The organism is Actinomadura barringtoniae (assembly GCF_017573505.1).
GTDB lineage: Bacteria > Actinomycetota > Actinomycetes > Streptosporangiales > Streptosporangiaceae > Spirillospora > Spirillospora barringtoniae.
Genome location: NZ_JAGEOJ010000026.1, coordinates 57,145 through 113,765, shown reverse-complemented (window position 1 = coordinate 113,765; position 56,621 = coordinate 57,145). Strand labels below are relative to the sequence as shown.

Genomic DNA, 56,621 nt, shown 5'->3' with positions numbered 1-56,621 from the left:
CTGCGGGCCGGGCAGGCAGGCCAGCCCGGTGGCGACCATCGCCAGCAGCATCGCCTCGCCCACGATCAGGCGGCGGACCTGCCCGGGGGTGGCGCCGATCGCCCGCAGCAGCGCCGTCTCGCGCAGCCGCCGCCGGATCGACAGGCCCAGGGTCGCGGCCACCACGAACACCGTCACCATCGCCGACAGCCCGCCGAACGCCGCGGCCAGCGGGATCAGGTCCTCGCCCTCGGACATGACGCCGGGGTTCTCGGCCCGGCCTCGTTCGTCGCCCGTCAGCACCGAGACCTGCCGGCCGTCGACCGCCTTGGCGACGTCGCGCTTCACCTTCGCGACATCGGCGTCCGGCGCTGTGAACAGCCCGATGGAGTCGACCTTGCCGGGGTGACCGGCGACCTGCGCCGCGTCCGCGTCGGACAGGAAGGCGGTGTCGCCGGCGCCGCTGATCAGGCCGGACACCTGGAAGCGCTTGAGACCGCCGCGCATCAGGAGCTCGATCGTGTCGCCTGGACGGACCCCAAGGCGGTCGGACACGACGACCTGCCCGCTGGCGGTGGGCGCCGACCCCTGTGCGAGCTTGAACGGGGCGAGCCGTGCGGACGACCAGCCGTGCCCGGTGAGCCGCCGGCCACCACGCGCCGTCGTGACGGGGAACGACACGTCCGTCGCGACGCCGGACACGCCGGGCACCGACGCCAGCTGACCCGCCAGCGCCGCGTCCAGCGGGACCCGCTCGGCGAACACCTCGTCGCCCGCCGTGCCGTGGTAGCGCTGGTCGCCGGTCACCACGACCGGCGCGGCGCCCAGCCGCTGCGGCGGCGCGGCCCGGTGGATCCCCGACTCCAGCAGCCCGCCGCAGCCGATCACGATCACCGCGCCGAGGAACATCCCGACGAACGAGGCGATGAAACCGCCCTTGTGGAAGCGCAGCGTGCGCAACGCGATCCTGATCACCACAGCTCCCGCATGGTCTCGGTGTTGGCGGCCGTTCCGTTCGCGGACGGCACCGGTTCGTTCCGCAGGCGGGTCATCCACGCGGCGACCCGTTCGGGCGTGGGGCGGTTCAGCGACCCGGCGATCCGGCCGTCGGACAGGAACACCACCCGGTCGGCGTACGCGGCGGCCACCGGGTCGTGGGTCACCATCACCACCGTCCGCCCGGCCTCCGCCACGACTTCGCGCAGCAGTCCCAGCACGTCCCGGGCGTTGCCGGTGTCCAGCGCGCCGGTCGGCTCGTCCCCGAAGATCACCGCCGGCCGCGTGACCAGCGCGCGGGCGATCGCCACCCGCTGCTGCTGACCGCCCGACAGCTCCGCCGGACGGTGCCCGCGCCGGTCGGCCAGCCCCACGCGCTCCAGAACGTCCTCGACGGCGCCCCGTTCCGGCTTGCGACCGGCCAGCCGCAACGGCAGCGTCACGTTGTCGACCACGGTCAGCGCGGGCAGCAGGTTGAACGCCTGGAACACGAACCCGATCCGGTCGCGCCGCAACCGGGTCAGCGCCCGTTCGCTCAGCGAGCCCAGGTCCTCGCCGTCCAGCCGCACCGTTCCCGACGTCGGGCGCTCCAGCCCTGCCGCGCAGTGCAGCAGCGTGCTCTTGCCGGATCCGGACGGCCCCATCACCGCGGTGAACGACCCGCGCTCCAACCCGAGACTCACCCCGTCCAGCGCGACGACGCCGCGCTTGGACCCGCCGTACACGCGGCGTACGGCCTCCAGCCGCAGCACCTCGTCCGGCCCGGTCACCGGGTTCCCGCTCGCCCGCTCAGCAACTTCTGTCATGCCGTCAATGCTGGTCGCGGGCACCTCACCGCCGACAGCCTCGACCGGTTGAACCCGTTGTCCACCGACCGGTGGACAACGCGGGGTCTACGCGTCGTCGTCCGAGGGGGGCCGGGTGTAGAGGACCTCGCGGGCCTGCTCGGTGGCGCGCTTCATCTGCTCGCCGACGAAGTCGAGGAAGCGGGCGGCGTTCTCCAGGCGGGCGGCGGCCGGGGTGCCGGTGCCGAGGACCGCGTTGCCTTCGAGCGCGGCCTTGATGAACTCGTCGTTGGCCTCGGCGCTGCGGACCATCGCCTGGTACCAGAGGTCGTCGTCCACGACGTAGCGGTCGCGGCGGCCCTCGGCGCGTTCGCGGCGGACCAGGTCCAGGCCCTCCAGGAACGTGATCGCCTTGGACACCGACGCGGGGCTGACCTGGAGGCGCTGGGCGAGCTCGGACGCGGTGAGGCTGCCGGCGTCGGTGGTGTAGAGGCAGCCGAGCACGCGGGCCATCATCTTGGGCAGGCCCGAGGTCATGAAGACGGTCGTGAGCCGCTCGCTGTACTCGCGTACGGCCTCGGCGTCGCGGCCGTGCGGCTGCGGGGCCGCCTCCACTCCGCGGGGCGAGGACTGCTTGCGGCGGTGCGCGCGGCGCTGGGTCGCGCGCTGGGCCAGGTCGGCGCGGTAGCCGGTGGGGCCGCCGTTGCGCATCACCTCGCGGGTGACCGTCGAGGTCGGACGGTCGAGGCGCCGGGCGATCTCCGCGTAGGCGAGCCCGTCGGCCAGCCCCAGCGAGATCTGCTGGCGTTCCTGCTGGGTGAGCCTGCCTCCCGGCATCGGGACCTCCCTGGTGACCTGGCGTGCGTCGCGGGCCGACTATAGCGTTCACCGTCATTCCATTGCAAAGAAGCGGTGCATCTTGTTGCGTTGAATCACGTTCCATTGCAACAAATTTAGAGCCCTGAGCTGCATAAATGTGGATACTGTGCAACGAGTATGTTGCGTGAATCAGAAAGGCAACGTAGCGTTTGCGGTGTCAGAAAGAACGAGCCGCAGGAGCCCACGATGCAGACCTTCGCCACCACCGCCCCGATCACCACCGTCGTCACCATCCCGGCCGGCCGCGTCCAGGTCATCGCCGCCGAGCGGGCCGACGCCTCGGTCGAGGTCCTGCCCGCCAAGCCCTCCAAGGGCCGCGACGTGAAGGCCGCCGAGCAGACCACGGTCGAGTTCGCCGACGGCGTCCTGCGGATCGAGTCCGCAGTGAAGAACCAGTACTTCGGCCCGACCGGCGCGGTCGAGGTGACGGTGAAGGTGCCCGTCGGCTCCAAGGTCGAGGCCAAGACCTCCGCCGCCGAGTTCCGGGTCGTCGGCCGCCTCGGCGACGTCGTCTTCGACGGCGCGTACCACCAGATCAAGATCGACGAGGCGGCGAGCCTGCGGCTGACCGCCAGCGACGGCGACGTCGAGGTCGGCCGGCTGAACGGCCCGGCGGAGATCACCACCCAGCGCGGCGACATCCGGATCGCCGAGGCGAAGGCGGGCAAGGTCGTCCTGAAGACCCAGCTCGGCGACATCACGGTCGGCGCCGCGGCCGGCGTCTCCGCCTCGCTGGACGCCGGCACCAGCCACGGCCGGGTCAGCAACGCGCTGAAGAACGACGGTGACGCCGACCTCGACATCCACGCCACGACCACCAGCGGTGACATCACCGCCCGCAGCCTCTGACCCGCGGCCGGCACATGAAACGGCCGAACAGGGCCGTCAGATCAAGCGATCTGACGGCCCTGAGCCATGTCCGGGCGAAGGATGATCGGAGTCCCCCATGATGGTCGTGAACTGGTTGAACGCGCAGGCTGGAGGTCGCTAGTGATGCGGATCGGCGTCATCGGGGTGGGGGAGATCGGCCGGGCTCTCGTTGAGGGCCTGTGTAACGGGGTCGGTGACCCGCCTGAGGTCTTCCTGTCTCCTCGGGGTGCCCGTACGGGCGCGGAGCTGGCGGAACGCTTCGAGAGCGTGCAGGTGTGCGCCGACAACCAGGACGTCGTGGACCGTTCCGAACTGGTGATCATCGCCGTGCGGCGCGGGGACCGGCAGGAGGCGCTGGGCGGCCTGCGGGTGGGCGACGACAAGATCGTGGTGAACGTGATGGCGGGCGTTCGCAACGACGATCTACGGCAGTCGCTCACCGGCGGCTTCCCGCTGGTGCGCGCCATCCCGCTGCCCGCCGTGCGCGAGCGGAGGGCCGTGACGGTGACGTGCCCGGCCCATCCGGTCGTGGACGCCTTGTTCGGCCAGTTGGGTGGAGCGCTTCCGGTCACGGACGAGGAGACCTTCGACGTCTTCTCCGCGCTGACGGGAACGCTGACGGCCCATCTCTCCTATCTCGTCACCCTCACGGAGTGGGCCGCACGCAACGGCGTTCCGGCGGGCGACGCGGAGCATTACGTGCGGGGGCTCTTCCAGAACGTGGGCCGTGCGCTGGGCGATGAGTCCCGTTCTCTGCAGCAGCTCGCGTCCGACCACGAGACGCCCAAGGGCAACAACGAGCGCATCCGTACGACCTGGTTCAACGAGGCCAACGCCCACGAGCTCGGGAAGGCGCTCGACGGGCTGCTCGCGGACCTCAGATAGAGCTCGGACAGTGCTCAGACAGCGCTGCTTAATCTCGCGGTAAGTAGACCGTGCTCTCCCTGATCTTGGCGTTTCCGGGCGCCGGGTCGCAGAGTTGGGGCATGTCGACGACGCTGTCCTCCATCATCGCCGGGTCCCGCGTGGGGCCGGCCGCGCGCACGTACGCCTCCACCGACCCCTCCCGTACCGATGAACGGGTCGCCGACGTCGCGCTCGGCGACGCCGGGCTGTTCGTGGACGCCTGCCGGGCCGCGAGGGATGCCCAGGAGGCCTGGCGCGACGTTCCGCCGCCGATCCGCGGCCAGGTCATCGCGGGCGCGGGACGGCTGGTCGAGGCCAACAAGGAACGGCTGGCGCGGATCGTCACGCGAGAGGTCGGCAAGCCGTACGCCGAGTCGCTCGGCGAGGTCCAGGAGATCGCCGACACCTGCGCGTTCTTCCTCGGCGAGGGACGGCGGCTGTACGGGCAGACCGTGCCGTCGGAGATGCCCGACAAGCAGCTGTTCACCTTCCGCGACCCGGTCGGCGTCGTGTCGGTGATCACGGCGGGCAACTTCCCGGTCGCGGTGCCGTCCTGGTACATCGTCCCGGCGCTGCTGTGCGGCAACACGGTGGTGTGGAAGCCCGCCGAGTACGCGGCTTCGTGCGCCAACGCGTTCTTCGAGCTGTTCGTGCACGCGGGCGTACCGGAGGGCGTGCTCAACCTGGTCTTCGCCGACGGTGAGGAGACGTTCCGCGGCCTGGAACAGGCGCTCGGAGACGGGCTGGTCGACAAGGTCGGCTTCACCGGGTCGACCGAGGTCGGCACCTGGATCGGCGAACTGTGCGGCCGTCACCTGCAGACGCCGTGCCTGGAGCTCGGCGGCAAGAACCCGATGGTGGTCACCGAGGACGCCGAGCTCGACCTGGCCGTCGAGGGCGCGCTCTTCTCCGGCTTCGGCACGGCGGGCCAGCGCTGCACCTCGCTCGGTACGGCGATCGTGCACGAGTACGTTCACGACGAGTTCGTGCGGCTGCTGGACGCGGTGACGCGCGCGGCCACGGTCGGCGACCCGGCGCAGGACGTGCTCTTCGGCCCGATGATCAACGAACGGTTCGCGGACGGCTTCGAGACCTATCTGGGCTGGATCGACCCGGAACGCCACACGACCTATGGCTCCACGGCGGTCGGGCGGATCACCGGCAAGGAGCCCCGGGAGGGCTTCACCGGCGACCCCGACGCCGGGCTGTTCTACCACCCGGTGATCGTGGACGGCGTCGGGCCCGACGACCGGCTGTTCCGGAACGAGACGTTCGGCCCGATCATCGGCGTCGCCACGTACCGCACCCTGGACGAGGCGATCGCGCTCGCCAACGCGCCCGGCTACGGCCTCTCCTCGGCGATCTACACGACCGACCCGAAGAAGGCCTTCGCGTTCCGGCGCGGCATCAAGGCGGGCATGGTCAGCGTCAACAACTCCACCTCGGGCGCCGAGGCGCACCTCCCGTTCGGCGGCAACGGCCGTTCGGGCAACGGCAGCCGCCAGTCGGGCATCTGGGTGCTCGACCAGTTCACCCGCTGGCAGTCGATGAACTGGGACTACTCCGGACGGCTGCAGAAGGCGCAGATGGACGTGCTGGAGATCGACGCCGATCTGGGCTTCCTGTTGCCGGAGGACGAGAGCTGATGCAGGCCGAGGTGGTGATCGTCGGCGGCGGGGTGATGGGCACGAGCATCGCGTTCCACCTCGCCGAGGCGGGCGTGCGCGACGTGGTCCTGGTCGAACGGGACGATCTCGGCTCCGGCTCGACGTGCAAGGCCGCGGGCGGCGTGCGGGCGCAGTTCTCCGACGAGGTCAACATCCGGCTCGGCGCGCGCAGCCTGGAGGCGTTCAACGGCTTCGCGCAGCGCCCCGGCCAGGAGATCGACCTGCACCGCGTCGGCTACCTCTTCCTGCTGTCCAGGCCCGAGGACGTCGAGGCGTTCGAGCGGAGCGTCGCGCTGCAGAACGAGCTGGGCGTGCCGAGCCGCATGATCACCCCGGCGGAGGCCAGGGAGCTCTCGCCGCTCATCGAGACAGACGGGATCCTGGCGGCGGCGTTCTCCCCGGACGACGGGCACTGCACGCCCGAGTCGGTCGTGCTCGGCTACGCGACCGCCGCGCGCCGCCACGGCGCCCGCATCCTCACGCACTGCGAGCTGCTCGACGTCGAGACGACCTCCGGCGGCGACATCGCCGCAGTGCGGACGTCGCAGGGCCGCATCGAGACGAGCACGGTCATCTGCACGGCCGGGGCCTGGTCCACGGCGGTCGGCGAGATGGCCGGGGTGCACCTGCCCGTCAGCCCGTTGCGACGGCAGATCGTCTTCACTGAGCCGATGCCGGGCCTGCGCGACCTGGCGCGCCCGGTCCCGATGACGATCGACTTCGAGACGTCGTTCTACTTCCACGGCGAGGGCCAGGGGCTGATGATCGGGATGTCCGACCCCGACGAGCAACCCGGGTTCCGCCTCGACCGCGACGACGCGTGGATGGCCGGGCTCGGCGAGGCGATGGCCGTACGCGCGCCGAGCCTGCTGGACGTCGGCCTCACCACCGGCTGGGCCGGGCTGTACGAGGTGTCGCCCGACCACAACGCCCTCATCGGCGAGGCGCCGGGCGTCTCCCGGTTCCTGTACGCGACCGGCTTCTCCGGCCACGGCTTCCTCATGGGACCGGCGGTCGGCGAGGTCGTCCGCGATCTCTACCTCGGCCGCGAGCCCTTCGTGGACGTGTCCCCGCTCGACGCCCGGCGCCTCGAAGGCGACCGGCTCCGCCCGGAGATCAACCTTGTCTGACGTCTTCTCGCTGATGGACGAGTGGGGGCCCGAACGGGTCGTCTGCGTCTCCGACTCCCGCACCGGGATGAAGGGCGTCCTCGTCATCGACAACACCGCGCGCGGCATGGGCAAGGGCGGCATGCGGATGAGCCCGACCGTCACCGTGCACGAGGTCGCCAGGCTCGCCCGCGTCATGACCTACAAGTGGGCGGGCGTGGACCTGTTCTATGGCGGCGCGAAGGCGGGCATCGTCGCCGACCCCGCCTCGCCCGACAAGGAGGCGATCCTGCGGGCGTTCGTGCGGGCGCTCGCCAAGGAGATCCCGGCGGAGTACGTGGTGGGCCTGGACATGGGCCTCACCGAACGCGACGCGGCGATCGTTCAGGACGAGCTGGGCGACCGGGGCGCGGCGGTCGGCACGCCGCACGCGCTCGGCGGCATGCCGTACGACGAGCTGGGCGTGACCGGGTTCGGCGTCGCCGAGGTGACCGACGCGGCCGCCCAGGAGGCCGGGCTGCCGATGTCCGGCGCGCGGGTCGTCGTGCAGGGCTTCGGCGCGGTCGGGCACGCGGCCGCCCGGCGGCTGGTCGAGCTGGGGGCGTCGGTGGTCGCGATCTCGACCGTACGGGGCGGGCTGTACGACCCGGACGGCCTGGACGTGGCGCGGCTGCTCAAGCTCCGTGCCGAGGCGGGCGACGACCTGATCGCCGAGTACGGCGGCGGGAGCCTGCTGGAGCCGGGCGCCGAGCTGCTCGTACCCGCCGACATCGTCATCCCGGCCGCGCTGCAGGACGTGATCGACGAGGACGTGGCCACCCGCATTCAGGCCCGCGTCGTCGTGGAGGGCGCCAACCTGCCCACCGGTCCCGGTGCGCAGCGCGTGCTGGCCGAACGAGGCGTCACGGTGGTGCCCGACTTCGTGGCGAACGCGGGCGGCGTGGTCGCGGCCGGGTTCGCGATGGACGCGCGCTACTCGCCGTTCCGGCCCGAACCCGACGCCGTCTTCGCGACCGTCTCGGCCAAGCTCCGCGACAACACCACGACCATCCTCGCCGAGGCCGCCCGCCGCCGTACGACCACGCACGAGGCGGCCGTCGCCCTCGCCCAGCACCGCGTCCGAGCGGCGATGCACCTCAAGGGCCGCCTCCCCCAGTCCCCCCCAACCGCGCCGATCTTGCTCTGAGCGCCCTGTTCGGCCGCCCCAAAGGGCGCTGAGAGCAAGATCGGCGCGGTTAGGCGGACTTGGGGGTGAGTTCGGTCTCCAGGTGGCGGGCGGCCGAGGTCAGTTCGTGCATCACCGCCTTGACCAGCGGGTTGGTGTTGGTGGAGCGGCACAGGACGGTCACGTGCCGCTGCGGCGAACGGCGGCTGAGACGCAGCATCCGCAGGCCCGGGTCGGGCACGCAGCCGAGCGCGGGCACGAGCGCGATGCCTAGGCCGCGCGCCACCAGCCCGCACACCACCGCGTAGTCGTTGCTGCGGAACGCGATGTCGGGCGTGAAGCCGGCCGTCTTGCACAGCCGCAGCAGCGCCTGCGCGCCCGAGGTCTCGGGACGGCTGGCGATCCAGGTCTCCGCGTCCAGCTCACGCAGCGGCACCGTGCGCGAACGGGCCAGGGGATGGGCCGCGGGGACGCAGAGGACCAGGTTCTCGTCCATCAGGGTGGTCTCGACGATCTGGTCCGGCCAGGTGCGCGGGAACAGGTCGTACCGGTAGACCAGCTGCAGGTCCAGGTCGCCGTCGAGGAGTTCGGGGAGCAGCTCGTCCGGCTCGCCCTCCGACAGCGTGATCTTGGTGCCGGGGCGGGTGCGGGACAGTTCGGCCAGCGCGTGCGGCAGGATCCGCGCGCTCGCGGTCGGGAAGCTGCCGAGCTGGACCAGGCCCTTCTGCCCGCATGCCGTCGCGCGCATCTCGCGTTCCAGGTCGTCCAGCGCCGACAGGACGTCGTTGCCCTTCTTGACCAGGAGGAACGCGGCGTTCGTCGGCCGTACGCTGCGGGCCCGGCGCTCGAAGAGCAGCACGCCGCTGGTGCGTTCCAACGCGGCGATCTGCTGGGAGACGGCCGACGCCGTATAGCCGAGGTTGCGTGCCGCGTCGGCGAACGATCCAGTCCGTACGACCTCGCGCACCGTCTGGATGTGCAGCGGACTGATCATGTCACTCCCTCTCTCGGCCCCCGCCGCCTGGATTCGCCGCTTTCGCCCTGTCGCTTCCGTCGTGTCTCTCGCACCCCTGATCGAGTCACTCTCGCTGGTCAAAGGCGCCTGCGTCCATACCTGTAACACTTCAGCCACATAAGGCGCTGACGTACCTGGAGCGGGTGTGACACAGGCGAAACTTCGGATCGAAGCGCGGACAACTTCACGATGGGTGTTCACGAGTGGACCTGATGGCAGGGAACGGGACACGGCAAGAGGGCCGGGAGCGTCAACCGGGCAAGCGGCGACGCGCGCGTGCGCGCGGCGGCGCGGCACGGAAGACGACCCTCATGCGGAGGGCCGTGATCGGGACGCTGGGGGTGGTGGCGCTCGGCACGACCGGACTGGCCCTGGCGTCCATCTTCGGTGACTACAGCGACCCGGCCATGCCCCAGGCGAGCGTGCAGTGCGGCCCGCCCGACTGCGTAGGCCCGAACCTCGAATCCGGCCTCACCACGACACCCTCGTCGCTCCCCAACCAGAACGCCGCCGGAGGCGGCGGTGCCGGGGCGCCCGCCAACCCGGCTCAGGGCAAGCCCGGCGACCGCCCCGGCGCGGTGAACCCGTCCCAGACCCCCGGCAGCCCCAGCAGCCCTGGGACGCCGAGCGCTCCAGGCACCAGGCGTCCGGGCACGGGCAACAACCCGCACGACGGCCTCGTGCCACCCACGCCCAGGGTTCCCGCTCCCGCCCACCCAGGCCTTCCGCCGGTCACGGTCGCCTACTCGACCAGGGACGCGGGCTATCACCACACCCAGGGCGTCTACACGGTGACCAACAACGGCGCCACGACGCTGGCACCCTGGCACCTCACGTTCACCCTCCCGCGCAGCGGCGGGCTGCTCGGTGGGCTGCTCGGCGGCCACCGCAGCAAGACCGTCACGGTGAACGGCGGTGCGATCGCCCCCGGAGGCCACGCGACCGTGACCTTCGACCTCAGCGACTCCCGCTCAGGCCCCTCCGGCTGTCTGCTGAACGGGAAGGCCTGTGTGGCAGGCTGATCGGTAGCCATCTAGCCTGGTTGAGATGTCCAGTGAGTCCTACGGGCGGAAGCTCGACGCGGCGCTCCCAGGGGTCTTCCGCACGGATCTGACCACCAGGGCGGCCTACTCGTCGGACGCCTCGATCTACCGGCGGGTCCCGGTCGCGGTGGCCGAGCCCAGGTCCGCGGACGATCTCGCCCGCATCCTGGAGCTGGCCGCCGATGCCGGGCTGCCGGTCACCGCCCGCGGCGGCGGAACGTCCATCGCGGGCAACTCCATCGGGCCCGGCATCGTCCTCGACACCTCCCGGCGCCTGGACCGCATCGTCTCGATCGACCCGGACGCCCGTACGGCCGTCGTCCAGCCCGGCGTGATCCTGGACGACTTGCGCGCGGCGGCCGGGAAGCACGGCCTCACGTTCGGCCCCGACCCGTCCAGCCACTCGCGCTGCACGATGGGCGGGATGCTCGGCAACAACGCCTGCGGCTCGCACTCGGTGGCGTGGGGCATCACGGCCGTCAACACCGAGGCCGTACGGATGCTGCTGCCCGGCGGGCGCGAGCTCGCCGCCACCCGCGGCTCCAGCGGCGACGAACGGATCGACGCCGAGCTGACGCGGCTGCGCGACGGCGCGCTCGGCGAACTGCGCACCGAGCTCGGCCGGTTCAGCCGCCAGGTGGCCGGCTACGGGCTCCACCACCTGCTGCCGGAGAACGACTTCGACGTCGCCAAGGCCCTCGTCGGCGGCGAGGGCACGCTCGGCCTGATCCACGAGGCGACCGTCCGGCTCGTCCCCGTTCCGAAGGTGCGCGCGCTGGCCGTGCTCGGCTTCCCGGACGTCTACGTCGCCGCCGAGGTCGCGCCGCTCGCCGCCGCGTCCGGCGCGCTGACCGTCGAGGGCATGGCCGCCGACCTGCTCACCGCGCTGCGCGCCCAGCCGGGCCGCGCCCACGCCGGCTCGATCCTGCCCGAGGGCGGCGGCTGGCTCTACTGCGAGGTCGGCGGCGACTCGGTGCTGGAGGCGCGTGCCGCCGCGCACGCCCTCGTCTCGGTCGTGCGCGAGCGCTTGCCCGAGGCGACCTCGATCGTCGTCGACGACGCCGTCGAGATGCGGGCGCTGTGGTGGATCCGCGAGGCCGGTTCCGGGATCGTGACGCGGCTGCCGGACGGCGGCGAGGCCTGGCCCGGCTGGGAGGACTCGGCCGTTCCCGCTCCCAAGCTCGGCGGCTACCTGCGCGAGCTGTACGGGCTGATGCGCGAGCACGAGCTGCGCGGTGTCCCGTACGGCCACTTCGGCGAGGGTTGCCTGCACCTGCGTCTGGACTTCGGCCTGGACGAGCCGCGCGGCGTCGCCTCCTACCGCGAGTTCATGGAGGCCGCCGCCGACCTGGTCGTCTCGTACGGCGGAACGGTCTCGGGCGAGCACGGCGACGGCCGGGCGCGCTCGGAGCTGCTCACCAAGATGTACTCGCCGGAGCTGCGGAACGCGTTCGCCGCGTTCAAGCAGATCTTCGACCCCGACCGTGTGCTCAACCCCGGCGTCATCACCGACCCGGCCCCGCTCGACGCCGACCTGCGCCCCGGTCCCGGGCGGGACTCGCTGCACGTCATCCCCGTGCACGCGCTCGCCCGCGACGGCGGCTCGTTCGCCGCCGCCGTGCACCGCTGCGTCGGCGTCGGCGCCTGCCGCAACCTCGACACCGGCGCGATGTGCCCCTCGTTCAAGGTCACCCGCGACGAGGTCCACTCGACGCGCGGCCGTGCGCGCGTGCTGGCCGAGATGCTGCGCAGCGAGACGGTCGCGGACGGCTGGCGTTCGGAGGAGGTACGCGAGGCGCTCGACCTGTGCCTGTCGTGCAAGGCCTGCGCGAGCGACTGCCCCGTCAATGTCGACATGGCGACCTACAAGGCCGAGTTCCAGCACCGCCACTACGCGGGCCGGATCAGGCCGCTGTCGCACTATTCGATGGGCTGGCTGCCGCTCTGGTCGCGCGCCGTGACGGGCGTTCCGGGTGTCGCGCGGGCTGCGAACGCCGCCCTGCGCCGCCGCCCGGTGGCCGCCCTGGCCAAGCGCCTGGCAGGCGTAGAGCCGCGCCGCGACATGATCCGCTTCGCCGAGCAGACCTTCCGCAGGTGGTTCCGGGCTCGCCGTCCGGCTGCGGGGGATGGCTCGACCGTGGTCCTGTGGCCCGACACGTTCACCGACTTCCACGCCCCCGAGGTCGGCCAAGCCGCAGTCGAGGTCCTGGAGGCCCTCGGCTACCGGGTCCTGGTCCCTCCAGGCCGTGTCTGCTGCGGTCTGACCTGGCACTCCACAGGCCAACTGAGCGTCACCAAGAAGGTCCTGACCCACACCCTCGACATCCTGGAGCCGGCCCTCAAGGCAGGCCTGCCGATCATCGGCCTAGAGCCCTCCTGCACGGTCATGCTGCGCGACGAGGCGACCGAGCTGCTGCCCGACGACCCGCGCGCTCGCCTCCTCAGCACCCAAACCGTCACCCTCGCCGAACTCGTCGCCCGTCACGAAGGCGCTTGGCCGTTCGGCACCCTGGACGTAGACGCCGTCTCCCAAGTGCACTGCCACCAAGAGGCCAAGGGCACCTACGATCCCGACCTCGACGTCCTGGAACGCCTGGGCGTCAACACCGACGTCGTCGGGGCGGGATGCTGCGGCCTGGCGGGCAACTTCGGCTTCGAACCGGGCCACTGGGACGTCTCCCAGGCGTGCGCCGAACGCGAGCTCTATCCCCGCGTACGCCAGGCGCCGGACCACGAACTGATCCTCGCCGACGGCTTCTCGTGCCGTACCCAGGTCGAGCAGGGCACCACCCGCCGAGCCCTCCACCTGGCCGAGGTGCTGCGCCGCGCCCTCCCCTGAAAGACCCCTGACCCGACCCTGAACCACCCCCGAGACGCGGCCTTCCGGGGCGATCTCGCCCCTAGCGTGACATCCATGATCAGAATTACCGCAGCGCTGGCCGCCGGTGTGGCCGCGGCCGGCCTGTTGACCGCTCCCGCCTTCGCAGCCCCCCACACGGCCTCTTCTCTCGACTGGAAGCCGTGCAAGTTGAAGCCCACCGACGCCGACGGCGCCGAATGCGCCACGCTCCGCCTCCCGGTCGACTGGGCACGCCCCGACGGCCCCAAGTTCGACCTGGCGCTCGCCCGCCGCAAGGCCACCGGCGCACGCATCGGCAACCTGGTCTTCGGGCCCGGCGGCCCCGGTGACTCCGGCCGCGAGAAGGTCATCTCAACCCCCACGTCACGCTTCAGCCCGGAAATGCTGAAGCGCTTCGACGTCGTCAGCTTCGACCCCCGCGGCATCGGCGGCAGCAACCCCATCACCTGCTCCGCCGACCTGCTCAAGCAGCGCCCGCTGCCCATGCTCAAGAACCAGGCCGACTTCGACGCCAACCTCGCCTACAACCGCAAGCTCGCCGCCGACTGCCGCGCCCACACCCCCAACGGCATCTACGACCACGCCGACACCTCCAGCATGGCCAAGGACCTGGACGCCATCCGATCCGCCCTGGGCGACGACAAACTGACCTACCACGGCAGCTCGTACGGCACGCTCCTAGGCCAGCAGTACGCCGAGCAGCACCCCGACCGCATCCGGGCGATGGTGCTGGAGAGCGTCATCGACCGCAGCTCGCCCAACACCCATGCCTTCCTGAAGACGTCGGCCATCACCGCGCAGGACTCGTTCAACCAGTTCGTGAAGTGGTGCGAACAGGCCAAGTGCGACCCCGACATCCGCGCCACCTGGAAGAAGAAGCTCGCCACCGCCGAGCCGAGCGAGCTCTTCTACCTGGTCAACAAGATCGCCTTCAAGTCCCTCTACGGCCCCGACTGGCCAGGCCTGGCAAAGGCCATCACCCAACCGGCCGCGCAAGCCGAACAGGCCGCCGCGCCCGCCCCCACCGCCACCGACCCGACCCAGGTCTTCTGCTCCGACTGGAACCTGCCGATCCGCGACTACCGCGACTACTCCCGCCAGGTGCGCCGCATGACCAAGGCCGCCCCCGACCTCCCGTACCTCCTGCCCCTCCAGATGACGCTCGCCTGCCAGGGCTCCAAGGCCATCAACCCCCAGCACCGCCTCCGCATCGGCAAGACCCCGCAGATCCTCCTGATCAACTCCCTCCACGACCCGGCCACCGCCTACCCCTGGGCCGTCTCGGTCTCCCGCCAGATCGGCCGCCAGGGCATCCTGCTCACCTACGACGGCGCGGGCCACGGCAGCAGCGACAGCGGCCCCTGCATGCAGAACGCGACCGACGACTACCTCATCAACCTCACGACCCCGGCCCGAGGCACCCACTGCCCCGCCGTACAGTCCTGACATGACCGTTGCTCTGCTGGCGCATGCGTTCGTGAACGTGGACGGGGACTTCGGGAACCCGGCCCTGGTGATCGTTGAGCCTGAGGGCTCGAACGCGTCGGCAGAGCAGCGCCAGGAACTCGCTACTGCTCTCGGGATACCGGCCACGGTCTTTGTGCGGGATGCGGCTCGGGGCGAGTTGAGCATCCACAGCAACTACGGGCAGGAGATCCGCTTTGGCGGGCACCCGCTGCTCGGGACGGTCGAGGTGCTCCATCGGCTTGGCCGTAAGGCCAAGGAGTTCAGCGTGCCCGCTGGGCGGGTCTCCTGCCGGCGGGACTCCGATGGGGTCGTGTGGATCCAGGCGCCGGCTGCCTGGTCCAAGCCGTGGCGGCATTACGAGATGGATTCGCCTGACTTGATCGATGCGCTGACCGGCCTTCCTGAGGGTGAGGACTTCACGCAGGTGTGGGCCTGGATCGACCGCGAGGCGGGCCGGGTGCGGGCCCGGCTGTGGGCGCCGCGCATCGGGAAGGGCGAGGACGAGGCGTGCGGGAGTGCGTCGATGATCCTTGCGCTGCGGCTCGGGCGGGCCTTGGAGGTTGTGCATGGGCGGCGTGGGGCGGTCATTTTGGCCCGTCCGGTGAACGAGAGTGATGTCGAGCTGGGCGGGCGGTGCCGGGTCGAGGAGCCGTCCGTGCAGGTCATGGCTCAGATCGAGGGGCTGTACGGAGATCGTCGGGGATAAGTGGCCGACCTGCGGTGATCGCTGTCCGCGTCCGTTTCGCACCTCTTCGAACCCTAGGAGGGTCGGAGTGCGTATTACGCGCTGAACGGACTATTCCGGGGGTGGCGACGATGATGACCCGATGGGAGAGCATCAACGGACAGCGCTTCGAGCAATCGCTTCCGGCCGCCGCCTCGTCGGTGGGCGTGCTGCGCGATCTCACGGCGTTCCATCTCGCGAAATGGGGCCTGAGCGGGATGGGGATCGACGTTCTGTTGATCGTCAGTGAGCTGGCCACCAATGCCATTACGGCGGGCGGTGGTGGAGCCGTTGAGCTGCGGGTGTGGGGGACCGATGATGCGGTCATCATCGAGGTCGAGGACTCCTCGCCCGTTCTCCCGCATCCGCGCGTGGCGGCGGACGACGACACCAGCGGGCGCGGGCTGGCGATCGTGGAGATCCTCGCCGAGGAGTGGGGCGCGCGCGAGTCGGCGGCCGGTGGCAAGGTCGTGTGGGCGCGCTACGGGCGGCTCAAGGACGCTGTGTGAGGACGGTGGCGTCGGCCGGTTCGAGGTCGATGTCGAAGACGTCCGACAGTAGTTTCGGCAGCTCGGCCGCATTGACCTGGCGGGATTCGGTGGCACCGTCGGGGTGAGTGGTCGTCCACGTGGTCCCGTCCAGAACGTGGTGGAGCTCGCCGGTGAAGCGCTGGACGAACGGGCGGGTCGTGAACGGCGAGCGCGGCGACGTCGAGACGTAGTGGTTGCCCACCTCGTAGTCCAGTGTGTACTGCGGGTTCAGGGTGAACGTGTGCCGGTCGAACCAGCCCTCGGCGCCGTACTGGTAGAGGACCCAGAGGCCTGACTCCTCGGCCAACCGGAAACGCCAGCCGTCCTGATCGACCTCGGGGCCGTCCGGGAGGAGTTCGAGGGGCTCCAGCGGGCCGCCGCCGAAGCCGACGTCGCACAGCCAGACGCGGTCGTCGGTGGAGGTCGTGACTCGCAGAACCGCGTGTGTGGCGGGGCGAAGCGCCTTCGCGCCCATCGTCACGCGGGCGTGCAGGCCGGTGATGCCGTAGCCGAGCCGTTCCAGGGCAGCGGCGAAGACCTTCACGTTCTCGTAGCAGTAGCCACCGCGCTTGCTGCGGATCAGCTTCCGCTGCAGCGTCTCGAGGTCGAGCGTGATCGGGCGGCCGAGGAGGATCTCGAGGTTCTCGAACGGGATGGACGTGGTGTGCGCACGGTGCAGGGCCCGCAATGTCGCCGCCGTCGGGGCCCGCTCGCCCTTGAACCCGATCCGTTCCAGGTAGGCGTCCAGGTCGAGCTCGTCGCCGTTCCAGCCGTACGCGCCGCCGTCGGTCATCGCAACCCCCGCTCTCGATCTTCTTTCAGGACAACCGCCCGACGCTCGCGGGTGTTCCGTTCTCGGCATGCGAAAGGCCCGGGGATTCGACGATCCCCGGGCCTTTCGAGGCGTTCAGACGTCCGTTAGGTCAGCGGACGTAGACGGCGGTGCCGATCGGGAGGATGCGGAACATCAGGTCGGCGGTGTGGTACATCGGGAGCCGCGCGCAGCCGTGCGAGGCCGGGTAGAGCGGCACGCTCGGGGAGCCGTGCAGCGCGTAGCCCTTGTAGAAGTAGGACGGCTTGTAGAGGTCGCCGAGCTTGGCGTGCCGCCAGCCGTTGATCTTCCGGTTGATCTTGAAGTTGCCGGTCGGGGTGCGGGCGACGTCGCACTCGCCCTTGTAGCAGTAGCGCTTGCCCGAGCCGGTCGAGGTGAGGCTGATCAGGTAGACCTTGTTGTTCTTGTAGACCACGACCAGCTGGCGCTTCTTGGAGATCTCGACGCGGTTGGCCTTGCCGCCCTTGATGATGCGGGCCGGGTTCTTCGGGTGGGCCAGGGCCTTCCAGGAACCGCCGCCGAAGACGCCGCTCGAGCTGGGCTTCAGGCCGTTCACCTTCTGGAACGCCTGGACCGCGTAGCGCAGGTCCTTGCCGTAGCGGCCGTCGACCGTACCCGGGTCGTAGTGCAGGGCGCGCAGGCGCTTCTGCAGGTAGGTGACCCACTTGCCCTTGCTGCCGTACTTAAGGACCGGCGGCTTGGCGGCGGCCGCCGCGGGCGCGGCGGTCACGGCCGCGGGCTTGACGGCGGTCGTCGCGGCCATGGCCGGAGGGGCGAGGAACGGTGCCGTCATGGCACCGGCGACCAAAGCGAGTCCGGCGATCCTTGCGCGCATGCCTGCAAGCCCCCTGTTCATGGAGTTGTCCTTCGATCCGACAACACCGTAGGTCTCTGATGTCTCACGTGAATCACGCATACGTCTCTTCTGACGCCCCTTGAGACCCATTGGTTGTCTTGATCCAAAAGAAGTTGATATTGCCGCGAGAGGACCAATCAGTTAACGGGTCAGCGGACGCCGCGGGGGCGGGTCAGCGGACGCCGCGGGGGCGGAACTGGACGCTGATGCGCGGGCCGGTGGCCTTGGTGCTCTTCGGGATCGCGTGCTCCCAGGTGCGCTGGCAGCTGCCGCCCATCACGATCAGGTCGCCGTGGCCCAGGCCGTACCGTCGCGCGGGGCCTCCACCGGCCGGGCGCAGCATCAGGGCGCGCGGGGCGCCGAGGGAGATGATCGCGACCATGGTGTCCTCGGTGCTGCCGCGCCCGGTCCGGTCGCCGTGCCAGGCGACGCTGTCGCGCTCGTCGCGGTAGAGGCACAGCCCGGCCGTGCGGAACGGCTCGCCGAGCTCGTCCGCGTAGTGCGCGTCGAGCGCCGCGTGCGCCTCGTCGAGCACGGGGTCGGGGAGCGTGTCGTCCTCGTCGTAGAACGCCAGCAGCCGCGGTACGTCGACCACCCGCTCGTACATCCGCCGCCGCTCGGCCCGCCACGGAACGTCCTGCATCAGCCGTGCGAAGAGCGCGTCCGAGCCGGAGATCCAGCCCGGCCGTACGTCGATCCAGGCGCCGCGGCTCAGGTGCGTGCGGCGCACGCTGTCGCCGAGCGGGCCCACGACGGTCTCGTCGGAGCAGTCCAGCAGCGAGCCCTGGAATGGTCCGTCCATGGCCCCAGCATACGGCCCGTGTCAAACATATGTTCGACTACGGTCGTGCGGAGAGGCCCGAGAAGTCGCGGGCGGCGACGCTGTTGCGGTCCGCGACCCGGTTGCCGAGGGAGAGCTGCGGCCACAGCCCGTTGAGCTCCTGCCGGCTGCGCTCGCTCCACGCCCGCGCCTCGTCGCTGCGCGTCTTGTAGAAGTTCAACGCGTACCCGCCCTCGTGCACGCGCAGGAGCGTGAAGCCACCCGGGTACTCCTTGACCGCGCCGACCTCCTGCTGCACAACGCGAGGCGCGATCGGGAAGACCGAACGCTGGTTGCGATGGGTGTGCCCCGCGTGGTGAAGGAAAACGCCGGGCGTGCTGTTGTACGCCTGCAAAATCGAGACCGCCTGACTGGCCTCCATGGAGTTGCCCCCGGTGATGGCGGTCGGGTGGTTCTCCACAAAGAGCGGGTGGTGGCCGAAGACGAGCGTGGGCTGGTCCTTGTTCTTGGCCAGCTCAGCCTGGAACCAGCTGAACTGCTCCTTGGACAACCCGCCCGCATCCCCTCCGTTCCCGGGCTTGTCGTAGGTGTCCAGGCCCAGCACGCGCAGCCCGTGCAGATCGTGCGTGAAGTAGGTAGGGGAGCCGAGGCTGAAGAAGCCGTCCATGAAGCAGTCGTTGCCCTGCCACCGCCCCGGGGTGCACGTCGCGTAGGCAGAGCCTTCATGCGCCCGGTCATGGTTGCCGCGCGCGACGAGATAGTCCGTGCCGTACGTCCCGAACCCGTTCAGCAGGGCCTTGGCCCGCCCAACGTCGTTCGGGGCCGCCTCGCTACTGACGTCGCCCGCCGCCAGCAGATAGGTCGCGCCGCGCTTGCGGGCGTCCGTGACCAGCGCCCGCGCCATGATCTCCGGGTACGGCGCGTGCCCCGGCACCTGCTCGATCCCCTTGATCCACGGCAGCTGGCCGATCAGGCCCGCGACGGTCTCGCCCAGGTGCAGGTCGTTGCAGAGCGCCACCGAGAACAGGAACCGGCCGGGCGGCGGCTGCGGAGTGGTGAACGAGAAGACGCCGTCCGCCTTCGGGTCACCGGCCGCCTGCCCCGCCACCAGCGATGTCGCCGTGGCGGTCTTGCCGCGCGAAAGGGCCTTGTAGAAGTACGTCCGTCCCGGCTCCAGCCCGGTCAGCTCCACGTAGTGGTACGGCGTTCCGGACCGCCCGTGCGCCGTGCGGTCGAGGCGGGCGGGGCTCGTCCCGTACAGCACCTCGGCGTCGGCGGGCGCGGGCCGCATGCGGCCAAGGCCGTCGTCGGTCCCGGGAACGCCGGTGTACCAGGTGAGGATCGCGCCGGTCTCGGTCAGCGTCACCAGCTCGAGATCGACCGCGCTCACCGCGTCGGCCCGTGCGGGACCTGCGACGACGGGCACCGTGAACGCCCCGCTGATGATCGCGCTCAGGCGCAGGATTTCGCGGCGGCTCGGCTGCCCGCAACAGATCATGGCGGCAGGGTGACAGTGCCCGATGAACCCCGCCAGACCCAAATGACAGGTACAGGCAGGCAGGAGATGCACATACGGTGCTAAGGGTGTCCTACCAGCTCAAGCACAAGGCCCCGGCTCTCAAGGCCCCGGCGCTGATCATGGCGGTCGCTCTCGCCGCCGCGGCCTGCTCGGGCTCGGACGACAAGCCCGACGCGGCCTCGACGCCGTCCTCGCCGTCCCCCGCCGCCACCTCGACCGATCCCGCGCAGCGGTACGCGGCGGGCCGGTCGACGCCGGTGCGCGACCCGTACTACCCGCAGCACGGCGACCCGTCCATCGACGTTCTGCACTACGGGCTGGACCTCGACTGGGCGCCGGACAAGCGCACGCTCACCGGCACCGCGACCCTGGCCGTACGGGCGGCCGCCGCGACCGACACCCTGCGCCTCGACTTCGGCAAGCCCATGAAGATCGACGACGTGACCCTCGACGGCAAGACGGTCACGGCCGACCACTCCGGCGACGTTCTGAAGGTCCCGGCGGGCCGCAAGCTGAAGCGCGACGCGACCACCACCCTCGTCGTGAAGTACCACGGCACCCCGCAGGAGACGAAGGGCCCGGCCGAACGCAAGGACTCGCAGCGGCTCGGCTTCCAGATGGGTGACGGCGGATCGGCCGTCGCGCTGCAGGAGCCGTTCGGCGCGTTCACCTGGTACCCGGCGAACGACCAGCCGTCCGACAAGGCGCTCTACGACGTCGCGATCACCGTTCCGCAGGGCTGGTCGGGGATCTCCAGCGGCACGTTCACCGGCAAGACCGGCGACACCTACCACTGGCAGTCCGCCTCGCCGACGGCCAGCTATCTCGTCACGTTCGCCGCCGACAAGTTCGAGATGATCAAGGACACCGGCCCGAACGGGCTGCCGCTGACCTACTGGGTGCTGCCCAAGGACAAGGATCGCGAGCTGAAGGTCCTGCGCAAGAGCCCGGCGATCATCAAGTGGCTGGAGAACCGGCTCGGCCCCTACCCGTTCCCGAGCGGCGGCGCGGTGATCGCGGGCGACTCCGGCATGGAGACGCAGCAGATGATCACCGTCATGCCCGGCCTGCCCGACAACGTCTACGCGCACGAGTACGCCCACCAGTGGTTCGGCGACGCCGTGACGCCCAAGACCTGGCCCGACCTGTGGCTGAACGAGGGCTTCGCGATGTACTTCGAGTTCATCTACCAGGCCGAGAACGCGGGCGCCGGACCCGCCGCGCTCGACGCGTTCATGAAGCGCATCACCGACCAGGCCGACGCGCAGCTGCGGCGCAATTACGGGCCGCCCGGCCACTTCGACAAGAACAAGTTCGGCTCCGAGAACGCCTACCTCAACCCGGCGATCATGATCCACAAGATCCGCCGCAAGGTCGGCGACGAGAAGTTCTTCGGCATGCTGCGCGGCTGGATCCAGGAGCACCGCGGGACCAACCAGGACCGCGCCGCGTTCACCGCGTACGCCGAGCAGAAGACCGGGACCAAGCTGAAGCCGCTGATCGACGAGTGGCTCGACTCGACGACCACGCCCCGCGACTAGGTTGGGGGAAGTGACCAACCTCGACTTGGCGGACCTGCGGGCCGACTGCGACCGCTGTTTCGGCCTCTGCTGCGTCGTCCCCGCGTTCGCCGCCTCGACCGACTTCGCGATCGACAAGCCCGCCGGAACGGCCTGCCCCAACCTCCTCGCCGACCACCGCTGCGGCATCCACGCCGACCTCCGCGACAAGGGCTTCCGCGGCTGCACGGTCTTCGACTGCTTCGGCGCCGGCCAGCGCGTCGCCCAGGTCACGTTCGGCGGCCAGGACTGGCGGAACGCCCCGGACACGGCCCCTCAGATGTTCGAGGTCTTCAAGGTCATGCGGGAGCTCCACGAACTCCTCTGGTACTTGACCGAAGCCGCGGCCCTCCCCACCTCAACCCCCATCCAGAACGACCTGCGCACCGCCCTGGCCGAAACCGAACGTCTCGCAAACCAGGACGCCGACGCACTCCAAGACCTGGACCCAGGCGCCCATTGGCAACAGGTCAACGCACTCCTCCTGCGCACCAGCGAACTCGCAAGAGCCGGTCTCAAGGGCAAAGACCAGCGCCGAGCCGACCTCATCGGCGCCAAGCTCAAAGGCGCCAATCTCCGCGGCGCGGACCTCCGAGGCGCCTACCTCATCGGAGCCGACCTGCGCGGCGCGGACCTGCGAACCGCGGACCTGATCGGCGCCGACCTCCGCGACACCGACCTCCGCGCCGCCGACCTCACCGGCGCCCTCTTCCTCACCCAACCCCAGCTCAACGCCGCCAAGGGCGACCCGCACACCAAGATCCCTCCGCAACTCACCCGTCCTTCCCACTGGTGAGCTGTCGTCGTTCGGTCAGGCGGGTGGTTGCCAGGTGAGGGCGGTTTCGAACGAGCGGAGGGTCGCGCTTTCGGGGGTGAGGCGGACGAGAAGGTTGCGGGCTGCCGCGGCCGGGCCCCAGCTCCACTGGGCGATGACGCCGATCTGGTGTGAACGGCGGGCGATCGACTGGGCTCGGGGGCGGCGTTCCTTGTCGTACGCGAGCAGGGCCGCAGGTACGTCGGTGTGCGAGTCGAGTAGCGCGGCGAGGGTTACGGCGTCCTCTAGGGCTTGATTGGCGCCCTGGCCCATGTTGGGGGTCATCGCGTGGGCGGCGTCCCCCAGGAGGGCCACTCTTCCCTGGACGAACGTCTTTAGCGGGGGCAGTTCGTAGATGTCGTGCCGCATCACGGCGTCTGGGCTCGTTGCGGCGAGGAGGGCCGGGATGGGGGCGTGCCAGTTATTGAAGCGGCGCTTCATCTCGGTTAGCTCGTCGTCGTTGCGTTGGCCGGCAGGCATCGTCGCGACGCCGAAAAGGTAGACGCGGCCGTCGGGGAGTGGGGCGAAGCCGACTCGTTCGCCGCGGCCCCAGCTTTCGCCGCCCTGGCCGATGCGTTCGCCTGGGTCGGCGATGAGACGCCATGCGGTGTAACCGGCGTACTTGGGCTCGGGGGCGTCGGGCCATACCGAGTGACGGACGGCGCTGTGGATGCCGTCCGCGCCGATGACGAGGTCCGCGCGTTCAACGCCGCCGGTGTGCACCACCTCGACGTGGTCACCGGCGTCGCGGATCTCCTTCACCTCGACGTCCACGCGCAGCGCCTCGCCGGGCACGGCGTCGCGCATGATCTCGAGCAGGTCGGCGCGGTGGAGCATGACGACCGGGCCGTACCGCCGGTTGAACTCGTCCAGGTCGGTGCGCGACAGCCAGCGCCCGGCCGAGTCTCGGATGCCGCCGGCGGTCTCGGCCAGCGCGCGGTCGCGCAGCTGGTCGCCGAGGCCGAGCGCGTCCAGCGCGCGCACGCCGTTCGGCCACAGCGACAGCCCCGCGCCGACCTCGTCGAACGCCGCGGCGCGTTCCAGCACCTCGACGTCCCACCCGCGCCCGATCAGCGCGCGGGCCGCGGCCAGCCCGCCGATTCCGCCGCCGACAACGATCGCCTTCCCGGCCATGTCCCTCACCTCTACATCTGTAGTAGACGCTCTGTACTCTACGCTTGTAGAGGCAAGGTTCAAGAGATCGGGGAACGATGTGACGGAGCAGACTCGGGACCGGCGCGGCCGCCGTGACCTGCTCGCGGACGCGGCGATCGAGACCCTCGCCCGCGCCGGGATGCGCGGCCTGACCCACCGGGCCGTCGACCAGGCCGCGGGCCTGGCCGAAGGCTCCTGCTCGTACTACTTCCGTACGCGCCAGGCCCTTCTCCAAGCGGCCGTCGAACGCCTGGAAGAAGTGGACGCCGCCGAGGTCGCTCAGCTGACCGAGGCCCAGGGCGACCTGCACGCGGTGGCCGACCTCGCCGCCCGGCTGGTCGAACACTGGACCACCGCCGGCCGAGACCGCATGCTGGCCCGCTACGAACTGGCCCTGGAGGCGACCCGGCGGCCGGAGCTGCACGCGGTCTTCATCCGTTCGGGGGCGAGAAGCCGGATGATGGCCGAGGCGCTGCTCGCGGCCGCCGGAGCTCCTGATCCCGCGCGCCAGGCCCCCGCGTTCGTGGCCTGCCTCGACGGCCTGATCTTCGATCACATCGCCGGCGCGGGGACGCTCAAGCTCACCCGTGAAGAGCTTCGCGACGTCCTGCTGGCCCTCCTACGGCCGGGAGGAGCTGCGTAGGAGGGCCAGGCTCAGGGGGTCACGGCTGCTTGCTCGACCAGTACTCCCAGCCCTCCTTCTCGGTGGGAATGTTGCCGTAGAAGGCGTCCAGTAGCTTCTCCTTGCACTTGCGGGTCTCCTGCATCTTCCAGAAGAGGACCTTGTAGCCGACCACGCGGTAGCGCAGGTGGCCGTACTTGCCCTTCGGGATCTTGTGTGAGTACCAGTGGCCGACGGTCACCGTGTTCGACTTCGTGGCCGACTTGCTCACATGCCCCTTGACCGTGAGCCAGAGCGCGCCGATCGACGCCTCCGCGCCCGCCTCCAGGGTGGCCGACTTGGTCCAGGACTTGTCGACCTTGCCCGTGACCTCGCCGCCCTTGCCGTCGACGAAGTTCGTCCCCGGGACCCAGTAGTTCACGGCCTTCTTGGACTTGACCGTGTAGTAGGTCTCCTCCGGACATGACTTCGCGGCACCAGAGCCGCCCGCATGCGGTGTCGACGCCAGCGCGGGCGTCGTCCCGCCGGCCGTCAGAGCGGCCGCCGCCGCGAAGGTGATGCCCAGTGTGCAGAGCTTGTTCATCTCGTCCCGCCTCGGGGTCGGTTGTGCTGACGAGTGGGAGTGAAGTGCCTCTGACCTCCGACTTCACCCCATTCGACCGTTCGGGATAGACCCGAATGCGGGCGCTCTGGCACACTCTCGGCGTGACCAGCGAGGACCCCTCCCAGGCCGCCCTTCAGCCCCCTTCCGTGTCCTCCGAGGAAGAGTTCGTCGTCGCCCTGCGGATCCTCCGCGAGCGCAGCGGACTCACCTTCAAGGAGATCGAAAGGCGTACCTCCGCGAGCGACTCCCTGGTCCTCCCGGCGTCCACCCTCGCCACCGCGCTCCACCGCCGGAACGCCCCGCGCCCCGAAGTAGTGGCCGCCCTGGTGAAGGTCTGCGGCGGCGACGAGGCCGTGGTGGCCGAGTGGCTGGCAGCCCGCGAAGCCCTGATCCACCCCCTCCGCCCCGACCCAGAACCACCGCAGAACGAGCACGAGGTCCTGGAGAAGGCGTTCCGCAAGTCAGGCCGCCGAGCCGCCGTGGTCCTCTTCACGATCATCTTTCTGGTCGCCGCGGTCAGCCTGTACGGCCCGCTCCGTTCCTCCGAAGGCAGCGGAGACGACCACCCGCCCCCCACCCCATCCCCGACCCCGGCCACCACCGGCGCCAGCCCCAAGATCGGCACCGGCCTCCTCAAGCTGAGCGGCTTCTGCCTGTCCGAGCACGAGCACGACCAGACGGGTCGCGTCTACCTCTCCGACTGCAAGCGCAGCTTCCCGCCCCGCGCACTCAAACCGTTCAGCGGCTTCTGGCGCGTGACCACCGACCACCCGCAGTTCGGCGCGGGCTGCATGGGCGTCGTGGACGGCTCCCTCAAACCAGGCGTCGACATGTCCGACGACACCTGCGACCGAGTCCAGACCGACCTCTTCCTCCTGGAGCACGTAACCGGCGGCTACCTGCTCCAGCCCAACGACCACCACCTCTGCGTAGGCGTAGAAGGCAAGCCCAAGCCAGGCGCCAAACTCAAGCAGATCCCCTGTAACCCCCAAGCCCCCGGCCAGATCTTCACCATCAACTGAGGGCGAAGATCCGGCCGGACCGGCTGCGATGGCACCGGGCTGACCGCTATGGCGCGTCGATCAAGGTGCGGAGGGTCAGCGGCCGGGCGAGGATGCGGTCCAGGACTCTCTGGGCGTGACGCAGGTGCGGGGTGGCGAAGTGCTCGTCGAAGGCCCGCCGGTCTTCCCACCGCTCCACGATCACCATGCGGGCGGGGTCGTTGGGGTCGACGTAGGGCCGGTAGGCGAGACAGCCGGGTTCATCCAGCGTCGGTTCGATCAGGGCTTCCAGCGCCGTGCGAAGCCGATCATGCTGACCCGGCGCGGCGAGGAACTCGGCGATGACGAAGAGGGACATGGCGCGGTCTCCCTCACGCGTGGCGAGCGGGACCGCTGCCGGCGCCGGAGACCGTGATCGCGGTGGCGATCTCCTCGATGTCGGCCGGGTCCAGCTCGAACGTTCCCGCGCCGATCCAGCCGTCCACCTGGGCGGACTTGCGCGCGCCCACGATCGCGCCGGTGATGCCGGGCCAGGCGAGCGCCCAGGCGATGGCGACCTCGGCGACGGTACGGCCGTGACGTTCGGCGATCGGCCGCAGCGCCTCGGCGAGCTGGAGGTTGGCGGTCAGGCCGGTGGTGAAGTCGTGGTGGGCGGTGCGCCAGTCCTCGGCGGGCAGGCCGGCCACGCGCTCGGCGGAGAACGCCCCGGTAAGCAGACCGGACTGGAGCGGCGAATAGACGATCACGCCGGTCTCGTGGGCCTGCGCCCAGGCGATCTCGTCGGCCGACGACCGGTTGATCGCGGAGAACGGCGGCTGGATGACGTCGACGTGGGCGATCTTCTCGGCGGCCTGGAGAAGGTCGGGCGTGTGATTGGACAGCCCGATCGCCCGGACCTTGCCTTCGGCCTTCAGATCGGCCATGACCTGCCAGTACTCTTCCAGCGGTGTCGCGTTAGGGGACACGGCGCCGAATCCGCCGCCCGCGTACTCCAGCGACTCGCCGGTGTCGGGATAGTGCACCTGGTAGAGGTCGATGTGATCGACGCCCAGCCGCCGCAGGGAGCCCTCGAGCTCGCGGCGCACGCTGGCGGGCTTCATGATCCGCCGAGGTGCGGCGGACGGGTCGTCCGGGTCCCAGACCAGGCCGACCTTGGTGAAAACGTACGGGCGATCGGCCTCGGGCAGGTCGGCGATGGCCTTGCCGACCAGTTCCTCCGAGTGGCCGAGGCCGTACACCGCGGCGGTGTCGATCCAGTTGACGCCCGCGTCGAGCGCGTGGCGGATCGCGGCGATCGACTCGGTGTCGTCAGTGGCGCCCCAGCTGAAGGTCCAGCCCGAGCCCGACACGGCCCACGAGCCGAAGCCCAGCCGGGTGATCTCCATGCCGGTACGGCCGAGTGTGACGGTCATGATTGATGCGCTCCTGTGAATCGGAAGGCCGGAACCGTTCCGGCGGAACCAACTCTCGGCGTCTCACGCCAGGTCAGGCAGGGCCCGGCGCTGCCTAGGCACGCCATGACCACCCAATAATGGGTTGTATGACCTTCGATCGCCGTGCCGAGCTGGGCGAGTTCCTTCGGTCGCGTCGCGCCAGGCTGCGCCCCGAGGAGTTCGGCCTGACCTCGTACGGACGGCAGCGCCGGGTTCCGGGGCTGCGCCGCGAGGAGCTGGCGCAGCTGGCCGGGGTCAGCGTCGATCATTACGTCCGTCTGGAGCAGGGGCGAAGCCTGCAGTTCTCAGTCGAGGTCCTGGACGCGGTGGCCAAGGCCTTGCGCCTGGACCCGGCGGAACGGGAGCACCTGCACCGACTGGCCCGCCCCACCCAGGCCGAGGAACAGGCGGACACCCCGCCGCTGCGGCCCGGCATCCACAGCCTTCTCTCCGCGATCAACGCTGCCCCCGCCTACGTGGTGGACCGCCGGACAGACGTACGGGCGTGGAACCGCCTGGCCGCGGCGTTCATCACCGACTTCGGCGAGCTGGCCCCCGCGGAGCGCAACATGGCCAGGCTGGTCTTCTTCGACGAGGACGTGCGCGCCCTGTACGTCGACTGGTGGGCGCGAGCCCGTGACGTGGTGGCCTTCCTCAGGCTGGATCTGGCGCGCCCACCCGTTCCCCCTGCCACCCAAGCCCTCATCGAGGACCTGTCGGCCGCCAGCCCCGAGTTCCGCCAGATCTGGGCGGAGCACGACATCAAGGCTCCGGAACACGGCAGCCACCTCTACCGGCACCCGCTGGTCGGCGAGCTGGAACTGAGCTACGAGACTCTCCAGCTTCCCGGTCACCCCGACCTCGCCCTGGTAGTCCACACCGCCGAAGAGGGCACCCCCTCCCAGGAAGCCCTCCGCATCTTGGCCACTAGCTGAGGGTGAGGGTCTGGCCGGACTTGGCTGCTGCTATCTCGCCGTTGTAGGTGCGGGCGGCTGCTTCTAGGGATGTGGCTTCTGGGGTGTTGGGCCATAGGTGGGTGAGGAGGAGGCGGTGGGCGCCTGCCTTAGTGGCTTGGGTGCCTGCTTGTTGGGCGCTGGTTAGGTAGGGGGCGTCCTCGCGGGGGACCTCGGTGGGGTAGGTCGCTTCGGCTATGAGGAGGTCTGCGTCGCGGGCTAGGGCGGCTACTTCGGGGGTGGGGCCGCCGTCTCCGGTGTAGGCGACGGTTGTGGTGTCGGCGGTGATGCGCATGCCTGCGTTCGGGACCCAGTGGGGGAGAGGTCTGGTTTCTACGGTGAACGGGCCTAGGGCGAGGGTGCGGCCGATGTTGATGTCGTGGAGGGCGTAGGCGCTGTCGAGCATGCCGGGGCGGTCCAGGGCCAGGACTGCGTCCAGGGCGTGCGGGGGTGCGTGGACGGGGAGGGGCGGTGGGGGGTCGGCTACCAGAGCGCGGGCGCGGAGTAGGGGGTTGAGGTCGGCGCAGTGGTCGGGGTGGCCGTGGCTGATGAGGACGGCGTCTACGCGCTCTGCGGTTGTGTGCTTCAGGAGTTGGGGGAACGTGGCGTAGCCGAGGTCTATGAGGAGGCGGAAGTCTTCGTGCTCCAGAAGGAAGCCGCTGCATGGCTCGGTTGCCGTTGGCCATGCGCCGCAGGCGCCTAGGACGGTCAGGTGCATGCAGACATTGTCAGTCGGCGTCTGGGAGGAGGGGTACGGAGACGCCCTCGTCGCGGCCTAGGAGGACGGCGCGGGTCAGGGCCTTGGAGCCGAACTTGTCGCGTACGTCGTCCATGGCCGTGTCCAGGGCGGTGGGGTCGTGGTTCAGGGGGATGGCTAGTTGTACGGCGTTGTCGCTGTGGAGGTTGCCGAGGGTTACGCCGATGAGGGTGATGCCCTGCTCGCGAATCATCGGCATTGCGGCGGCCAGGAGTTCGCGCATCGCGGAAAGGATGACCGGGGTCTCGCCGGTTGCCTGGGGGAGCGTGTGGGAGCGGGTTATGCGGGTGAAGTCCTCGAAGCGCAGGCGGAGGGTGACCGTACGGCAGACGCGGTGGGCTGAGCGGAGGCGGCGGGCCAGCTTGTCGACCAGGCCGACGAGGGTGGTGTCGAGGTCTTGGGCTGTGCGCCTGCGGCGGCTGCCTAGGGCTCTTTGGGCGCCCATGGAACGGCGGCGGACGCCGGTACGGACCGGGCGGGGGTCACGATTGTGCGCCAGGGCATGCAGGTGGCGGCCCGAGGCGCGGCCGAGCATGGCGATCAGGGTGTCCTCGGGGAGGCGCGCCACCTCGCCGACCGTCGTGATGCCGTAGCCCTTCAGCTTGTCGGCGGTGATCGCGCCGACGCCCCAGAGGCGGCGGACGGGGAGGGGATGCAGGAAGTTCAGCTCGCCGTCCGGCGGGACGACGAGGAGGCCGTCGGGCTTGGCGACCGCGCTGGCGACCTTGGCGAGGAACTTGGTGCGCGCGACGCCGACCGTGATGGGCAGGCCGACCTCTTCGAGGACCTCGCGGCGGAGGCGGACCGCGATGTCGGGTGGTGTGCCGGAGATGCGGCGGAGGCCGGCGACGTCCAGGAACGCCTCGTCGATCGACAGGCCCTCGACGAGCGGGGTGGTGTGCTTGAAGATCGCGAAGACGGCCTTGCTGGCCTCGGTGTAGGCCGACATCCGCGGCGGGACGACGATCGCCTGCGGGCAGAGGCGGCGCGCCTGGCCGCCGCTCATGGCCGTACGGACGCCGTACGCCTTGGCCTCGTAGCTGGCCGCCAGAACGACCCCGCCGCCGACGATCACCGGGCGGGCGCGCAGCCGCGGATCGTCGCGCTGCTCGACCGACGCGTAGAACGAGTCGAGGTCGGCGTGGAGAATCGTCGCTTGCCCGGACACGAACATATGTTCGCATGGTGGGGGCGGGTCACGCGAGGGGGTCCAGGTGGCCGATTGGGGGCTGGACCTGGGCAAATTGTCAGAGGTGGGGTGCAGAATCAGACCATGACGAACCCTCCGGGCTTCACCGAGATCGCCGATCAGGCCGCGTACGCGGCCGCCGTCCAGACCGCGGTCTCAGCCGCGGCCGCCTACTACGGCGAGGGCGACTCGGCGCTCGACGACGACGCTTTCGACCGGCTCGTGCGCGGGATCGCGGCGTACGAGCAGGACCACCCGGACGAGGTGCTGCCCGACTCGCCCACCGGCAAGGTCGCCGGGGGAGCGGTCATCGGCGACGTACCGCACACGGTGCCGATGCTGAGCCTGGACAACGTCTTCGGCGCGGAGGATCTGGCGAGCTGGGCGGCCGGTTTGGAACGGCGGCTGGACAGGCCGGTGAAGGCGTGGAGCGTTGAGCCGAAGCTGGACGGCCTGGCGATCTCGGCGCGCTACCGGGACGGACGGCTGGTGCAGCTGGTCACGCGGGGCGACGGGGTCGCGGGCGAGGACGTCTCGCATGGGATCGGCACGATTCTCGGGCTGCCGGAACGGCTCGCCGAGCCGGTCTCGGTCGAGTTTCGGGGCGAGGTCTTGATGACGCGGGCGCAGTTCGAGGCGGCCAACGCCTCGCGGGTGGCGCACGGTGGTCCGGAGTTCGCCAACCCGCGCAGCGCGGCGGCGGGATCGTTGCGGGCCAAGGACCGGCCCTACCAGGTTGAGATGACCTTCTTCTCGTACGGGATGCTGCCGCTGCCGGGCACCCCGGAGGCGCTGGCCGAGGACCTGCGCACGCTCGCGCACAGCGAGATCATGGCGCGGGCCGCGGCGCTGGGCGTGCAGACCAGCGGCGCAACCCCGGCCGGTGCGATCGCGTGCGAAACGATCGAGCAGGTCCAGGAGCAGGTGGAACGCATCGCCGCACTCCGCGGCGACCTGGAGTTCGGCATCGACGGCATCGTGATCAAGGCGGACCTGGCGGCCGACCAGGAGCAGGCGGGGCTGTCGTCGCGGGCGCCGCGCTGGGCGATCGCGTACAAGCTCCCGGCCGTCGAGAAGATCACCAAGCTGGTGGCGGTGGAGTGGAACGTGGGTCGCACCGGCATCATCGCCCCGCGCGCGGTGCTGGAGCCGGTCGTGGTCGACGGCTCGGTCATCACCTACGCCACGCTGCACAACGCGGGCGACATCGAGCGGCGCGACCTGATGGTCGGCGACCACGTCACCGTCTACAAGGCCGGCGACGTGATCCCGCGCGTCGAGGCGCCGGTCACCCACCTGCGGACCGGCGACGAGACGCCGATCGAGATCCCGGCGGTGTGCCCGCGCTGCGGCGACGCGATCGACGACTCCCAGAAGCGCTGGCGCTGCGTGCGCGGCCGTGCCTGCCACGACATCGCCTCCGTCCGGTACGCGGTCGGCCGCGACCAGCTCGACATCGAGGGACTCGGCGAGAACCGCATCAACCAGTTCGTCGAGGCCGACCTGATCGCCGACTTCGGCGACCTGTTCTTTATCACTCGCGAGCAGCTGCTCGACCTGGACCGCATGGGCGAGGTCAGCACCGACAACCTGCTGTTGGCGATCGAGCAGGCCAAGGCCAAGCCGCTCAACAAGGTCTTCTGTGCGCTCGGCGTGCGCGGCACCGGCCGTTCCATGTCGCGCCGGATCGCCCGCCACTTCGGCACGATGGACGCCATCCGCGCCGCCGACACCGAGGCGTTCCAGCAGGTCGAGGGCATCGGCCCGGAGAAGGCCCCGGTCCTGGTCGAGGAGATCGCCGAGCTGTCCCCGCTGATCGACAAGCTGATCGCCGCCGGTCTCACGATGACCGAGCCGGGTGGCGGCGCGATCCAGAACGCGGCGAGGACCGAAGACGGCGAGGGCGGCGAGGGCGGCCAGAACGGCGAGGACGGCGAGGGTGCCGAGACCGCGGCCGCTCTGCCGCTGGCGGACATGAACGTCGTCGTCACCGGCTCGATGTCCGGCCCGCTCGCCGACCTGTCCCGCAACGAGATGAACGAGCTCATCGAACGCGCGGGCGGCAAGGCCTCCTCGTCCGTCTCCGCCCGTACGTCCCTGCTGGTCGCGGGCGAGAAGGCGGGCTCCAAGCGAGCCAAGGCCGAGCAGCTCGGCACCAAGATCCTCACGCCGGAAGAGTTCGCCGCTCTCGTCGCCGACCACATCTGATCGCCCCTGCCGCCCGGGCCGTCTGCCCGGTCCTCAGCGCGTCCTGCCGTTGACATGGCAGGGCGCACTGAATAGCTTTGTCTTCTAAATAGTTTTGCTTGCAAAGCTAAAACGTTCCGTGGAAGGCGTGGGGCATGGCGGACTGGAATCTGCAGATCATCGAGGAGTTCCGGGCGAACGAGGGCAAGGTCGGCGGGCCGTTCGAGGGGGCCACGCTCCTGCTGCTGACCACGCGCGGGCGCCGGAGCGGACGGCCGCACACGACGCCGCTGACCTACCTCGCCGACGGGGGACGCCTGCTGGTGTTCGCGTCGAACGCGGGCGGGCCGAACGATCCGGCATGGCTGCTGAACGCGACGGCCGACCCGCGCGTGACCGTGGAGGTCGGGACCGAGTCGTACGAGGCGACCGGGCATGTGCTGGAAGGCGAGGAGCGCGACCGGCTGTACGCGCTGCAGTCCGAGCTCGTTCCGGCGTACGCGGAGTACCAGCGGCAGACCGAGCGCGTGATCCCGGTGGTCGCGCTCTACCGGATCCAGCCCGATGCGATAGCGGCCGGCGATCACCTGCTGGCGGTGCACGGCGAGCTGCGGGCGGAGCTGGCGGCCCTGAAGAAAGAGGCCATCGGGGTGGCCAAGGGGGAGGACGTCGAGCGGAGGCTTCGCGCGCACTGCTTCTCGGTCTGCGACGCGCTCGGCGAACACCACGCCAGCGAGGATCGTGTCTTCCCGCACGTACAGAAGCGCTATCCGGGGCTGGCGCCGGTACTGGACCGGCTGCGGCGCGAGCACGTCGCGGTGGCAAAGCTGAAGGACGACATTCGGGCGCTGGTGGACGAGGCCGATCCGGAGAGGTTCCAGGCGGAGCTCGAACGGATGACCGCCGAGCTTGAGGCGCATTTCGCGTACGAGGAACGGGAACTGCTCGTCGCCGCCAACACGCTGCGGCCGCGCGATCTGGGGCGCTGACGGGTCTTCTCAAAGATCAGCTTTGCTGGAATGCTCCCCGGATGAGCAGACGAGGCGCCGCCTTCGGCGCGATGGCGGGAGCGGTCGCCGGGGCGGTCGCGCTGACGTCGGCATGCGGCGCAACGGCCCATCGCGGCGCCGAGGCGGCGGCGGGCTCGGCGGCGGGCTCGGCGGCGGGCTCGGCGGCGGGCTCGGCCGCCTCGATCACCGTGCGGGTCAAGCCCGGCACCGCGATCGCCTCCCTCAAGGCCGCGCATGACAAGATCGTGCGTTCCGGCGCCAAGAACGCGACCGTCCTGCTCGCGAACGGCACCTACCGCGACAAGGGCCTGGACTGGAAGGCGGGCGGCAAGGGCGGCCGCATCACCATCAAGCCCGCACCCGGGAACACCAAGGTGAAGTTCTACGGCGGGCGGACCGCGTACGGGAAGGGCTACAAGGGCTACCTGCTCACCGTGCGCCCGACCGCGTCCAGCCTGACCGTTCAGGGCCCGCTGACCATCACGATGTACGGCGACGGCGGCATCCAGGCGTCCGGCAATTCCGCGAGCGGTCCGGTGAAGGGCCTCGTCATGCGGAACGTGACGTTCAGCCGCATGGGCAACGCGTGGGTGAAGAAGGGGAACGGCTACGCGGCCGTCCACCTGCACTACACGCAGGGCGCGCAGGTGCTCGGCAACCGGTTCGTGAACCTGGAGAACGTCAAGACCCCCGGCGCCATGCACGGCGTCTACCTCGCGTTCAACCAGACCGACCGGACACCGGGCAGTAGTGGCAACGTGGTGAAGGGCAACGCCTTCCAGGTGGTCTCCGGGGACCCGATCCGGGCCACTGAGGTGAGCAGCCGCAACGCCGCGTCCGGCAACAGCTTCTCCAAGGGGCGCGACTACCGGGGCAAGACCCAGGGCAACGGCTACAAGGGCATGTTCACCTACTGGATACTCGCACGTTCGGGCACGGCATGCGGAGCCGGGAACACCTTCGCCGGTAAGAAGAGCGGCTACGCAAGCTACTACCTCAAGGGGCGCGCGAAGTCCCTGCCGGGGATCGCTTCCGGCACCGAGACCGGCCAGACGTGCAAGAAGGCCATCGCTTACAAATAGAGGCCATGGCTTCCTGCCGGACGCTCAGTCGGGCCTGGATCAGTCGGGCCTGGATCAGTCGGGTTGGATCTGGCGGGTGCGGTAGGCGTGCACCTTGTTGCGGTTGCCGCAGCGTTCCATCGAGCACCAGCGGCGCCGGCCGGGGCGTGAGGTGTCGACGAAGATGAGATAGCAGTCGGACGCGGCGCATTCGCGGATGCGGTCGCGCAGGTCGCCGGTCACCATGTCGATCGCCTCGCGCGCGGCGGCGCCGAGGATCTGCGCGCCGGTGACCGGGATCGCCCACTCCCGCCGGCCGCTGGTGGGCTCGACGCGGGGGCGGGGCCCCGGCACGGCGCTGTCGTTCAGGACCTCGAACTCCTCGGCGGACGGGCACTTGCCGCGCGCGAGCGCCGTCGCGACCGACCACAGGGTGTCGCGGAACTCCTTGATGGCGCGCAGCTCGGCGGGCTTGATCCGCAGCGACTCGACCGGCAGCGGCGCGACGGCCGCCAGCCGCGAGTCGGGCAGCCAGGCCGCCAGATCGGTCGGCATGTGCAGAATCTCGTGGCGCGCGTACCCGCCGGGGCCACCGGTCAACAGCAGCTCGAGGGAGAAGCTGCCGGGGTCGAACGAGTAGCGCTGTCCGTCGGCGCCCGTGAGGAGCCTCGTCCCTCCCGCCATGACGCCACTCTAGGGCCGCCGTACACCGATTTAAACGGTTACAGAAAGAATGGATCTATCGGCCCAGGCCGAAGTCGGAGCTCTGCACGTATTCCATCGCCTTGGCCCATTCCGGCTCGCCGAAACGCCGCAGCATCTCCTCTTCGGTGACGTCCTCGACGTGGGTCTGGATCCACCAGATGTTGCCGAACGGGTCGCGCACGCGGCCGACCAGGTCGCCGAACGCCAGGTGCGTGACCTCGGTGACCAGCGTGCCGCCCGCCTCGATCGCCTGCCGCAGCACGGCGTGCGCGTCCTCCACGTACAGGCGCAGGAACGCGGGCAGCTCCGGCCACACGTCGGGGGAGTCGAAGAGCATCACGACCGCGTCGCCGATCCGCACTTCGGCGTGCCCGATTCTGCCGTCCTGGCCGACGACCCGGCCGAGTTCCACGGCGCCGAACGCCTCGGTCAGGTAGTCGATGACCGCCGCGGTGTCACGGGAGATGATCCACGGCGTGACGGTGGTGTAGCCGTCGGGGGTGCTCTTCACGGTCATGATCTGGCTCCTCTACCTGGTCCTGCCCGGCCGTGCCGGTCGACGTTGAGACCACGTTATGAGCCGTGTAGGACCGATCCTGTCCTAGATCGGCAGGGATTCTCCGAGGAGTTTCAGAGCGCGGTGCGAGGCCGTGCCGGGCTCGGCGGTGTAGAGGATGATGCGCTGGTCACGGCCGTGGACCGGCAGGATCTCGCAGTCCAGCTCCAGCTCGCCCACCACCGGATGGACGCTCCGCTTGGTGATGGTGTGCCGCACCTCGACCTCCCGCGCCGACCACACCTCGGCGAACCGCGGGCTGCTCGCCGACAGCTCGTCGACCAGCCGCCGCACGCCCGCGTCGTCCGAGTACAGGCCGCTCGCCCGCAGGTCGGCGACGCACTGCCGCGCGAGCTCCGTTCCGGCGAGCTCGCCGCCGAACAGCCACCGCAACGTGTTGCGCCGCTCCACAGGGGTCTCCGCCGGATCCCCGATCAGGGCGACGAGCATGCGGTTCCACGCCAGAACGTCGAAGCACCCGTTCACGACCATCGCCGGAACGTCCCCGAGGTCACCGAGCCGTTCGAGCAGCCGCAGCACGTTCGGTGGCACCTCGCGCGACGAGGCGACCCGCGATCCCTCGACCAACCGGAACAGGTACTCCTGCTCGTCCTCGTTCACCCGCAGCGCGCGCCCTAGCGCCCTGAGGACCTGCGCCGACGGATGCGGCCCGCGGCCCTGCTCCAAGCGGATGTAGTAGTCGACCGAAATCCCGGCCAGCAGCGCGACCTCGTCGCGGCGCAGCCCCGGAGTCTGGCGGCGGCCACCCGCCACCAGCCCCGCGTCCTCCGGCCGGATCCGCCCACGCCGACTGCGCAGGAACGCGCCCAGTTCCGTTCTGTCCATCACCTACATCATGAACGCCAGGACCGGACCAGCGCCTCGAGGGTCGTCGTGTCGTAGACCACGCCGCGCTCGCGGAGGTCCTGCTCGACGCGTTCCCCGTCGCCCTTGTACCTGGCCATCAGCCGGTACACCGCGTACGGGAACCAGTGGTTCTCGCTGATCCGCCGGATCTCGTCCTCGTCGATCAGGTGGCCCTCGCGCGTCACCTCGTACAGCGAGGCGATCACGTCTCCGTTGTGGCGCTCCAGCACGTCGATCACGATGCCGCGCAGCGTGTTGTCCGCCACCGTGTCCCGGAAGATCGGCTCCGGCTCGGGAACGGGCCTGGACGCCGGGGCCGGCGGGGGAGCGGCCGCCGATGCGACCGTTGAGGTGGCCGATGCGGCCGCCGGTCCGGCCGACGGCTTGTCCGCGGCCTTGGGACCCGGCGCCGACCCGTTCCCGTTCCCGTTCAAGGAGACGGGCTCGGGTGTCCCTTCCTTCGCGGGCTCGAGTGCCGCGCCCGAACGCGCCGCCCGCACCTGCGGGATCGGCACCGTCGAACGCATCAGCGTGACCTGGTGCAGCGCCACGGGCGTCACCGCGGGCTTGGGGGGCTCATCCCGCTGCACGTACCGGTGCAGGGTCCGCAGCAGGACGAACAGGCCCAGCATGGACACTATCGGCGGGACCGCGGCGGTCGCCTGGTAGGAGAACGACCGGTGGCCGACGTGTCCCACGTTGAAGATCAGGCTCGCCGTCCAGCCCGCCATCGCGATCGCCAGCGGCAGAAGGAAGTCCACCCAGCTGAGCACGTGTCGGCGCTGGAGCACGAACGCATCGATCGCCAGCAGGAACAGTCCCAGCTCCCCGACGATGATGAACAGGTCCACCAGCAGCGGGAACGAGTCCGCCTTCCACCCGTGCAGCCCGTGTTCGAGTGCCCAGTGGAACAGCCCGGCGTACGACTGGGCGAATCCCCCTGCCGTCGCGGTCAGGACGGCCGCCGCCATGAACGTGATGGCTACCCAGCGCGTGATGACCTGTGCTCTGTTGGCGGTCGTCATGTGCCGCGACGATAGTCATTCCGGCGGCAACTCGCCCAAGGTTCACGGTTACAACCCGCATACGGTTGGTCGCCCGTTGGATTACATCTTGGACATACTCACGGGTAATCAATTGATCACGATGTGTCATGGCCTCGCCCGAACGCTCACGGAAGGCCGGACATGACTCAGTCCCAGGACGACACCCGCCGCGGGTACGCGGCACTCTGGGCCCTGAGCCTCATAGTGATGGCGGCCAGTGCCACGGCTTTCGCCGAGTCGTACAACGGCCTGCGCAAGTGGGCCGAGCAGCATCGCGTCACCGGCATGTGGGCCGACATCTGGCCCCTCCAGGTGGACGCCTTCATCGCGGCGGGCGAGCTCACCCTGCTGCTGTCCGCCCTCTACCTGTGGCCGATGCGCGTACGCGTCCTCGCGTGGACCGTGAGCCTGGTCGGCCTCAGCGTCTCCATCATCTGCAACGCCGGGCACGTGGGCACGCTCGCCAGCATCTCCGACCACCTCACGGCCGCGCTTCCTCCGGTCGCCGCCATCGCCGGTCTGGTCATCGCCCTCAGCGTCATGAAGCAGATCAGCCACATGACGTCCCCGCGCCACACGGCCCCGATGACCGAACCCGTCGCCGCGACCGCCGCCGCATGGGAGTCCGTCAACGGCGTGGACCTCACTCTCGACCCGGCCGCCCACAAGCTCGACCCGGACCCCACCCCGCCCCCGTCTGCTACTCCCGTCGCCGCTCCGGCTGCCGCATCGACTCCGGCTGCCGCTCCCGCCGCGACCCCGGCCGCCGCGACTGCGGCTGTCGCTCTGGCCGAGGCTCCGGTCCCGGCTCCCGTTCCGGTTCCGACGCCTGATCCGGTGGTCGAGCCGGAGCCCGAGCCGGTGCTCGCGACTTGGCAAAGTGAGGGAACGAGTTACGGCTCGCAGGAGTCTGTTCAAGTGGAAGAACCGCAACGGACGGAGGTAGGGCGGAGCGTGGATTCCGTCAAGGAAGAGAAGAGCGCCGAGCGCGCCGATCCGCCGCCGACGGATGTGCTTCTTCGCAGGTACGACGAGCTTCTCGGCGGCACATGAGTCACGCGACCCATCATCTTTGTGACGAAACGACCAGCAAACTCTGTCACGGTCGGATCACACTTCTTCGCATGACGTGACGATGATGGTGTTTTGGTCTGATCGCGTCGGCTAGCGTGCCAAAGATTGGCGGGCAGGCGGTTACGAGAACGTCCTGGTTACCGGGGGTCAAGGTGTCGCGTCCAGAGGAGCCGATTTCGCACGAGCCGCCGCCGCTCCCGCGTGGTGGTCCGAATACCGCGCCGCGCTCGGCGGACATACCGGCGCCGCGCGTGGGTGAACGGGAGTACAGCGGTCGCAGGCTCTCCTTCAGGCGACTGTTCCGTACCGGACCGGAACCCGAAATGCCGCGCCGGCGTCTTTCTCTTGGTGATTCCCCGACGCGGGCTGGAGCGATGAAGAATCCCCTGATCTGGCTTTCCGGCGCCGACCCCGAGATTCTCCGTCACGCATCGACCGACCGCGCGAAGTACATCGGAATCGGCGGCGCCGTGCTCACCACGGCCACCCTCGCGACCGTCTCGATGTTCTTCGCGCTGCGCATGGCCGTCGGCGCCGCGGTCTGGGCCGCGATCCTCCTCTCGCTCGTGTGGTTCCTGATCATCCTGAACCTCGACCGCTGGCTGGTCGTCTCCCTGCAGCGCACCGAGCGCAAGATGCAGACGCTGCTGGTGGCGCTGCCGCGTGTGGCGATGGCGCTGCTGTTCGGCGTCATCATCTCCACGCCGCTGACGCTGCAGATCTTCAACGACGAGGTGCAGGTCGCGGTCGACCAGCTGCACGACGAGGCGTCTCGCAGTTTCCAGAACGAGCTCAACAACGGGCCCGACGCCAAGCGCGTCAAGCTGCTCGAGCAGCGCGAGTCGCAGCTGCTCCAGCAACGTAATGGCAACGGCCTGGTGAACCCTCAGGACGACCCCGAGGTCAAGGCGCTTCAGGCTCAGCTTCCGGCCCTGCAGAAGGATTTCCGCGACAACGACGACAAGGCCGCGTGCGAGCTGACCGGCGACCGCTGTAAGGGCACGAGCGGGCACAGCGGCGACGGCCCGCGCTACCAGAAGTACAGGAGGCGGGCAGACGAGCTGCAGTCGCAGATCAACGGCATCAACAAGAAGGTCGACGACAAGTCGAAGGCGCTGCGTTCCGCCGCCGAGCAGAACAAGGACCAGCTGATCCAGCAGGCCAAGCAGGCCCTTCCAGGCGTGCAGACCGAGTTGAAGACGCTGCGCGACCGTCAGGCCAGGCAGCGGGCCGACTTCGAGAAGTCCAACGGCAACAACGAGGGCCTGCTCATCCGGCTGAAGGGTCTGGAGCGGGCGTCCAAGGGCGAGAGCCAGTTGCAGTGGGCCCGCTTCATGCTGTTCCTGTTCATCACGGTGCTGGAATGCCTGCCCATCATCGTGAAGGTGCTGCAGCTGTTCGCCCCAGCGGGCGCCTATGACGACGCGCTGGAAAAGCACCGTGCCAAAGACCGGCTCCTGCTGAACGACCACATACGCAAACAGCAGGGCGCCGGCCTGCGCGAGAACAGCCAGCACCTGGACTACGCCCAGAACCTCGAACGCAAACGCGGCGAAATGCTGGAACGGCTGGCCGACCGCACGATCGAGGCGGAGACCCGCGTTCACCAGGCAGAGCTCGAACGCTGGGAAGCTGAGCAGATGGGGCAGGGCGGCCTGAGCGGCAACGGCCACGGTCACCGGCCCTCGCTCCCGCACGAGAGCAGCCAGTGGGGTGCGCCCGCACGGGACCGCCACGACGAGTTGGGCCGTCCCATCAACGCCCGCATCATCAGCAGCAGCGAGTGGAACGCCCCCCAGAACCCCTACGCGAGCAACGAGCAGCCGCCCCCGCCGCCCGCAGGCGGTGGCGCGCCCCCGGCCTTCGGCGGCAACGCCCCCGCGGGCGGCGGCGCTCCCATGCCGGGCGGCAACGCTCCAATGGGCGGCGGCGGTGCGTACGGCGGCGGTTCCTCTGCCGAAGTAGGCCCGCCCTTCAGCCCGCCCTCGAACGGTGGCGGCGCATATGGCGGCGGCGCCCCCGCAGGCTCAGGCCCTGCCTTCGGCGCACCCGCGAGCAGCGGCCCCGCGTACGGCAACAGCGGCCCCGCGTACGGCAACAGCAGCCCTGGCGAGGCAGGCCCGCCCTTCGGCGCGCCCAGCGGCGGAGCGGCTCCAGGCGGCGGTCCCGCCTATGGCGGACGCGGTCCTGCCGGTGCAGGCCCGGCCTTCGGCGCGCCCTCAGGTGGCGCGGCCCCGAGTGGGCCCCCGCCCGGCAGCGCCATGCCAGGTGGACGTCCTACTCCCGGCGCCCCGGCCCCCGGTTCCCCGGCAGGCGGCGGTCCGGTGAGCGGGCCGTACGGGGAGCCTCTTCGCCCCGGCGCTGCGCCCTCCGAGGGCGGCCCGGCGCGCAGCACACGCGACGACCTGGAGATGAACCCGCTGGACTCGCCGCGTTCCGGTCTGTGGACACGGCTGTTCGGCAGGGGCGAGTGATGATGCTGAACGTTGCTGAGACCTGCGGCGCGACGCGGGCGCTCGGCCCGGGGTTGCGCGCGGTGGTCTGGGTGCAGGGCTGCCCGTTCCACTGTCGCGGCTGCATCGCGCCCGACTGGATCCCGGACCGGCCCGCGCGCCACGTGGACGTCGCCGACCTCGCCGACGAACTGCTGACCGACCCCGACGTCGAGGGCTTCACGTTCTCCGGCGGCGAGCCCATGGAGCAGGCCCCGGCCCTCGCCGCCCTGATCCGCACGGCACGGGAAAGGCGCGCGCTGTCGCTGATCTGCTTCACCGGCTACAAGCTCGAAGAGCTCAGCGCCGAACCAGAAGCCAAGGCCCTCCTCAGCGAGGTGGACGTCCTGATCGACGGCCGCTACGTGGAGACCAAGAACGACGACCGAGGCCTCCGCGGCAGCTCCAACCAGCGGATCCATCACCTCAGCGGACGCCTCCAGGACACGGGCTTCCACTTCGATGACGGCCCGCGCCGCGCCGAGATCAGGCTGCGCGGCGACGAGGCGCTCATGGTCGGCGTTCCACCGCGCGCGGTGGCGGCCGAGTGGCACGCGCTCGGTGAGGAGTGCGCATGAGCGGCGCGAAGCAGATCACGGTCAACGAGAGCGACTGGCAGAGGGCGCAGCGGGCCCGCCAGCAGCTCGCCCAGGTCCAGGCCAACCTGCCGACCGTTCTGGCCGACGAACGCCGCCAGATGCAGGCCGAGCTGGACCGGGTGCGCGCGGCCGTCACGTCCCGCCAGGACCGCGTCGAGGGCAAGCTCCAGAAGCTCAGCAAGTACACCCGCGACCTGGAGCGCCGCACCGACGAGAAGCTGCGCGCCGAGGCCGACAGCCTGCGCGAGGAGACGCGCGCGGCGGTCGGCGGCCTGCGTGACGAGCTCGCCAAGGAACGCGAGGAACGCCGCCGCGAGTTCAAGGCGCTCGACGAACGCGTCGCGGGCCTGCGGGACGAGAGCGACCGCGCGGGCGAGGCGGCGCGCGCCACGTTCGAGGACGCGGTGACCGTGCACGCGGTGATCCGGGACGAGCTGCCGCACGAACGGTTCGCGCCCGGCAGGCTCGACCGCCTCCAGGTACGCCTGGACATCGCCCGCGCCAACCTGGAGTCGCAGGCCCCGGCGTTCGCGCTCACCCAGATCCAGGACCTCTACCTCGACCTCAGCGAGCTGCGCGCCGAGGTGGCCCGGCTGGACCAGGAGTGGCGGGCCGCGCAGGCGCTCGCCGTCGCCGCGCTGAAGAACGCCGACCGCCACATCGCCGCCAACGCCACCCGCCCCGTCGTCGACGCCGAGGGCCGCGAGCTGCCCGCCAGGCTCGACGTCGACTACTGGACGGGCGGCGACCTCGCCGAGCTGCGCGCCGAGATCGAGCGGCTGACCGGCGAGGTGTCCGCGCCCGACAGCCCGTACAGCGTGGAACGGCTGCGCGAGGTGATCGAGACGACCGCGCCGCAGTACGGCGAGCGCCTCGACGAGCTGGTCGAGCGCGCGTCGGGCCGGCTGCTCGCCTCGCAGCGCCGCGTCAACGTCGCCCACCGGATCGCCGAGCGCCTCACCGCCAACGGCTACGCGGTCGGCCGCGGCGACGACGGCCCGACCTACGCGGGCGAGGACTTCCGGGACTCGTTCGTCGCCAAGCTGCAGCACCCCGACGCCAGCGAGGTCGTCGTCGAGGTCGCGCCCGACGGCGACGAGGACATGACGGTCCGGATCCTGTCGTACGAGACCGCGCCGTCGGAGTACGAGCGCCGCGAGCGGATCCGGGCGGTCAACGAGGCGCTGCGCGCGGACGGCCTGCGGGTCGGCGAGGCCGTCGAGGAGGAGCAGGCACCCGACCCGGCTTACCGCGACCTGAAGGCGATCCGGCAGCGCGACGTTCAGCGGCAGGACGCGAGGCAAGGCACGCAGCAAGGCACACAGCGGCGGCGCCATGGTTCCTGAGCGGCTGGAGGCGCTGCGCGACGCGGCCCGGGTGGAGTCGGTGCTGCTGGCGTACGGCCCGTACGTGAAGGACGCGTTCGTGGATCAGGCCTACCGGCGGTACGGCCTGAGTGAGGCGCTGTGGGAGGTGCTTCACGACGCCGGGTTCAGCCGGATCGTCTTCTTCTCCCTGCGCGGCATGCTGCGCGTCCGCGACCTCGACTCGCGCCTGGCGACCGCCAGCGGAACATCAACAAGCCACCCCGCGGACGAGGCACCCCGCATGGGTGACGGCTTCGGGGGCCCGCTCGGCTCGATGATCGTGGACCCGCCGCCGCGCCGCGAGGAGCCCGCGTCCTCGCCGATGGGCATGAGCGACCCGCACGCGCTGAAGATGCTCGAGCACCTGCTGGACAAGCCCGCCGAGCCGACCGCCGTCGTCTTCGAGCAGGCCGAGGTGATCGCGCGCTACAACGAGGCGCAGCGCGGTCTGGCCGCAGCCCTGGAACGCTGGCTCGAATACCGCCCGGGCGTCCGCAAGGCCTGCGTGCTGGTGTTCGCCCGCGACGACCTGGCGGCGGTACGCCGTTCGGCCGAGGAGATCGCCCGCGACCTGCCCGCCGTCCTCACCGCCACCGAGGTCGAGCAGCGCCGCCGTTCACCGCGCCCCGGCCTGATCGGCCCGCCGACCGAGGCCGAGCTCACCCGCCTCGTCCACCGCGCCCGCGTCCGTTCCGGTTTCGCGATTGACGACTGGGCGGCCCTGCCGCGCGTCATCCGGGCGCTGGCGGCAGAGAACGAACCGCTGTGGCGCTGGGAGGAACGCCTGGAACGCGTCCTGCCCGCGCACGGCCTGCCCCTCGGCCATCAGACCGTCCGCGACCTCGACTGGCTCTCCAGCCCGGTGAAGAAGGGCGACGTCTGGCAGCGCATCGACGAGCTCAAGGGCATCGACGACATCAAGGCCCACCTGAAGGGCCTGCGCTACCGCCCCCGCGCGGGCGGCGAGGCCCCGGCGCACCACATGGTCTTCATGGGCAACCCCGGCACCGGCAAGACCACGGTCGCCGCGCTCGTGGGCGAGGTCCTGCGCGAAGCGGGCATCCTCTCCCGCGGCCACGTCGAGTCCGTCAAGGCGAGCGACCTCATCGCCCAGCACGTCGGCGAGACCGCCCTCAAGACCGACGCGGCCGTCGACCGCGCGATGGACGGCGTGCTCTTCGTCGACGAGGCGTACAGCCTCAGCGAGCAGGTCGAGGGCGGCTTCGGCAAGGAGGCGATCGACACCCTCCTCGCCCGCATGGAGAACGACCGGGACCGCCTCGTCGTGGTCGTCGCCGGCTACCGCGACGACATGCGCCGCTTCCTGGCCGCCAACCAGGGCCTGCGCGACCGCTTCCCCGAGTCGGGCCACCTGGACTTCCCCGACTACGACCCCGAGACCCTGCACGCGATCGCCGTGTCCCAGCTGCGCGCCGTGGACCCGCCCTACACCTGGGACGAGGAGTTCGAGACCGCGCTGCGCAACGTCATCACCGGCCTGTACGAGGCGCGCGACGCCACGTTCGGCAACGCCCGCGCGATGCGCAACCTGACCGCCGAGATCGGGCTGGGCTGGGCGCGCCGCGTCCAGGACGAACGGTCCGCGCCGCTCGCCGTCGCCGACCTCCCGGCCCGCCTTCGCCGCCACCTGAACCCGGCGCCGCCGAGCGCCGAGGAGCTGTTCGGCCCGCTGGACGACATGATCGGCCTCGCCTCGGTCAAGGACGGCCTGCGCCGCCTGGTCGCGCAGATCGACCTGAGCCGCCGCCTCGGCGCCGAGAAGGTCGTCGCCCCGCATCTGCTCTTCCTGGGCCCGCCCGGCACGGGCAAGACGACGGTCGCGCGCGAGATCGCCCGGATCTTTCACCGGCTCGGCCTGCTCGCCAAGGGCCACTCGGTCGAGGTCGGCCGCGAGCATCTGGTCGGCGCGTACCTCGGCGAGACCGCGCGCCTCACCAAGGACGCCTTCGACAAGGCCTTCGGCGGGGTGCTGTTCATCGACGAGGCCTACGCTCTGGCGCCTGTCGACTCAGACCGGACCGATCCGTACGGGAGGGAGGCCATCAACGTCATCAACCAGCACATGGAGAACCACCGTGGCCGCGTCGTCGTGATCGCGGCCGGTTACCAGGAGCCGATGGACCGGTTCCTGGCCTCCAACGAGGGACTGCGCTCGCGCTTCACCGCGCGGCTGGAGTTCCCCGCGTACTCGCTCGCCGAGCTGCTGGAGATCCTGCGCCGGGACGTGGCGGCGCGCGGCTTCCGGCTCGGCGACGGAACCGAGGACCGCGCCCGTGACCTGCTGGCACGCGCCATGACCGACCCCGCGTTCGGCAACGCGCGGAGCGTGCGCAAACTTGAGGACCAGATGAACGGCGCCCTCAGCGTGCGCGTCTTCGGCCGCCGCGACCTCGACGACGCGACCCTGCGGACGTACCTCCCGGAGGATGTGCCCGATGAGCTTTGGTGAGCCCGCCTGCCCCGTGTGCGGGTTGCGCCCGGCCGCCGGGGCGGTGTGCGGCGCCTGCGGCTGGGTGATGGTCACCGACTGGACGTCGGGGAAGGCCGACCGCGCCGCCTTCGACCGGCGGCTGTCCGAGCACAGGATGCGCCTGGACCTGCGGGCGGCGGCGCTCGTCGGCCGCGCCGCGTTGCCCTACGTGCGCGGAACGCCCGGCGAGGACGCGTGGCGGCAGGCGTGCGAGGAGCAGGCGCGCGGCCGCGTGACCGCCGAGCACGAGCTGGCGGCGGCGCTGCGCGGCATGGGCGAGTACCTCGCGGTGATCGAGGCCGGGCCGGACGGCGTGGGCACGCTGTTCATCCAGGCCCGCGACCTGGACACCGCCGCGCCGCTGCGGCTGCGGCAGGACGTTCCGTGGCGGGAGATCGCGCCGATCCTTGCGACCGGCGCGGACGAGCTGCGCTTCCAGCTCGCGGGCGGCCTGCACCGCGTGGACCGCACCCAGCTCGCCGTCAGCATGGAGCGGGCGCTGATCGGCGTGGTCGAACGCGTCCACCCCGAGACGCCGACCGTCTTCGTGTGCACGGCGCCCGGCTGGACGGTGCCTGAGCAGGCCGTGACGATCCTGCGGCGGCTGCGTCCGAACGCGCGCGCCGCGTCCTCCTCGCTGCCGGTCGCCGAGGAGCTTCCGGCGGCGATCGCCCGGCAGCCGCTGCGCGCCACGTACTCGCTGATCCTCGCCGAGGAGGGGCCCGCCGGGACGCGGCCGATCGCGATGCCGATGTTCGCGCGCGGCGGCTTCGCGGGCCTGGAGGCCGAGGTGGACGTCGTGCGCGGGCCCGGCGGCGCCGACAAGGACATCGCGCTCGCGGTCGTCATCGACGCCCCGCCCGGCGAATACAGGGAGCCGGTGTCGGTACGTTCGGCCCGGCTGTCGCAGGGCGCGAGCACACTGCGCGCGGTCCTGGAGGGCCCGGGCTGCGTGCGGTGGGTCGAGCCCGGTGAGACCGGCACCGAGTCGCGCAGCCTGAGTGAGATGTACGCGCAGACCCAGGCGAACTCGGTCGCCTCCGGCTACGCCGAGGTGATGTGCGCGGTGGAGCTCGGCGGCCCGCCCGACCAGGCCGCCATGCGCCGCGAGCTGGTCGCGGGCACCCTCGAACTCCTCGCCAACGACCTGCCCGACCGGGTGCGCGTGGCGGTCTTCGGCTACTACGAGCACTCGTTCAAGCTCGGCCAGGAGGGCAGGCGGGTGACCGACGGCTTCTGGCTGTCGGAACCGGCCGCCGCGCGCGAGGCGTTCGTCGCCCTGCCCAAGGCGACCGGCGGCTGGCAGGACGACGCGGCGCCGCTGGAGGACGCGCTCGGCGAGATCATCGAACGGATCGAGCCGGGCCGCGCGCCCCGCACCCTGCTGGTGGTCGGCGGGCGCCCGCCGCACCCGCGCCGACTCGGCCAGGACCCCGACCGCGAGCTGGCCCAGCCGTGCCCGCGCCGCAACGACTGGCAGGAGATCCACGCCGGGCTGCGCCGGGCCGGGATGCGCTTCGTCGCCGTTCTCGACAAGACCACCGCCACCGCGACCGGCCTCGCGAACTCCGGCGGCGCCGCGGGCCTGGCCGCAGACCCGCGCCGCGCCGCCGCGAGCAACGGAGCCGGCGCCGCCGACGCCTGGCGGGCCCTCGGCGAGGACCACATCGCCGTCCTGGAAGAACTGGAGCCGCGCGAGCTCGCCGCGACGCTCGGGCTCGTCGGTGGCGACGCCCCCGGCCTGCCCTTCCCCTTGAAACCGAAAGGCGACCCCGCATGAGTGAAGCTGCCGCCGAACAGGCACTTCCAGAGCCTGAGCCGGGCAAGAACAACATCGGCATCTGGGGCGCGCCCCAGAGCGGCAAGACCACCTTCCTGGCCGCGCTGCGCACCGCCATGACGCTCCAGGAGACCGGCTGGGTGCTGAACGGCGTCAACAACGGCTCCACCGAGTTCCTCGCCTCCAGCACCCACCAGCTCACCGTGGAACGCATCTTCCCCTCGGCGACGACGCAGCTGGAACGGCTGTCGTGGAAGCTCACCGGGACCAAGGAGGTCAAGGAACGCGGCAAGTTCGGGATGCCGCGCAGGAAGACCGTTCCCGCGCACGTCTACCTGGACTTCGTCGACCCGCCGGGCAAGCTGTTCGACACCGAGTCGCCCCAGCAGAACGAGGAGGGCCAGAGTGGTGGCGGGTCCAGCGGCGGCCCCAAGTTCGCCACCGGCGGCCCGTCCTCCGGCTCGGGCAGGGAGAACAGCGGCGGCGGCGCCTCCCGCGAGGAACTGGTCCGCCACCTCGCCGACTGCGGCGGGCTGATCTACCTCCTCGACCCGACCCGGGAACGCGAGGCCTCCGACTCCTACCAGTTCTTCAACCGCACCGTCCTGGAGATCGGCCAGCGCGCGATGGACAACGGCCGCGACCAGTACCTCCCGCAACACCTCGCGGTCTGCGTCACCAAGTACGACCATTACTGGGTGCGCAGCATCGCCAAGAAGCACGGCCTGGAGTCGGTCGCCGACGGCGAACGCCTGTTCCCGAGCGTGCACGGCGAGCTGGCCGAGATCTTCTTCGAGGAGCTCTGCCGGGAGGACAAGGTCAGCAACACCGACGCGATGTTCCGCGAGATCAAGCAGCGCTTCTCGCCGGAACGGACGCGCTTCTTCGTCACCTCGGCGGTCGGCTTCTACGTGGACCCCGCGACCGGCCGCTTCGACGAGGACGACTACAGCAACCTGGTGAAGAGCACGGGCCCGAACGGCACCACCACCATGCAGATCAAGGGCAAGGTCTACCCGATCAACGTCCTGGAGCCGATCATGTGGCTGGTGGACAGCCTGACCAAGAAGCCGTGACCGAGGCCGCGACGCCGTGAACGAGGGGGACACCGTGATCCGACGGGGGGCCGCGAGCCGGCGGGAGGCCGCGTGGCGCGGGTGACGGCGGGCTGGGCCCGGCACGGCAAGGAGGCCGGCAGCCACCGGGACTACGCGATCCTGGAGTCCGACGGCCCGTTCTCGGCCGGCGACTACGACGCGATCCTCGAACGGTACGCGCTGGGCAACCCGCCGCCCGGCCGCACCGGCGCCGAGGCGCTGCCGTGGATCACCATCAGCGAGGTCCAGGACGACCGCAACAGCTACCTGGGCATGTCGGTGCAGTACTGGACGGACGCCGCCGACGGCGCGGGCCGCCCGGTCGCCGAGACCCTCTACGCCTGCTTCCCCTACCCCCAGTTCCTCAAGGCGCCCGCCTCGTACCGGGTGCTCGGCGCGATCCTGGACCGGCACGACGACCTCGGCGGGCCCGGCGCGGAGATCTCCGACTACGCGCCCGAGGACCACGTGCGCGACATCGAGGAGAACGGCTGGCTCGGCCGCGCGATGGTCGTCGCTGCGATGCTCCTAGAAGGCCCGGTCACCATCATCGGCGGGGACGGCCTGGACCCCGACCGGCGGCTCCGGTTCCTGGACGCGGTCGCGGCGCTCCTCCCATACGGCTGGCGGACCCGCTTCACCGCCTCGACCTGGTTCCGCGGCGGCAGCCCCCACATCCAGCTCGTCTTCGCCCAGCACTCGCGCGGGAAGGGCTACGACCTCGACTGGCGCGACACCGATCCGGAACCGCCGTTCAAGGCGCAGGTGGCCCGCGCCTACATGGACCAGTTCGCACTGCTGCTGGACCATGACCGGAGTCTGCTGGACGTGGTGGCGTTCCTCGGTACGCAGACCCTGTCGCTGGCCGCGGACGAACCGCGCAGCGCGGTCGCGGCCCTCGAACGCTTCGACTGGCCCGCCGCCGTTCTGTACCGGGCACGCGCGGGCGAGGCCGACCCGGGCGAGCTGAGCGATCTCTTCGAGTCCGGCCGCCACAACGAGCTGCTGCGCGACGCAGACAAGGCCTTCCTGCTGCACGAGCTGATCCGCCTCGGCGGGCCGCAGTACTCGCGCGCCATCGAACGGGGCTGGGAGGACGTGGAGCCGGCCCGGCCCGACGCGTGGAAGGCACTGGTCAACAGCGCGCGCGACCTGGTGTGGGGCGACTCGGCGATGCGCGAGGTGCACTCCTACATCGGGATCGGCGATCGGCAGGGCTTCGCCGACCAGTTGCTCGCCAACGTGATCCCGATGCCCGGCTTCGCCGTCAGCGCTCGGTCGCTGAACACCGTGGCCTGGCTGGCGGGCAGCTGGGCGGACCCGGCGGGTGCTGCCCGGCCCCAGACGCTCAAGGCCCTGGCCGACAACCACGCCGTGCTGTGCGAACTGCTGGTCGAGCAGAACGAGAGCGCGCCCGGCCGCCTTCCCGCGTGGATCGCTGCACTGCGGCCCCTCACGCCGCCTGGCCTGCTCGCGCCGTTCGAGAAACTCCTCGCGATGCCGGGGACGACCGGAGGTCGCGGGCGGAACGGCGGGCGGCTGCGGCCCGAGGACCTCGCCGAGGTCGCCCGGCACGGGGACGAGTGCGTGCCCGCGCTGCTGCGGCTCGCATCCGCCCTCGGCCGCCTCGACCAGGTGACGCGCCCGCTCATCGACTGGCTGCGCGCGCTCCCCGGCGCCGGCCTCAACCGCTGGCTCGCGCGGCTGGAGGGCCTGACGCCCGAGCACGGCTCCGATCTCGCGCTCCTGGACGTTCTGCAGCTGTGGTTCGGCGCGGAGCCGACCCACCTGGTGGCGGCCATCGGCCCGCAGTGGCCCGCCTACCGCGACGCCCTGACGCGGCACGCCCGCGCCGAGTGGCTCGGGCGCGGGCTCGGCAACGTCCAGGCCGGGTTCGTCACCTACCTGACGCAGACGAACTGGGCCGCCGACCAGAACGTGTATCCGGCCGTCATCGAGGCCGTCGAGGCGTTCTGCCAGGTGCCGGGACACGACTGGACCGAGCTGGTCCGCGCCGCCCTGCGCGGGCGCGCGATCTCTCCGGGCATGGACGCCTGCGCCGAGTACCGGCGCTGGTGGCGCGGGGTCGAGGGGGCCTACCCCTTTGTGGTGGAGGAGCAGTACATGGAGATTCTGACGGCCCTGCCTCCCGGTGCCAGGCCCGAGGAGATCGGTCGCCTGGTCGCCGAGGCGCTGTGGATGCGCCACAGCGAACGGGAGATCCTCGCGTGGATCGCCCGGTCCGAGGTGAGGATGACGGGCGACTCGATGGCCCACGTGATGAACGAGACGCGGCGCTGGTACGTCAGGCTCGGCGCCTCACAGGAGGACGCCGACAACACCACGCTGTGGCTGGCGCAGGCCCTGCACAGGGGCGACCAGCGCGCGCTGGCCCACGACTTCCAGGACGCCGTCGCCGCCCGCGTCGGCGACGAGCTGCTCTTCCAGCTCAAGTTGCTCACGGTCACCTCCCGCGTGCCACCGGACTACGACGAGGTGGACGTCGCCGAGGGATCGCGGCGCGGGCTCAGAGAGGCCGAGGAACGGATCCGCAACCTGCTCGGCAAGCGCAAGTTGCTCGGGGGCAGGTGACCGATGTCGCTGGCCGAGTCCAGGGCGGTGGTCGAGTGGGGTGCGCTGTGGACCCGCGTGCTCGCCGCCGGATCCGATCGGGTCGAGGTCCGGTCGTCGCCCGCAGCCCTCGCGATGGGCGATCCGCTCGCGGTCGTGGTGCCCGATCGCTGGCTGGACGGCAGCCCGCGCGGGGTGCTCCAGCACGAGTCGTTCCGGCGGGAGCTGGCGGCCTTCTCCGAGCTGCGCTGGTACGGGCGTTCACCCGCGGCGGCGGCGCTCGCCGCGCAGGGCCGCGGGTCGGGGACCTATTTCGTCTGCGACCTCGGCTGGTCGGGCGCGAGCTTCGGGCTCTGCGAGGTGGAACGGCGGTCGATCCGTGTGCTGGCGACGGCGTTCGAGCCGCGCGCGGGCGGCGGCGCGTACGCGCAGTCGGTCACCGAGGGGATGCCGACGCAGGTGCGTGAGCGGTTCGCCGAGGTGCAGGCGTCGAAGGCGGCGCGGGCGCGGGCGGTGCTGCCGCGGGCGACCGGTGAGCATCTGGACGACCCCGTCTACACCTTCGATTCCGGGTTCGAGATCACCGCGGGCCGGTTGCTGGAGCGGTTCGGGCCGGTGGCCGAGGTGCTCGGCGAACGGATCCGCGAGCTGGACTGGACGTTCGACACGTGCGTGCTGAGCGGCGGGTTCGGCGAGTTCCCGCTGGTCGAGACCGTGCTGCCGGAGCATGTGCGGCTCGGGCCCGAGGCTGCCGTGCGCGGCGGGGCGCTGCTGGACAGCGGCGTGTTCGGGATGGCGCCGCCCGCGCAGGTCGAGGTGCGGCTGCCCGTGCACCGCGTGCGGAACGGGCTGCTGGAGGACGCCGACGTGCTCCTGACGCCGGGGCCCGGCAACTTCGCGACGCTGGAGCAGGAGCGGCTCGTGGTGAACGCCGCCCCGAACGGACGCCTGACGGTCACCATGAACGGGCGGCTCGGCGAGCTGCCGATCGCGCAGATCGCCCCGGCCCTGTCGGTCGACGCCTGCCAGGTCGGGCTGCGGGCGTCGCTGGACGGTCCGGCCGCGCTGCTGCTCGTGCCCGCGTCCGGCGGCGAGCCGGCCGTCGTCCCGCTCGATGGCTGGGAGCCCGCATGACCTGTTCATGGTCGCGGCTCCGCCGCTCCGGGTCATGGCGCATCGCCGCCTTGCCTTCCCTCGTCGGTCGTTCCTCCCTCCTCAGTCCAGGCAAGGCGGCGCCATGACCGGTGAGAACCTGTTCGGCACGATGCGAAGGGGCGTCGAGGACCTGATCGACGCCGCCGGCGCCGTTCCGTCCGACGACGACGGTGCCGCGGCGTACGCGTTCGTGACCGACCTGGCGGACGCGCTGCGGCGCCTGCCGGAGCTGCTGGCGCTGGTCCCGCCGCTCGCGGACGTGGCCGCGCTCGGCGGTACGCGGCGGAAAAGCCTGGAGCAGTGGCACGAGGAGCTCCAGGCGCGCGAGGCCGAGGTCGCCGAACGGCTGGCCGAGGTCGAACGGCTCCGGCCGATCATCAGCGAGCTGCGCCGCCGGGTCGACGAGCGCGAGCAGCTGGAGGCCAAGCTGACCGAGCTGCGGCGGCTGCGCTCGCTGAGCGACTCCCTGGAGACCTTGCGCGAGCAGCACGCGCTGATGCAGGAGCGCCGGACCGAGCTGGAGGAGGTCGCGGCGGACGAACGGCGGCTCGACGGCGCCGTACGCGAACTGCATCGGCTCACCTCCGCCGAGCTGTCCGACCTACAGGAGTCGCTCGCCGAAGCGGTCGCCGAAACCGCGCGCCTGGAGCAGGAGACCAAGGGCCTGCGCACCCAGATCGCGGCCGAACGCACGAAGGCCGTCGCCGAACGAGAGGAGGCGGCACGGCTCGACGTCGAGCACGCCGAGGTCCGCGCGGACGCCGAACGGCGCCTGCCCTCCCTGTCGCTCCACCGGCAGGCCGAACGCGCGCTCGTCGAGGGGCTCGCCCGGGGATCGCTGCGCAAGGCCTCCGGTCTGCGGCACGCGCAGCGCGTCATCGACGAGGTCGAGGAACGGCTGCGGCGGCTCGACGTCGCCCTGAAGGACGCGCTGCAGATCCACGACGACGCCCACGAGCAGGCACGCAAGGACGTCCCCCTCACCGGCGGGGCGTGAGGGATGGATCGGTACAGTGCTCTGGTGCGTTACAAGGCGGTCGTTTTCGACTTCTTCGGCACCCTGACCATTGCGAGCTCCCCCGAACGACGGGCCGCCTCCCTCGCCGAGGTCGCGGGCGCGATCGGCGTGCCGGTCGGTGAGTTCCGCCCGGCGTGGTGGGAGGTCTGGCCCGAACGCTGCGTCGGTGCCATGGGCGACTTCCCGGCCGCGCTCGCCGAGATCGCCCGGCGGCTCGGGCACACGCCCACCGCCGAGCAGATCGCCAAGGCGACCGAGCTGCGCCGCGCCAGCGAACGCACGTTCCGCGTGATGCGCCCGGACGCCGTCGACACCATCGCGACGTTGCGCGAGTGGGGCCTCGGCACGGCGCTGATCAGCGACTGCACCGACGAGCTGCCGGACGAGTGGGAGACCGTGCCGGTCGCGCCCTACATCCAGGTGCCGATCTTCAGTTACACGGCCCGCCTCAGAAAGCCCGACCCGCGCATCTACGCGCTGGCGTTCGAGGGCCTGGGCGTCCAGCCGTCCGACTGCCTGTACGTGGGGGACGGCGGCAGCCACGAACTGCCCGGCGCCAAGGCCGCCGGCATGACGGCCGTGCGCGTCCTCGACAACGACGGAGTCGCCCACCACCGGTTCGAGCCCGTGGAGTGGGACGGCGACGAGATCGAGTCGCTCGCCGACATCCTGCCGCTGGTTCGCTGACGTAGTTCAGGGAGTGAGGCTGCGGGCCGTGACGGCCGCGTCGAGCAGCCGGGCGTCGCCGGGCACGTTCGGGTCCAGGCCCGTCAGGCTTCCGATGCGGCGCAGCCGGTAGTCGAGCGTGTTGCGATGGATGTGCAGGTCGAGTGCCGTCTGGCGGCGGTTGTGGCCGCGCACCACGTACACCCGCAGCGTCTCCAGCAGCTCGGGCCGGTCGGTGAGGGGGTCGAGCTGGGCGGCCAGCTTGGCCAGCCCGTGACCCGGCCGCGCGAGCTGGTACTCCAGCAGCACGTCCTCCAGCCGGTAGAGCCCGGACGGCCGTCCGAGCCGCCGTACGAGCGCGGCGACCTCGGACGCCTCCTCGGTCGCGGCCGGGATGTGCGCGGGAGCCGACGCGACCGCTGCGGCCGCGAACACCGGGCAGTCCACGGTCTTCTCGATGCGGGCGACCAGGTCGGCGAGATCGGCGACGCCGTCCGGGCTCGCCGGGAGCAGCGCCGTGCCGCCCTCGGCGTCGAGCGCGGCCAGCACGTGCGTCTGGAGGTGCGCGTCGAGCGCGGTCTGAACGCTCCGCCGAGCCTCGGGAGTCGCCGTCGCCAGATTGAGTGAGAGCACGACATAGGAGGTCGCCAGCGGAACACCGGCGAGCGTGCTCAGGTGCTGCGCGGGCTCTCCGGCCAGCAGGGCGGTGAACATCGCCTGCCGCGCGTCGCGCCGCTCGTCCTGCCGGTACTGCTGCTCCTGAACGTGGGCCAGCGTCACCGCGGGCACGACCGAGCGCAGGTAGCCGAAGAGGTGAAGCCCGTACGCCGCCAGGTCGTCCAGGTCCTCGGGCTCGGCGACGTCGCTCGCCGCACGCCAGCAGATCTCGGTCGCCACGTGGTACGCGGCGAGGGCCGCCTCCAGCGGCACGCCCTCCTCCGCCCGCCGGGCCGACCACTCGATGACCATCGTCCGCTCGTCCAGGCTCAGCTCGCGGCGGCCCTCGCGCAGCGTCCGCAGCACGGCCTGCATGTTCACCTCGACGGCAGGCCTGAGCGCGTTGTCGAGGATCTCGCGCGGCTGATGGGCGTAGTAGGGCACCTCGCGCGCGCAGGCGTCGACGACCTCCAGCGCGAGCAGTGGTATCTGCCCGGCCAGCCAGGAATGGAGCCGCGGTTCGTTCACGGTGCGCCCCACAGCGGTCCGGCCATGCCCGGCAGTCTAAGTCGGCGCCCGGCAGTCTAGGTCGGGCGCTCCTGCCGTGACCGCTTCACGTCCAGGGCCTTGTCGATGGCCGAATGCATCGCCGCCTGCGCCTCGCCCAGCTGTGCGAGGTGGTCGCGGTTCATCTCGATGACAGCCTCGTTCACCCGGCAGGTCTCGGTGATCACCGCGTCGGCGACGGCGCGGTAGTGCTGGTAGGCGGAGGCCTCGGCCGTCGTCACGCGCTCGACCATCGGCCGCAGCGTCGCCACGCGGATTTGGTCATCGACGTTCTCGGCCTCGGCGAGCAGCCGCCGGACGATGTCGCGCTCGCGGCGGGCGTCGGCCCATTCGGTGAAGCCCGCCCGTAGCCGCTCGCGCAGGTGCCGCAACCATTGGTCGGCCACCGAACGTTCCGCTGAGCGGAGCGCGTGATCGCGCCAGGATTCGGCGCGGATCGCGTTCACCGCGTCGTGAACGCTGGACAGGGTGTCACGCGGTTTCTGGTTCGGGGAACCGTCGTCGGTCATGAGCGTCCTGAGGAGAGCTGGGGTGACCTCACGTAATTAACGCTACGCCGTTATCAAGATACTTAACGTTGTTATGCCCCCGGCGGTCCAGATTTAGGCCGATGTCGGCCGCAGTGTCATCAGTTCGTTGACAACGGGGAGTCAGCGCCCGACCGCGCGGCGGGATATTTGCGATACTCCCACGGTGTCGGAGACCGGGCTGGACATTCTGGTTCTCGGTTCGGTGACGATCCGTGACGACGCGGCCCGGGTGCCGCGGCTGCTGGAGCGCGCGCTGCTGGCCCGGCTGGCGCTCGCGGGCGGCGCGTCCGTTCCCGATGAACGTCTCGCCGCCGATCTGTGGGGGCCGGAGAGTCTCGAACGCCCCGTTCAGCGGCTGCGCGTCCTCGTCTCGCGACTGCGTTCGGCGCTGGGCGAGGGCGGCGGGGCGCTCACTCGCGGGAGCGGGGGATACGCGCTGCGGGCCCGTGTCACCGACCTCGACGCGGTCAATTCCGCCGCGGAACGGTTGCGCGGCGCCGTCCGGTCGGGCGACCACCGGGCGGCCCGTTCCGCCGCCGCCGACGCGCTCGGGCGATGGCGCGGGCGGGCCCTGGACGACGTGCGCGGCGTGCCGTTCGCCGCGGTCGAGGGGGAACGGCTCGACATCCTGCGCCTCGACCTGCTGACCGAACGCATCGCGGTCGATCTGGAGCTCGGCGCGTCCACGCTCGTACGAGGAGAGCTGCAGCGGCTCGTCGTAGAGCATCCGCTGAACGAGCGGCTGGCCTGCCTGCTCGCGGTCGCGCTCTACCAGGACGGGTGCCAGGCCGACGCGCTCGCCGCCATCGCACGGCTGCGCGGCGCGCTCGCCGACGAGCTGGGCGTCGATCCGGCGCCGCGGACCGCCGAGACCGAGCTGCGCATCCTGCGCCAGGACCCGGCTCTCGTTCCGCCGCCCGTGGAGCGGGAGCAAGCCGCTCTCGTCCCCGTTGCCGGACCGGCGACGAGCTTCGTGGGGCGCGAGGAGGAGCTGGCGGCGCTGGCGGAACGACTCGGCTCGCCCTGCCTGGTGACGCTCATCGGCGAACCCGGCG

At 70.8% G+C, this 56,621-nt stretch carries 50 protein-coding genes (2 of these 50 only partly in view); 30 read left to right on the top strand and 20 right to left on the bottom strand.

Annotation, left to right across the window (positions count from 1 at the left end):
• From J4573_RS56470 to J4573_RS45685, 3 genes are all read right to left on the bottom strand, one after another.
• Positions 1-954, bottom strand: partial view of an ABC transporter permease gene (locus tag J4573_RS56470; RefSeq protein WP_208262658.1) — the 5' end (the start) only. The gene continues 1,545 nt to the left of window position 1, outside the view; 954 of the gene's 2,499 nt are visible here — the first part of the coding sequence; the start codon lies at positions 952-954; the stop codon falls past the left edge of the window.
• Positions 951-1,781 (bottom strand): ABC transporter ATP-binding protein, encoded by an 831-nt coding sequence (locus tag J4573_RS45690; protein ID WP_208262657.1) that lies wholly within the window; start codon positions 1,779-1,781, stop codon positions 951-953. The genes J4573_RS56470 and J4573_RS45690 overlap by 4 nt, the downstream gene beginning before the upstream one ends.
• 87 nt (positions 1,782-1,868) lie before the next feature.
• Positions 1,869-2,597: a GbsR/MarR family transcriptional regulator gene (locus J4573_RS45685; protein ID WP_208262656.1), complete on the bottom strand. Its 729-nt coding sequence runs from the start codon at positions 2,595-2,597 to the stop codon at positions 1,869-1,871.
• Positions 2,598-2,825: 228 nt separating this feature from the next.
• Between J4573_RS45685 and J4573_RS45680 the strand changes: the two genes are divergently transcribed.
• The 5 genes from J4573_RS45680 (at position 2,826) to J4573_RS45660 (ending at position 8,377) form a co-directional block, all read left to right on the top strand.
• Positions 2,826-3,488: a DUF4097 family beta strand repeat-containing protein gene (locus J4573_RS45680; RefSeq protein ID WP_208262655.1), complete on the top strand. Its 663-nt coding sequence runs from the start codon at positions 2,826-2,828 to the stop codon at positions 3,486-3,488.
• A 144-nt stretch (positions 3,489-3,632) separates the two neighbouring features.
• Positions 3,633-4,394, top strand: coding sequence for an NAD(P)-binding domain-containing protein (locus J4573_RS45675; RefSeq protein WP_243774652.1), 762 nt, complete (start codon positions 3,633-3,635; stop codon positions 4,392-4,394).
• A 101-nt stretch (positions 4,395-4,495) separates the two neighbouring features.
• Positions 4,496-6,061, top strand: coding sequence for an aldehyde dehydrogenase family protein (locus J4573_RS45670; RefSeq protein WP_208262653.1), 1,566 nt, complete (start codon positions 4,496-4,498; stop codon positions 6,059-6,061).
• Entirely contained in the window at positions 6,061-7,212 is a 1,152-nt protein-coding gene (locus J4573_RS45665) for an NAD(P)/FAD-dependent oxidoreductase (protein WP_208262652.1), read from the top strand. The genes J4573_RS45670 and J4573_RS45665 overlap by 1 nt, the downstream gene beginning before the upstream one ends.
• Positions 7,205-8,377 carry a Glu/Leu/Phe/Val family dehydrogenase gene (locus tag J4573_RS45660; RefSeq protein ID WP_208262651.1) on the top strand — a complete coding sequence of 391 codons (1,173 nt, stop codon included), beginning with the start codon at positions 7,205-7,207 and terminating at the stop codon, positions 8,375-8,377. Before J4573_RS45665 ends, J4573_RS45660 begins: the two co-directional genes overlap by 8 nt.
• Positions 8,378-8,426: 49 nt before the next feature.
• Here J4573_RS45660 and J4573_RS45655 read toward each other — a convergent pair whose 3' ends face one another.
• Positions 8,427-9,350, bottom strand: a complete 924-nt coding sequence (locus J4573_RS45655; protein WP_208262650.1) for a LysR family transcriptional regulator — start codon at positions 9,348-9,350, stop codon at positions 8,427-8,429.
• 332 nt (positions 9,351-9,682) lie between these two features.
• Between J4573_RS45655 and J4573_RS45650 the strand changes: the two genes are divergently transcribed.
• The 5 genes from J4573_RS45650 to J4573_RS45630 all read left to right on the top strand — a co-directional run bounded on the left by J4573_RS45650 (position 9,683) and on the right by J4573_RS45630 (position 15,974).
• Entirely contained in the window at positions 9,683-10,393 is a 711-nt protein-coding gene (locus J4573_RS45650; protein WP_208262649.1) for a hypothetical protein, read from the top strand.
• A 25-nt stretch (positions 10,394-10,418) separates the two neighbouring features.
• Positions 10,419-13,253, top strand: a complete 2,835-nt coding sequence (locus J4573_RS45645; protein WP_208262648.1) for an FAD-binding and (Fe-S)-binding domain-containing protein — start codon at positions 10,419-10,421, stop codon at positions 13,251-13,253.
• A gap of 75 nt (positions 13,254-13,328) precedes the next feature.
• A complete protein-coding gene (locus tag J4573_RS45640; RefSeq protein WP_208262647.1) occupies positions 13,329-14,720 on the top strand; it encodes an alpha/beta hydrolase in 1,392 nt (463 codons plus the stop codon).
• 1 nt (position 14,721) lies between these two features.
• Entirely contained in the window at positions 14,722-15,447 is a 726-nt protein-coding gene (locus tag J4573_RS45635; RefSeq protein ID WP_208262646.1) for a PhzF family phenazine biosynthesis protein, read from the top strand.
• Between the two features lie 110 nt (positions 15,448-15,557).
• Positions 15,558-15,974: an ATP-binding protein gene (locus tag J4573_RS45630; protein WP_243774668.1), complete on the top strand. Its 417-nt coding sequence runs from the start codon at positions 15,558-15,560 to the stop codon at positions 15,972-15,974.
• Here the strand turns inward: J4573_RS45630 and J4573_RS45625 are convergent.
• From J4573_RS45625 to J4573_RS45610, 4 genes are all read right to left on the bottom strand, one after another.
• Positions 15,958-16,788, bottom strand: a complete 831-nt coding sequence (locus tag J4573_RS45625; RefSeq protein WP_208262644.1) for an arylamine N-acetyltransferase family protein — start codon at positions 16,786-16,788, stop codon at positions 15,958-15,960. The genes J4573_RS45630 and J4573_RS45625 overlap by 17 nt on opposite strands.
• A gap of 130 nt (positions 16,789-16,918) precedes the next feature.
• Complete coding sequence (locus J4573_RS45620) at positions 16,919-17,683, bottom strand: L,D-transpeptidase family protein (RefSeq protein ID WP_208262643.1); 765 nt, start codon at positions 17,681-17,683, stop codon at positions 16,919-16,921.
• A 172-nt stretch (positions 17,684-17,855) separates the two neighbouring features.
• Entirely contained in the window at positions 17,856-18,485 is a 630-nt protein-coding gene (locus tag J4573_RS45615) for an alpha-ketoglutarate-dependent dioxygenase AlkB (protein ID WP_208262642.1), read from the bottom strand.
• Positions 18,486-18,522: 37 nt separating this feature from the next.
• Positions 18,523-19,962: a purple acid phosphatase family protein gene (locus J4573_RS45610; RefSeq protein ID WP_208262641.1), complete on the bottom strand. Its 1,440-nt coding sequence runs from the start codon at positions 19,960-19,962 to the stop codon at positions 18,523-18,525.
• 86 nt (positions 19,963-20,048) lie between these two features.
• Between J4573_RS45610 and J4573_RS45605 the strand changes: the two genes are divergently transcribed.
• Together J4573_RS45605 and J4573_RS45600 are read left to right on the top strand one after the other, a co-directional pair.
• Positions 20,049-21,524 carry a M1 family metallopeptidase gene (locus tag J4573_RS45605; protein ID WP_208262640.1) on the top strand — a complete coding sequence of 492 codons (1,476 nt, stop codon included), beginning with the start codon at positions 20,049-20,051 and terminating at the stop codon, positions 21,522-21,524.
• Between the two features lie 10 nt (positions 21,525-21,534).
• A complete protein-coding gene (locus J4573_RS45600) occupies positions 21,535-22,338 on the top strand; it encodes a pentapeptide repeat-containing protein (RefSeq protein ID WP_307797445.1) in 804 nt (267 codons plus the stop codon).
• A gap of 15 nt (positions 22,339-22,353) precedes the next feature.
• On the opposite strand, the gene J4573_RS45595 is transcribed toward J4573_RS45600, so the two are convergent.
• On the bottom strand, positions 22,354-23,490 hold the full coding sequence (locus J4573_RS45595; RefSeq protein WP_208262638.1) for an FAD-dependent monooxygenase: 1,137 nt from the start codon (positions 23,488-23,490) through the stop codon (positions 22,354-22,356).
• A gap of 79 nt (positions 23,491-23,569) precedes the next feature.
• Between J4573_RS45595 and J4573_RS45590 the strand changes: the two genes are divergently transcribed.
• Entirely contained in the window at positions 23,570-24,154 is a 585-nt protein-coding gene (locus tag J4573_RS45590) for a TetR/AcrR family transcriptional regulator (RefSeq protein ID WP_307797444.1), read from the top strand.
• Between the two features lie 19 nt (positions 24,155-24,173).
• On the opposite strand, the gene J4573_RS45585 is transcribed toward J4573_RS45590, so the two are convergent.
• The gene (locus tag J4573_RS45585) at positions 24,174-24,716 is read right to left on the bottom strand and encodes a hypothetical protein (RefSeq protein WP_208262636.1); all 543 of its coding nucleotides are present in this window, start codon (positions 24,714-24,716) and stop codon (positions 24,174-24,176) included.
• Between the two features lie 122 nt (positions 24,717-24,838).
• Between J4573_RS45585 and J4573_RS45580 the strand changes: the two genes are divergently transcribed.
• The gene (locus J4573_RS45580; protein ID WP_208262635.1) at positions 24,839-25,759 is read left to right on the top strand and encodes a helix-turn-helix domain-containing protein; all 921 of its coding nucleotides are present in this window, start codon (positions 24,839-24,841) and stop codon (positions 25,757-25,759) included.
• A 46-nt stretch (positions 25,760-25,805) separates the two neighbouring features.
• On the opposite strand, the gene J4573_RS45575 is transcribed toward J4573_RS45580, so the two are convergent.
• Together J4573_RS45575 and J4573_RS45570 are read right to left on the bottom strand one after the other, a co-directional pair.
• The gene (locus tag J4573_RS45575; RefSeq protein ID WP_208262634.1) at positions 25,806-26,096 is read right to left on the bottom strand and encodes a putative quinol monooxygenase; all 291 of its coding nucleotides are present in this window, start codon (positions 26,094-26,096) and stop codon (positions 25,806-25,808) included.
• Positions 26,097-26,109: 13 nt separating this feature from the next.
• Positions 26,110-27,150, bottom strand: a complete 1,041-nt coding sequence (locus tag J4573_RS45570; RefSeq protein ID WP_243774650.1) for an aldo/keto reductase — start codon at positions 27,148-27,150, stop codon at positions 26,110-26,112.
• A gap of 128 nt (positions 27,151-27,278) precedes the next feature.
• On the opposite strand from J4573_RS45570, the gene J4573_RS45565 reads away from it, so the two are divergent.
• Positions 27,279-28,106 carry a helix-turn-helix transcriptional regulator gene (locus J4573_RS45565; protein WP_208262633.1) on the top strand — a complete coding sequence of 276 codons (828 nt, stop codon included), beginning with the start codon at positions 27,279-27,281 and terminating at the stop codon, positions 28,104-28,106.
• Here the strand turns inward: J4573_RS45565 and J4573_RS45560 are convergent.
• The gene (locus J4573_RS45560) at positions 28,099-28,842 is read right to left on the bottom strand and encodes an MBL fold metallo-hydrolase (RefSeq protein WP_208262632.1); all 744 of its coding nucleotides are present in this window, start codon (positions 28,840-28,842) and stop codon (positions 28,099-28,101) included. The two genes, J4573_RS45565 and J4573_RS45560, sit on opposite strands and share 8 nt — an antisense overlap.
• Positions 28,843-28,852: 10 nt before the next feature.
• Positions 28,853-30,049: a DNA polymerase IV gene (dinB, locus tag J4573_RS45555; protein WP_307797443.1), complete on the bottom strand. Its 1,197-nt coding sequence runs from the start codon at positions 30,047-30,049 to the stop codon at positions 28,853-28,855.
• 105 nt (positions 30,050-30,154) lie between these two features.
• Between dinB and ligA the strand changes: the two genes are divergently transcribed.
• The 3 genes from ligA (at position 30,155) to J4573_RS45540 (ending at position 34,349) form a co-directional block, all read left to right on the top strand.
• Positions 30,155-32,278 (top strand): NAD-dependent DNA ligase LigA, encoded by a 2,124-nt coding sequence (gene ligA, locus J4573_RS45550; RefSeq protein ID WP_208262630.1) that lies wholly within the window; start codon positions 30,155-30,157, stop codon positions 32,276-32,278.
• A gap of 134 nt (positions 32,279-32,412) precedes the next feature.
• Positions 32,413-33,246 carry a nitroreductase/quinone reductase family protein gene (locus tag J4573_RS45545; RefSeq protein ID WP_208262629.1) on the top strand — a complete coding sequence of 278 codons (834 nt, stop codon included), beginning with the start codon at positions 32,413-32,415 and terminating at the stop codon, positions 33,244-33,246.
• Positions 33,247-33,287: 41 nt separating this feature from the next.
• The gene (locus J4573_RS45540) at positions 33,288-34,349 is read left to right on the top strand and encodes a right-handed parallel beta-helix repeat-containing protein (RefSeq protein ID WP_208262628.1); all 1,062 of its coding nucleotides are present in this window, start codon (positions 33,288-33,290) and stop codon (positions 34,347-34,349) included.
• 54 nt (positions 34,350-34,403) lie between these two features.
• Here the strand turns inward: J4573_RS45540 and J4573_RS45535 are convergent, their stop codons facing one another.
• The 4 genes from J4573_RS45535 to J4573_RS45520 form a co-directional block, all read right to left on the bottom strand.
• The gene (locus tag J4573_RS45535; protein ID WP_208262627.1) at positions 34,404-35,012 is read right to left on the bottom strand and encodes a CGNR zinc finger domain-containing protein; all 609 of its coding nucleotides are present in this window, start codon (positions 35,010-35,012) and stop codon (positions 34,404-34,406) included.
• 55 nt (positions 35,013-35,067) lie between these two features.
• Positions 35,068-35,550, bottom strand: a complete 483-nt coding sequence (locus J4573_RS45530; protein ID WP_208262626.1) for a VOC family protein — start codon at positions 35,548-35,550, stop codon at positions 35,068-35,070.
• A gap of 84 nt (positions 35,551-35,634) precedes the next feature.
• Positions 35,635-36,435, bottom strand: coding sequence for a helix-turn-helix transcriptional regulator (locus J4573_RS45525; protein ID WP_208262625.1), 801 nt, complete (start codon positions 36,433-36,435; stop codon positions 35,635-35,637).
• 8 nt (positions 36,436-36,443) lie between these two features.
• Positions 36,444-37,481: a DUF2637 domain-containing protein gene (locus tag J4573_RS45520; protein WP_208262624.1), complete on the bottom strand. Its 1,038-nt coding sequence runs from the start codon at positions 37,479-37,481 to the stop codon at positions 36,444-36,446.
• Positions 37,482-37,643: 162 nt separating this feature from the next.
• On the opposite strand from J4573_RS45520, the gene J4573_RS45515 reads away from it, so the two are divergent.
• From J4573_RS45515 to J4573_RS45465, 11 genes are all read left to right on the top strand, one after another.
• On the top strand, positions 37,644-38,555 hold the full coding sequence (locus J4573_RS45515) for a DUF2637 domain-containing protein (protein ID WP_208262623.1): 912 nt from the start codon (positions 37,644-37,646) through the stop codon (positions 38,553-38,555).
• A 395-nt stretch (positions 38,556-38,950) separates the two neighbouring features.
• Positions 38,951-41,050 (top strand): DUF4407 domain-containing protein, encoded by a 2,100-nt coding sequence (locus J4573_RS55755; RefSeq protein WP_208262622.1) that lies wholly within the window; start codon positions 38,951-38,953, stop codon positions 41,048-41,050.
• Positions 41,050-41,646 carry a 4Fe-4S single cluster domain-containing protein gene (locus tag J4573_RS45505; RefSeq protein WP_208262621.1) on the top strand — a complete coding sequence of 199 codons (597 nt, stop codon included), beginning with the start codon at positions 41,050-41,052 and terminating at the stop codon, positions 41,644-41,646. The genes J4573_RS55755 and J4573_RS45505 overlap by 1 nt, the downstream gene beginning before the upstream one ends.
• Positions 41,643-43,013, top strand: a complete 1,371-nt coding sequence (locus tag J4573_RS45500; protein WP_208262620.1) for a coiled-coil domain-containing protein — start codon at positions 41,643-41,645, stop codon at positions 43,011-43,013. Before J4573_RS45505 ends, J4573_RS45500 begins: the two co-directional genes overlap by 4 nt.
• Complete coding sequence (locus J4573_RS45495; RefSeq protein WP_208262619.1) at positions 43,003-45,504, top strand: AAA family ATPase; 2,502 nt, start codon at positions 43,003-43,005, stop codon at positions 45,502-45,504. The genes J4573_RS45500 and J4573_RS45495 overlap by 11 nt, the downstream gene beginning before the upstream one ends.
• Positions 45,491-47,305, top strand: a complete 1,815-nt coding sequence (locus J4573_RS45490) for a hypothetical protein (protein ID WP_208262618.1) — start codon at positions 45,491-45,493, stop codon at positions 47,303-47,305. Before J4573_RS45495 ends, J4573_RS45490 begins: the two co-directional genes overlap by 14 nt.
• Positions 47,302-48,381: a hypothetical protein gene (locus tag J4573_RS45485; RefSeq protein ID WP_208262617.1), complete on the top strand. Its 1,080-nt coding sequence runs from the start codon at positions 47,302-47,304 to the stop codon at positions 48,379-48,381. The genes J4573_RS45490 and J4573_RS45485 overlap by 4 nt, the downstream gene beginning before the upstream one ends.
• A 72-nt stretch (positions 48,382-48,453) precedes the next feature.
• Complete coding sequence (locus J4573_RS45480) at positions 48,454-50,994, top strand: hypothetical protein (RefSeq protein ID WP_208262616.1); 2,541 nt, start codon at positions 48,454-48,456, stop codon at positions 50,992-50,994.
• A 3-nt stretch (positions 50,995-50,997) separates the two neighbouring features.
• Complete coding sequence (locus J4573_RS45475; protein WP_208262615.1) at positions 50,998-52,107, top strand: hypothetical protein; 1,110 nt, start codon at positions 50,998-51,000, stop codon at positions 52,105-52,107.
• Between the two features lie 103 nt (positions 52,108-52,210).
• The gene (locus J4573_RS45470; protein WP_208262614.1) at positions 52,211-53,125 is read left to right on the top strand and encodes a coiled-coil domain-containing protein; all 915 of its coding nucleotides are present in this window, start codon (positions 52,211-52,213) and stop codon (positions 53,123-53,125) included.
• 24 nt (positions 53,126-53,149) lie between these two features.
• Positions 53,150-53,833: an HAD family hydrolase gene (locus J4573_RS45465; RefSeq protein ID WP_208262613.1), complete on the top strand. Its 684-nt coding sequence runs from the start codon at positions 53,150-53,152 to the stop codon at positions 53,831-53,833.
• Positions 53,834-53,839: 6 nt separating this feature from the next.
• Here J4573_RS45465 and J4573_RS45460 read toward each other — a convergent pair whose 3' ends face one another.
• Together J4573_RS45460 and J4573_RS45455 are read right to left on the bottom strand one after the other, a co-directional pair.
• Positions 53,840-54,997 carry a PucR family transcriptional regulator gene (locus J4573_RS45460; protein WP_208262612.1) on the bottom strand — a complete coding sequence of 386 codons (1,158 nt, stop codon included), beginning with the start codon at positions 54,995-54,997 and terminating at the stop codon, positions 53,840-53,842.
• 56 nt (positions 54,998-55,053) lie between these two features.
• On the bottom strand, positions 55,054-55,545 hold the full coding sequence (locus tag J4573_RS45455; protein ID WP_208262611.1) for a hypothetical protein: 492 nt from the start codon (positions 55,543-55,545) through the stop codon (positions 55,054-55,056).
• A gap of 184 nt (positions 55,546-55,729) precedes the next feature.
• Between J4573_RS45455 and J4573_RS45450 the strand changes: the two genes are divergently transcribed.
• Positions 55,730-56,621, top strand: partial view of an ATP-binding protein gene (locus J4573_RS45450; RefSeq protein WP_208262610.1) — the start only. It continues 1,994 nt past the right edge of the window; the window shows 892 of its 2,886 coding nt (coding positions 1-892); it begins with the start codon at positions 55,730-55,732; its stop codon lies off the right edge, out of view.

Coding starts and splice junctions, on each gene's coding strand:
- J4573_RS45690 (WP_208262657.1), bottom strand. CDS start 1,781: ATGACAGAAGTTGCTGAGCGGGCGAGCGGGAACCCGGTGACCGGGCCG.
- J4573_RS45685 (WP_208262656.1), bottom strand. CDS start 2,597: ATGCCGGGAGGCAGGCTCACCCAGCAGGAACGCCAGCAGATCTCGCTG.
- J4573_RS45680 (WP_208262655.1), top strand. CDS start 2,826: ATGCAGACCTTCGCCACCACCGCCCCGATCACCACCGTCGTCACCATC.
- J4573_RS45675 (WP_243774652.1), top strand. CDS start 3,633: ATGCGGATCGGCGTCATCGGGGTGGGGGAGATCGGCCGGGCTCTCGTT.
- J4573_RS45670 (WP_208262653.1), top strand. CDS start 4,496: ATGTCGACGACGCTGTCCTCCATCATCGCCGGGTCCCGCGTGGGGCCG.
- J4573_RS45665 (WP_208262652.1), top strand. CDS start 6,061: ATGCAGGCCGAGGTGGTGATCGTCGGCGGCGGGGTGATGGGCACGAGC.
- J4573_RS45655 (WP_208262650.1), bottom strand. CDS start 9,350: ATGATCAGTCCGCTGCACATCCAGACGGTGCGCGAGGTCGTACGGACT.
- J4573_RS45650 (WP_208262649.1), top strand. CDS start 9,683: ATGCGGAGGGCCGTGATCGGGACGCTGGGGGTGGTGGCGCTCGGCACG.
- J4573_RS45645 (WP_208262648.1), top strand. CDS start 10,419: ATGTCCAGTGAGTCCTACGGGCGGAAGCTCGACGCGGCGCTCCCAGGG.
- J4573_RS45640 (WP_208262647.1), top strand. CDS start 13,329: ATGATCAGAATTACCGCAGCGCTGGCCGCCGGTGTGGCCGCGGCCGGC.
- J4573_RS45635 (WP_208262646.1), top strand. CDS start 14,722: ATGACCGTTGCTCTGCTGGCGCATGCGTTCGTGAACGTGGACGGGGAC.
- J4573_RS45630 (WP_243774668.1), top strand. CDS start 15,558: ATGATGACCCGATGGGAGAGCATCAACGGACAGCGCTTCGAGCAATCG.
- J4573_RS45625 (WP_208262644.1), bottom strand. CDS start 16,788: ATGACCGACGGCGGCGCGTACGGCTGGAACGGCGACGAGCTCGACCTG.
- J4573_RS45620 (WP_208262643.1), bottom strand. CDS start 17,683: ATGAACAGGGGGCTTGCAGGCATGCGCGCAAGGATCGCCGGACTCGCT.
- J4573_RS45615 (WP_208262642.1), bottom strand. CDS start 18,485: ATGGACGGACCATTCCAGGGCTCGCTGCTGGACTGCTCCGACGAGACC.
- J4573_RS45610 (WP_208262641.1), bottom strand. CDS start 19,962: ATGATCTGTTGCGGGCAGCCGAGCCGCCGCGAAATCCTGCGCCTGAGC.
- J4573_RS45595 (WP_208262638.1), bottom strand. CDS start 23,490: ATGGCCGGGAAGGCGATCGTTGTCGGCGGCGGAATCGGCGGGCTGGCC.
- J4573_RS45585 (WP_208262636.1), bottom strand. CDS start 24,716: ATGAACAAGCTCTGCACACTGGGCATCACCTTCGCGGCGGCGGCCGCT.
- J4573_RS45575 (WP_208262634.1), bottom strand. CDS start 26,096: ATGTCCCTCTTCGTCATCGCCGAGTTCCTCGCCGCGCCGGGTCAGCAT.
- J4573_RS45570 (WP_243774650.1), bottom strand. CDS start 27,150: ATGACCGTCACACTCGGCCGTACCGGCATGGAGATCACCCGGCTGGGC.
- J4573_RS45565 (WP_208262633.1), top strand. CDS start 27,279: ATGACCTTCGATCGCCGTGCCGAGCTGGGCGAGTTCCTTCGGTCGCGT.
- J4573_RS45560 (WP_208262632.1), bottom strand. CDS start 28,842: ATGCACCTGACCGTCCTAGGCGCCTGCGGCGCATGGCCAACGGCAACC.
- ligA (WP_208262630.1), top strand. CDS start 30,155: ATGACGAACCCTCCGGGCTTCACCGAGATCGCCGATCAGGCCGCGTAC.
- J4573_RS45545 (WP_208262629.1), top strand. CDS start 32,413: ATGGCGGACTGGAATCTGCAGATCATCGAGGAGTTCCGGGCGAACGAG.
- J4573_RS45540 (WP_208262628.1), top strand. CDS start 33,288: ATGAGCAGACGAGGCGCCGCCTTCGGCGCGATGGCGGGAGCGGTCGCC.
- J4573_RS45535 (WP_208262627.1), bottom strand. CDS start 35,012: ATGGCGGGAGGGACGAGGCTCCTCACGGGCGCCGACGGACAGCGCTAC.
- J4573_RS45530 (WP_208262626.1), bottom strand. CDS start 35,550: ATGACCGTGAAGAGCACCCCCGACGGCTACACCACCGTCACGCCGTGG.
- J4573_RS45525 (WP_208262625.1), bottom strand. CDS start 36,435: ATGGACAGAACGGAACTGGGCGCGTTCCTGCGCAGTCGGCGTGGGCGG.
- J4573_RS45520 (WP_208262624.1), bottom strand. CDS start 37,481: ATGACGACCGCCAACAGAGCACAGGTCATCACGCGCTGGGTAGCCATC.
- J4573_RS45515 (WP_208262623.1), top strand. CDS start 37,644: ATGACTCAGTCCCAGGACGACACCCGCCGCGGGTACGCGGCACTCTGG.
- J4573_RS55755 (WP_208262622.1), top strand. CDS start 38,951: ATGAAGAATCCCCTGATCTGGCTTTCCGGCGCCGACCCCGAGATTCTC.
- J4573_RS45505 (WP_208262621.1), top strand. CDS start 41,050: ATGATGCTGAACGTTGCTGAGACCTGCGGCGCGACGCGGGCGCTCGGC.
- J4573_RS45500 (WP_208262620.1), top strand. CDS start 41,643: ATGAGCGGCGCGAAGCAGATCACGGTCAACGAGAGCGACTGGCAGAGG.
- J4573_RS45495 (WP_208262619.1), top strand. CDS start 43,003: ATGGTTCCTGAGCGGCTGGAGGCGCTGCGCGACGCGGCCCGGGTGGAG.
- J4573_RS45490 (WP_208262618.1), top strand. CDS start 45,491: ATGAGCTTTGGTGAGCCCGCCTGCCCCGTGTGCGGGTTGCGCCCGGCC.
- J4573_RS45485 (WP_208262617.1), top strand. CDS start 47,302: ATGAGTGAAGCTGCCGCCGAACAGGCACTTCCAGAGCCTGAGCCGGGC.
- J4573_RS45475 (WP_208262615.1), top strand. CDS start 50,998: ATGTCGCTGGCCGAGTCCAGGGCGGTGGTCGAGTGGGGTGCGCTGTGG.
- J4573_RS45470 (WP_208262614.1), top strand. CDS start 52,211: ATGACCGGTGAGAACCTGTTCGGCACGATGCGAAGGGGCGTCGAGGAC.
- J4573_RS45455 (WP_208262611.1), bottom strand. CDS start 55,545: ATGACCGACGACGGTTCCCCGAACCAGAAACCGCGTGACACCCTGTCC.